The 57671-nt window shown below is 74.3% G+C and carries 31 protein-coding genes and 1 pseudogene; 15 read left to right on the top strand and 17 right to left on the bottom strand.

Annotated elements, in window-relative coordinates; all coding sequences use genetic code 11:
* Positions 1 to 41: 41 nt before the first annotated feature.
* Positions 42 to 971, top strand: a complete 930-nt coding sequence (locus tag AAFN69_RS28365) for a TauD/TfdA family dioxygenase (protein WP_347731698.1) — start codon at positions 42 to 44, stop codon at positions 969 to 971.
* Between the two features lie 253 nt (positions 972 to 1224).
* On the opposite strand, the gene AAFN69_RS28360 is transcribed toward AAFN69_RS28365, so the two are convergent.
* Positions 1225 to 7551: an amino acid adenylation domain-containing protein gene (locus AAFN69_RS28360; protein WP_347731697.1), complete on the bottom strand. Its 6327-nt coding sequence runs from the start codon at positions 7549 to 7551 to the stop codon at positions 1225 to 1227.
* Positions 7548 to 15458 (bottom strand): amino acid adenylation domain-containing protein, encoded by a 7911-nt coding sequence (locus tag AAFN69_RS28355; protein WP_347731696.1) that lies wholly within the window; start codon positions 15456 to 15458, stop codon positions 7548 to 7550. Before AAFN69_RS28355 ends, AAFN69_RS28360 begins: the two co-directional genes overlap by 4 nt.
* A gap of 284 nt (positions 15459 to 15742) precedes the next feature.
* Here AAFN69_RS28355 and AAFN69_RS28350 point away from each other — a divergent pair, with 284 nt between their 5' ends.
* The 8 genes and pseudogenes from AAFN69_RS28350 to AAFN69_RS28315 form a co-directional block, all read left to right on the top strand.
* A complete protein-coding gene (locus AAFN69_RS28350) occupies positions 15743 to 16306 on the top strand; it encodes a hypothetical protein (protein WP_347731695.1) in 564 nt (187 codons plus the stop codon).
* Positions 16303 to 16518 (top strand): hypothetical protein, encoded by a 216-nt coding sequence (locus tag AAFN69_RS28345; RefSeq protein ID WP_347731694.1) that lies wholly within the window; start codon positions 16303 to 16305, stop codon positions 16516 to 16518. Before AAFN69_RS28350 ends, AAFN69_RS28345 begins: the two co-directional genes overlap by 4 nt.
* Before the next feature lie 89 nt (positions 16519 to 16607).
* On the top strand, positions 16608 to 17618 hold the full coding sequence (locus AAFN69_RS28340; RefSeq protein WP_347731693.1) for an iron ABC transporter permease: 1011 nt from the start codon (positions 16608 to 16610) through the stop codon (positions 17616 to 17618).
* A gap of 2 nt (positions 17619 to 17620) precedes the next feature.
* Positions 17621 to 18706 (top strand): iron chelate uptake ABC transporter family permease subunit, encoded by a 1086-nt coding sequence (locus AAFN69_RS28335; RefSeq protein WP_347731692.1) that lies wholly within the window; start codon positions 17621 to 17623, stop codon positions 18704 to 18706.
* 1 nt (position 18707) lies between these two features.
* Positions 18708 to 19604 carry an ABC transporter ATP-binding protein gene (locus AAFN69_RS28330; RefSeq protein ID WP_347731691.1) on the top strand — a complete coding sequence of 299 codons (897 nt, stop codon included), beginning with the start codon at positions 18708 to 18710 and terminating at the stop codon, positions 19602 to 19604.
* A 124-nt stretch (positions 19605 to 19728) separates the two neighbouring features.
* Entirely contained in the window at positions 19729 to 20802 is a 1074-nt protein-coding gene (locus AAFN69_RS28325) for an ABC transporter substrate-binding protein (protein WP_347731690.1), read from the top strand.
* A gap of 206 nt (positions 20803 to 21008) precedes the next feature.
* Positions 21009 to 21860, top strand: coding sequence for an alpha/beta fold hydrolase (locus AAFN69_RS28320; protein WP_347731689.1), 852 nt, complete (start codon positions 21009 to 21011; stop codon positions 21858 to 21860).
* A pseudogene (locus AAFN69_RS28315) lies at positions 21854 to 22066 on the top strand (SidA/IucD/PvdA family monooxygenase); the annotation flags it as partial. The gene AAFN69_RS28320 and the pseudogene AAFN69_RS28315, both read left to right, overlap by 7 nt.
* 173 nt (positions 22067 to 22239) lie before the next feature.
* On the opposite strand, the gene AAFN69_RS28310 reads toward AAFN69_RS28315, so the two are convergent.
* Entirely contained in the window at positions 22240 to 23877 is a 1638-nt protein-coding gene (locus AAFN69_RS28310; protein ID WP_347731688.1) for an AMP-binding protein, read from the bottom strand.
* Positions 23878 to 24337: 460 nt separating this feature from the next.
* On the opposite strand from AAFN69_RS28310, the gene AAFN69_RS28305 reads away from it, so the two are divergent.
* From AAFN69_RS28305 to AAFN69_RS28295, 3 genes are all read left to right on the top strand, one after another.
* On the top strand, positions 24338 to 27811 hold the full coding sequence (locus tag AAFN69_RS28305) for an amino acid adenylation domain-containing protein (RefSeq protein ID WP_347731687.1): 3474 nt from the start codon (positions 24338 to 24340) through the stop codon (positions 27809 to 27811).
* Entirely contained in the window at positions 27804 to 28607 is an 804-nt protein-coding gene (locus tag AAFN69_RS28300; protein ID WP_347731686.1) for an alpha/beta fold hydrolase, read from the top strand. Before AAFN69_RS28305 ends, AAFN69_RS28300 begins: the two co-directional genes overlap by 8 nt.
* 206 nt (positions 28608 to 28813) lie before the next feature.
* Complete coding sequence (locus AAFN69_RS28295; protein ID WP_347731685.1) at positions 28814 to 30193, top strand: salicylate synthase; 1380 nt, start codon at positions 28814 to 28816, stop codon at positions 30191 to 30193.
* Positions 30194 to 30438: 245 nt separating this feature from the next.
* Here AAFN69_RS28295 and AAFN69_RS28290 read toward each other — a convergent pair whose 3' ends face one another.
* Positions 30439 to 31248, bottom strand: coding sequence for a TIGR02452 family protein (locus tag AAFN69_RS28290; RefSeq protein WP_347731684.1), 810 nt, complete (start codon positions 31246 to 31248; stop codon positions 30439 to 30441).
* Between the two features lie 467 nt (positions 31249 to 31715).
* Between AAFN69_RS28290 and AAFN69_RS28285 the strand changes: the two genes are divergently transcribed.
* The 3 genes from AAFN69_RS28285 (at position 31716) to AAFN69_RS28275 (ending at position 34004) form a co-directional block, all read left to right on the top strand.
* Positions 31716 to 32525 (top strand): VOC family protein, encoded by an 810-nt coding sequence (locus tag AAFN69_RS28285; RefSeq protein ID WP_347731683.1) that lies wholly within the window; start codon positions 31716 to 31718, stop codon positions 32523 to 32525.
* 691 nt (positions 32526 to 33216) lie between these two features.
* On the top strand, positions 33217 to 33444 hold the full coding sequence (locus AAFN69_RS28280) for a hypothetical protein (protein WP_347731682.1): 228 nt from the start codon (positions 33217 to 33219) through the stop codon (positions 33442 to 33444).
* Positions 33445 to 33446: 2 nt separating this feature from the next.
* Positions 33447 to 34004, top strand: coding sequence for a hypothetical protein (locus tag AAFN69_RS28275; protein WP_347731681.1), 558 nt, complete (start codon positions 33447 to 33449; stop codon positions 34002 to 34004).
* Between the two features lie 264 nt (positions 34005 to 34268).
* Here the strand turns inward: AAFN69_RS28275 and AAFN69_RS28270 are convergent, their stop codons facing one another.
* The 13 genes from AAFN69_RS28270 to AAFN69_RS28210 all read right to left on the bottom strand — a co-directional run.
* Complete coding sequence (locus AAFN69_RS28270) at positions 34269 to 34997, bottom strand: 4'-phosphopantetheinyl transferase superfamily protein (RefSeq protein WP_347731680.1); 729 nt, start codon at positions 34995 to 34997, stop codon at positions 34269 to 34271.
* A gap of 55 nt (positions 34998 to 35052) precedes the next feature.
* Positions 35053 to 36549, bottom strand: a complete 1497-nt coding sequence (locus AAFN69_RS28265) for an MFS transporter (RefSeq protein ID WP_347731679.1) — start codon at positions 36547 to 36549, stop codon at positions 35053 to 35055.
* The gene (locus AAFN69_RS28260) at positions 36546 to 36803 is read right to left on the bottom strand and encodes a hypothetical protein (RefSeq protein WP_347731678.1); all 258 of its coding nucleotides are present in this window, start codon (positions 36801 to 36803) and stop codon (positions 36546 to 36548) included. Before AAFN69_RS28260 ends, AAFN69_RS28265 begins: the two co-directional genes overlap by 4 nt.
* A 233-nt stretch (positions 36804 to 37036) precedes the next feature.
* Positions 37037 to 38374: a glutamate synthase-related protein gene (locus AAFN69_RS28255; protein ID WP_347731677.1), complete on the bottom strand. Its 1338-nt coding sequence runs from the start codon at positions 38372 to 38374 to the stop codon at positions 37037 to 37039.
* Positions 38371 to 40776 carry an amino acid--tRNA ligase-related protein gene (locus AAFN69_RS28250; protein WP_347731676.1) on the bottom strand — a complete coding sequence of 802 codons (2406 nt, stop codon included), beginning with the start codon at positions 40774 to 40776 and terminating at the stop codon, positions 38371 to 38373. Before AAFN69_RS28250 ends, AAFN69_RS28255 begins: the two co-directional genes overlap by 4 nt.
* Positions 40773 to 41207, bottom strand: a complete 435-nt coding sequence (locus tag AAFN69_RS28245) for a cobalamin B12-binding domain-containing protein (protein ID WP_347731790.1) — start codon at positions 41205 to 41207, stop codon at positions 40773 to 40775. Before AAFN69_RS28245 ends, AAFN69_RS28250 begins: the two co-directional genes overlap by 4 nt.
* A gap of 261 nt (positions 41208 to 41468) precedes the next feature.
* Entirely contained in the window at positions 41469 to 41675 is a 207-nt protein-coding gene (locus AAFN69_RS28240; RefSeq protein ID WP_347731675.1) for an MbtH family protein, read from the bottom strand.
* Positions 41672 to 47329, bottom strand: coding sequence for an amino acid adenylation domain-containing protein (locus AAFN69_RS28235; RefSeq protein WP_347731674.1), 5658 nt, complete (start codon positions 47327 to 47329; stop codon positions 41672 to 41674). The genes AAFN69_RS28240 and AAFN69_RS28235 overlap by 4 nt, the downstream gene beginning before the upstream one ends.
* A gap of 742 nt (positions 47330 to 48071) precedes the next feature.
* Positions 48072 to 53357, bottom strand: coding sequence for a condensation domain-containing protein (locus tag AAFN69_RS28230; protein ID WP_347731673.1), 5286 nt, complete (start codon positions 53355 to 53357; stop codon positions 48072 to 48074).
* Between the two features lie 10 nt (positions 53358 to 53367).
* Complete coding sequence (locus tag AAFN69_RS28225) at positions 53368 to 55182, bottom strand: amino acid adenylation domain-containing protein (RefSeq protein ID WP_347731789.1); 1815 nt, start codon at positions 55180 to 55182, stop codon at positions 53368 to 53370.
* Positions 55183 to 55187: 5 nt separating this feature from the next.
* On the bottom strand, positions 55188 to 56222 hold the full coding sequence (locus AAFN69_RS28220; RefSeq protein ID WP_347731672.1) for a TauD/TfdA family dioxygenase: 1035 nt from the start codon (positions 56220 to 56222) through the stop codon (positions 55188 to 55190).
* Between the two features lie 149 nt (positions 56223 to 56371).
* A complete protein-coding gene (locus AAFN69_RS28215) occupies positions 56372 to 57181 on the bottom strand; it encodes an alpha/beta fold hydrolase (RefSeq protein ID WP_347731671.1) in 810 nt (269 codons plus the stop codon).
* Positions 57178 to 57671: phosphopantetheine-binding protein (locus AAFN69_RS28210; RefSeq protein ID WP_347731670.1), on the bottom strand; the 494-nt coding region annotated here is incomplete at its 5' end. The genes AAFN69_RS28215 and AAFN69_RS28210, both read right to left, overlap by 4 nt.

The following is a 57671-nucleotide window of genomic DNA, read 5'->3' as shown; positions in this document are numbered from 1 at the left end:
CGCCGCCGCGCCGGCGCCCGACCGAGCGACAGGAGACGCAGATGGCTGGTTCGACGCTCGCCCTGACAATCGAGGGTGATGGGGGCCCGGTTTCCGAGGCCATCCGCCGCGACCGCGCCAACCTCCGGGAATTGCTGCACCAGCACGGCGCGCTGCTTCTCCGCGGTTTCGACGTCGGAGGGGTGGACGGCTTCGAGGCCGCGGTGCGCGAGCTCTCCGGTGCCCCGCTGACGTACACGGAACAGTCCTCGCCGCGCAGCGTGATCAAGGGCAAGGTCTACACCTCGACGTCGTATCCGGCCCATGCCGAGATACCCCTGCACAATGAGATGTCCTACCAGGCCACATGGCCGCTGGTGCTCTACTTCCACTGTGTGGAGCCGCCGCTGACCCAGGGCGCCACCCCGCTCTCCTCCACCCGTCTCGTCCACGAGCTGATAGACCCCTCGGTGCGCGAGGAATTCACCCGGCGCAAGTGGATGGTGGTCCGCAACTACCGGAACGACATCGGCCTGCGCTGGTGGCAGGCGTTCGGCACCAGGGACCGCGACGAGGTCGAGCGCCTCTGCGCCGCCGGCGGCCTGGAGACCGAGTGGATCGGCACGGACGGCCTGCGCACCCGGGCGGTGCGCGAACCCGTCCACCGGCATCCCGTCACGGGCGACACGGTCTGGTTCAACCATGTGGTGATCTTCCATGTCACCAGCCTGCCCGCCGCCACCCGCGGCGGGCTGCTGGAGATCTGCGGGGAGGACGGCCTGCCGAACAACACCTACTACGGTGACGGTGAGCCGATCCCGGACGAGGTCACCGACCATCTCCGCGACTGTTACCGCCGCGCGTCGACTCGTTTCGACTACCGGCGGGACGATCTGCTGGTGGTGGACAACATGCTGGTCTCCCACGGGCGGGAGCCGTTCACCGGACCGCGCAGGATCGCCGTGGCGATGGGGGAGGCGTCCGACGCCTGAGACACCGGTCCGGCCGGCGGGCGACGGCATCGCCCACCGGCCGCTTCCGGACATCGGCGGTACACACGGGTATCCGCCGGGGCCGGGTACAGCGGAGTGCCGTACTCCTCCGGACGGCTGCCACGGCTCCGCACCGTCCGGCAGGGACACTCCCGCGGCGACGAAGGCGACAGCCGGTCACCCGAGGCCGGGCCGCGTGCCGGTGCCCCGCGTGGCGCGGGGCACCGGCCGTCACAGCGCACTCGTCATCGCGTCACCCGCGCCTCGCCGCCTTCTCCCGGAGCAGCCCGCCCAGGGCGGCCGCTGTCGGATGGGCGAAGAAATCGGCGATCCCCAGCCGCGCGCCCGTTGTCTCCCGCAGCCGTTCGCGGAGTCTCACCAGCAGCATGGAGTGGCCGCCGAGGTCGAAGAAGCTGTCGTCGGGCCCCACCTCCCGCAGCTCCAGCAGCTCCGCGAACACCGCGCAGACCGCGGTCTCCTCGGGCCCCTCGGGGGCACGCCCCGCACGGCGCTCCTCCTCCCGGGGGGCGGGCAGCGCGCTCCGGTCGAGCTTGCCGTGGCCGGTCAGCGGCAGTTCGGCCAGCTCCACGAAGGCGGCCGGCACCATGTAGTCCGGCAGCATGCGGCTCACATGCGAGCGCAGCGCCGCGATGTCCGGGGCGGCGCCCTCGGCCGGGACACAGTACGCCACGATCCTCCTGCCGATCGTGCCGTCCTCGCGGACGACCACCGCGGCCCGGGCGACGGAGGGCGCCGAGGAGAGCGCGGCGGTGATCTCACCGAGCTCGACGCGGAAGCCCCGGATCTTGACCTGCTCGTCGGTGCGGCCGAGGTAGTCGATCGCGCCGTCGGGCATCCAGCGCACCAGATCGCCGGTGCGGTACATCCGGGTGCCCGCCGGACCGAACGGGTCGGCGACGAACCGCTCGGCGGTCAGTCCGCGCCGGTCGAGATAGCCGCGGGCCAGGCCCGCGCCGGCCAGGTACAGCTCGCCGATGACACCCGCGGGGACGGGGCGCAGCGTGCCGTCCAGCACATACGCCCGGGTGTTCGCGGTGGGCCGGCCGACGAGCGGGCGCTCGCTGTCCGACACCCGGGCGGCGAGCGCGTCGACGGTCGCCTCGGTGGGGCCGTACAGGTTGTACGCGGCGGTGCCCTCCAGCCCGCGGAGCCGGTGCCACATGGGGGAGGGCACGGCCTCGCCGCCCACGCCCCACGCCAGCAGCGGGGACCGGCCGTCCTTCACCAGCCCGGCGCCCGCGAGCTGCATCGCATGCGAAGGGGTGACCTCGATGAAGTCGATCTCCTGGCGCTCGATGAAGGAGACGAGCAGCGACGGGTCTCGCAGCGTCTCCTCGGTGACGATGTGGAGCGCGTGGCCGTCGAGCATCCACAGCTGGGGCTGCCAGGAGGCGTCGAAGGCGAACGACCAGCCGTGCGCCACGCGCAGGGCCCGCCCGCCGGCCGCCGAGACCGTGGGGCGGTAGAGCAGTTCGCGGTGGCTGTGGAAGAGGTTGGCGATGCTGCGGTGCTCCACCACCACGCCCTTGGGCAGACCGGTGGAGCCAGAGGTGTAGATCACATACGCCGGATGTCCGGGCAGCGGACGGGGCAGCGGGGCCGCCTCCGGGCCGGGGGAGCGGCCGAGCCGTTCCAGCACCTCCGGCGAGTCGAGCAGCAGCGGGCGCGGACCGTCCTCGCCCGCGGCCGGGGCCAGTGCGGCGGTGGTGAGAAGAAGACGCGGCCGGGAGTCGCCGAGGATGTGCTCGACGCGTCCGGCCGGGTAGCCGGGGTCGATCGGCACATACGCGGCGCCGGCCCGCATCACCGCGAGGAGCGCGACGACGGTGTCGGCGCGGCGTGGCAGCAGCAGCGCCACGAACTCCCCCGGTCCGGCGCCGTTCTCCGCGAGCAGCCGGGCCAGCCGTTCGCTGCGGGAGTCCAGTTCGGCGAAGGTGTACGAGACATCACCGCAGACGAGCGCGGTCGCCTCCGGGGTCTCGCGCACCTGCCGCTCGAACAGCTCGGTGAGCGTGCCGTGTTCGTTCTCGACGACGTCACCCCTCCAGTCGACGAGGATCCGGTGGTGTTCGTCGGCGGAGAGCAGGTCCAGCGCGCCGAGTCTCCGGTCGGGCTCCGCCGTGACGGCCTGGAGCAGCCGGATCAGCCGGGTGGCGATGTTGGTGACGGTCGCCCGGTCGAACAGGTCGGTGCTGTACTCGATGCCGAGAGTCATCCCGTCCCGGCCGTGTTCCTCCACCACTTCGAAGGCCAGGTCGAACTTGGCGGTGCCCATCGCCACCGGCTCCTGACGGACCTCGCACCCGCCCAGCGCCAGATCGAGCGCGGGCCGGTTCTGGTGGCTGAGCATGATCTGGAACAGCGGGTGCCGGGCCATGGAGCGGGCCGGATTGAGCAGCTCGACCAGCCGCTCGAAGGGAATGTCCTGGTGGGCGTAGGCGGCCAGGTCGGTCTCGCGGACCCGGGCGACAAGCGTCCGGAAGGAGGGGTCGCCGGAGGTGTCCGTGCGCAGGACCAGGGTGTTGGCGAAGAAGCCCACGACCTCGTCCACGGCGTCGTCGGTACGGCCCGCGATCGGAGTGCCGATGGGGATGTCCGTCCCCGCGCCGAGACGGTTGAGCAGCGCGCCGAGCGCGGCATGCAGAACCATGAACACACTCGCGTCGCAGCGCCGGGCCAGGGCCCGTACCGCCCGGTGCAGGCCGGCCGGTATCTCCAGCTCGACACAGTCGCCGCGCAGGCTGGGAACGGCGGGTCGGGGCCGGTCGGTGGGGAGTGTCAGCTCTTCCGGCAGACCACCGAGGGCCTCGCGCCAGAACTCCGCCTGGGTGTGCAGCACTCCCCGCGGATCACCGGCGTCGCCCAGCAGTTCCCGCTGCCAGATCGCGTGGTCGGCGTACTGCACCGGCAGCGGGGACCAGGCCGGCGCGGTACCGCCCAGACGAGCGGCGTAGGCGCCGGCCAGGTCGCGCAGCAGGGGCAGCGCCGACCAGCCGTCGGCCGCGATGTGGTGGAGCACCAGCAGCAGGACGTGCTCGTCGTCGCCGACCCGGAACAGCTCGGCGGCGAAGGGCCGCTCCTCGTCGATGCGGAACGGCCGGGCCGCCGCCTCGGCCAGCCGGTCGGCGAGCCCGGACTCGGCGACGGGTGTCACGGGCAGCGCGGGGCGGGCCGAAGCCGGGTCCAGGATCACCTGGCGCGGGGAGCCGCCCTCGTCGGGCAGCACGGTGCGCAGCGCCTCGTGCCGGTCGGTGAGGTCGCCCAGCGCCGACTCCAGCGCGCCGTGGTCCAGTTCGCCCGAGAGCCGGGCCGCGAACGCCATGTTGTAGGCGGAGTTGGGACCCTCCAGCCGGTGGAGGAACCACATACGGGCCTGCGCGAACGACAGCGGCAGCGGATCGGGCCGCTCTCCCGCGCGCAGCACCGGACGGTCCGCCGAGTCGCCGAGCCGGCCGGCCAGCGCGGCGACGGTGGGACTGTCGAAGACGGTGCGCAGGGCCAGTTCGGCGCCGAGTACGGTACGCACCCGGCCGGCCAGCCTCGTGGCGAGCAGTGAGTGACCGCCCAGCGCGAAGAAGTCGTCGTCGATGCCGACCTGCGGCAGGCCGAGAACCTCGCCGAACAGATCGCACAGGATCTCCTCCGACGGGGTGCGCGGGCGCCTGCCCGGACCCGCGGGCGGGAGACCGGGAGCGGGCAGGGCGCCGCGGTCCAGCTTGCCGCTGGGCGACAGCGGCAGGCTCTCCAGGACCACGAACACGCCGGGGACGAGGTGGGGCGGCAGCACGGCGGCCAGATGGGAGCGGAGCGCGGCGGGGTCGGCCGGCTCACCGCACACATAGGCGACGAGCGTCGCGTCCCCCGGACCGGCGGCGTCCCGGCGGGCCACCACGGCCGCCTCGCGCACGCCCGGATGACTCAGCAGGGCCGCCTCGATCTCGCCGGGTTCGATGCGGAAGCCCCGGATCTTGACCTGCCCGTCGGTACGGCCCAGATACTCGACAACCCCGCCTCCGGTGCGCCGGGCCAGGTCGCCGGTGCGGTACATCCTGCTCCCCGGCGGGCCGAACGGGTCGGCCACGAACCGCTCGGCCGTCAGTCCCGCCCGCTTGAGATAGCCGTCCGCGAGCTGGACGCCCGCGAGATGGAGCTCGCCGGGCACCCCGGCGGGCACCGGGCGCAGCGCCGAGTCGAGGACGTACAGCGCGGTGTTCCAGACGGGCGACCCGATCGGGACCGGGCCGGCCGCCCCCGCGCCGGGCGGGCAGGGCCAGGCCGTGACGTCGACGGACGCCTCGGTGGGACCGTACAGATTGTGCAGCTCGACCTCGCCGCCGAGCCGTTCGTGGAAGGAGGTGACCAGTTCGGGGCCCAGGGCCTCGCCGCTGCACAGCACACGGGTCAGCCCGGTGCAGTGCGCGGCCCCCGGTTCCTGGAGGAAGGCGCGCAGCATCGAGGGGACGAAGTGCGCGGTGGTGATCCCCTCGTCCCGGATGAGGCGGGCGAGATGGCGGGGGTCCCGGTGTCCGCCGGGCCGGGCGACGACGAGCGTGGCGCCGGTGATCAGCGGCCAGAAGAACTCCCAGACCGAGACGTCGAAGCTGGACGGCGTCTTCTGGAGCACACGGTCGGCGGAGGTGAGTCCGTAGGCGTCCTGCATCCACAGCAGCCGGTTGACGATGCCCCGGTGCGGAACGACGACCCCCTTGGGCCGGCCGGTGGAGCCCGAGGTGTAGATGACGTACGCCGGGTGGCCGGGGCTCACATCGGCCTGCCGCGCACCGGAGGCGGGGGGCAGCCCGGCGGCCTCCGCCCCGTCGAGGGTGAGCACCGGAGCCCGCCCGCCGGCGGGCAGCGGCAGGGCGGAGAGCGTCGCCGTGTCGGTGAGCAGCGCGGCGGGGGCCGCGTCCGCCAGCATCAGGGCCAGCCGGCCGGCCGGATAGCCCGGATCCAGCGGCAGATAGGCGGCGCCCGCCCGCAGCACCGCCCGCAGCGCCACCACGAGATCGAGGGACCGGGGCAGTGCCACGGCCACCACCGACCCCGGCCCCGCGCCCCGGCCGCCCAGCCAGTCCGCCAGGCGCCCGGCACGCTCCTCCAGCTCCGCGTACGAGAGGGTCTCGCCCTCGAAGACCACGGCGGTGGCGTCGGGGGTACGCGCGCTCTGCTCCGCGAGCAGGGCGCCGAGGGTGGTGTCGGGCACCGGGCGGGCGGTGTCCCAGGTGGTGAGCGCCGTGACCTCGGAACCGCCGAGCAGGTCGAGCCGGCCCAGCGGGGTGCCGGGCGCGCAGGCGAAGGCGGTGCAGGCCCGGCGCAGCCGCTCGCCGACCCGCCGGACCTCGTCCTCGGACAGCAGGTCGGGGCGGTAACCGAGTTCCAGCCGGAGCTCGGCTCCCGGCAGCACGGTCAGGGCCAGCGGGTAGTGGACGCCCTCCGAGCCGTCCGCCCCGGTGAGCCGCAGACCGGGGGCGAGCTCGGCGAGTGAGCCGGGGTCGAAGGGATAGTTCTCGACGACCGCGAGGGTGTCGAACAGATCCCCGCCGCCCGCCAGGCGCTGGATGTCGGCGAGCCCCAGATGCTGGTGCGCCACCAGCGCGGACTGCTCCTCCTGGAGCCGGGCCAGGGCGTCGGCGAAGGTCTCCGACGGCGGCAGCGTCACCCGTACCGGCACGGTGTTGACGAACACACCGACCATGGACTCCACGCCGTGCAGTTCGGCCGGCCGGCCGGAGACGGTCGTGCCGAACACGACGTCGTCCCGGCCCAGGCTCCCGGCCAGGGCCAGCGCCCAGGCGCCCTGGGCGACCGTGCCCAGGGTCAGGCCGTGCGCACGGGCCGTGGCGGTGAGCGCGGCGGTGGTGCCCGCGTCGAGTTCGACGACGACCCGCCGGGGCCGCTCGCGGACCGCCGGGTCCGCGCCCGGGGCGATCAGGGTGGGGGAGCCCCGGCCGGCCAGGGCGGTGCGCCAGGCGGCCTCGGCGGCCGGTCCGTCCTGCGCCGCCAGCCACTCCGGATAGCGGCGCGGGGAGGCCACGGGCGGCAGCGCGCGGCCGTCCCCGGCCTCGTACAGCGCGAACAGATCCTTCACCAGGATCGGCTGGGACCAGCCGTCCAGGACGATGTGATGCACCGTCATGACCAGCTGGTGCCGGTCGGCCGCGAGGCGCAGCAGCGCGAAGCGGACCAGCGGCGGGCGGCCGAGGTCGAAGCGCCGCTCGCCGTCGAGCGCGATGAGCCGGCGGGCCTCGGCCCGCCGCTTCTCCGCGGACAGGTGCCCGAGATCGGTGTACGACCACGGCACCACCGCCCGGCGCGGTATCAGACAGGCGGCCCGCCCCTGCCTGTTGCGGCGGAAGGCGGCCCGCAGCGCGGGGTGACGGTCCAGCAGGGCCTGCGCCGCGGTGTGCAGCCGGCCCTCGTCCAGCGGGCCGCTCAGCGTGAGCGAGAGCTGCCCCGCGTACACGTCGTGGCCCTCCCCGTCCAGCTCGGCACGGAAGAGCAGCCCCTCCTGCAGGGGCGTCAGCGGGAGGATGTCCTCAAGTTCGGACCGGGCACTCACGACAGGTTCCAATCGGATTCGAAGTCGTCGATCTCGTCCTGGCTCAGGGGAATCAGGGAGAGGTCGGATGGGGTCCAGCCGCCGGCGCCGGGATCGTCCGCCTGCGCCGCCAGCACGGACAGATGGGCCAGCCAGCTGTCGGTGAGGGCCGTGATCTCGCTCTCGGCGAGGGCTTCGCCCGCCCAGGTCCAGGTGGCGTGCAGTACGGCGCCGGCCGGTTCGGCGGCGACATGCGCGTCGATCTCCAGGGCGTGCGCCAGCGGCAGCGCGGGATCGGTGTGGTGGAAGAGACCGCCGTCGCCGGTCACCGGCTCCCACGGGGCGCCGCTTTCGGCCCCGCCGAAGCGGCCCAGGTAGTTGAAGCCGATCTCCGGGACGGGCAGCGCAGCCAGCCCCTCCTCGGTCGCCGGGTTGAGATGACGCAGTGCGCCGAACCCCAGACCGCCGTCCGTGACGGCCCGGAGCTGCTCCTTCACCGCCTTGAGCGCTCTGCCGGCTCCGGCCGCCGCCGTGTCCGCCGGGCCGGCGTCCAGCCGGACCGGGCGCACGGTGGTGAACCAGCCGACGGTGCGGCCCAGATCGGCGCCCTCGACCGCGGACTCCTCGCGGCCGTGCCCTTCCAGCTGCACGGACACCGCCGTGTCCGCACCGGCGCCCCGCGCGGCGCGGCGCCGCTCGGCGACGGCCAGCGCCAGCGCGGTGAGCAGCACATCCTCGGTGTTGGCGTGGAAGGCGGCGGGCACCCGGGTGAGCAGGGCGGCGGTGCGCTCCGGGTCGAGGGAGACGGTACGGCGCCGGGCGGTGGCCGTCGTGTCCCGCGCCGGGTCCAGGGCGCGGCCCGCGAGGGTCCCGGACCCGGCGCGCAGCGCGTCGGCCCAGTGCCCGGCCCGGTCCAGCGTCGTCTCCTCGCGGGCGTAGCCGTGCAGGGACCGGGCCCAGGTGCGCAGGGACGTGCCCCGCCCGGTGGCCCCCGGGTGCTCACCGCGCCAGGCGGCGGCCAGATCGGCGCAGAGGATGCGCCAGGAGACACCGTCGACGACGAGATGGTGGATGACCAGGATCAGACGTCCGCCGGCCGTGTCGTCCGCACCCGGCCGCCACACCGCCTGCACCATCACCCCGGCGTCCGGCCGGAGCCGCGCGGCCGCGCCGGCGGCCTCCTCGGCGGGACCGGCCGCCGCCGTCCGCAGCACATCCGCGGCGCTCACCGCACCGGCGGGCGGAATGTCCAGCGCCCAGCGGCCCCCGGCCGTGCGGGTCAGCCGGGCACGCAGCGCCGGGTGACGGTCCAGGACGCTCTGCACCACCCCGGTCAGCCGCTCCCGCGTCAGCCCGGCCGGCGTGACCAGGGTCATCCCCTGGCTGTAGCCGTCGATCGGCGCCGCGGGGGTCCGCGACTCGGACAGCTCCCGCAGCCACGCCATGATCGGCGTCTCGGGAACCAGCCCGGTGCCCTCGTCGGACGCCCGGGGCGCGGTGTTCCTCACCGGCTGTGCCACCGCGGCCAGGGCCGCCGGGGTCTGATGGCGGAAGACCTCACGGGGACCGAGCGTCCAGCCCGCCGCGCGGGCCCGGCCGACGAGTTGCAGCGAGATGATGCTGTCGCCGCCCAGTTCGAAGAAATTGCTGTCGGCATCTGCCCCGGGCTGTCCGAGCAGTGCCGCGAACAGGTCGCAGAACAGCCGCTCGGCCTCATTGGCGGGCGCCCGGCCGGTGCCCTGGACGGGCAGTTCCGGCACCGGCAGCGCCGCCCGGTCCACCTTGCGGTTGGACGACTGCGGCAGGGCCTCCATCACCACCCACAGCGAGGGCACCATGTGGTCCGGCAGCAGCGCGGACGCATGCGCCCGCCACCGGTCGGGATCGGCCGGATGCCCCGGTTCCGGTACGACGTAGGCCACCAGCCGGCGGGATCCGGGCAGGTCGTCACGGGCGATGACCGCGACCTCGGCGACCCCCTCGTGCCGGCCGAGCACACCTTCGATCTCGCCGGGCTCGATACGGAAGCCCCGGATCTTCACCTGGTCGTCGGCGCGCCCCAGGCACTCCAGCTCGCCCCCCGCCGTCCAGCGGGCCAGATCACCGGTCCGGTACATCCGGACCCCGGCGGGACCGAACGGGGACGCGACGAACCGCTCGGCGGTCAGCGCGGGCCGGTTCAGATAGCCCCGGGCGACGCCGCCGCCCGCCAGATGGAGCTCCCCGGTGACGCCCGGCGGCACCGGCCGCAGCCGGCCGTCCAGAACGAAGGCGGTCGTCCCCGCCAGCGGCCGGCCGATGAGGGGTGCCCCCTCGCCGGTCACCTCGGCGACCACGGAGTCCACCGTGCACTCGGTGGGCCCGTAGAAGTTGTACGCGGTCAGACCGGGGTCGCGGCCCAGCTCCCGCCAGAGACTGTCCGGCATGGCATCCGCACCGGGTCCGAGCAGCACCGGACGGTGCCGGCCCCCGGACAGGAGCCCGTGCTTCATCAGCTGCTGCAAGTGGGACGGGGTCAGATCGAGATAGTCGATCCGCTCCTCGGCGACATACGCGGCGGCCGCCTCGGCGTCCGGATAGGTCAGCTCGTCCAGGACGTGCAGTTCGTGCCCGCCGGCCATCAGCACCATCGGGTCGAGAGCGGCGTCGAACGCGAAGGAGGCGATGTGGCCCACCCGCAGCCGGCGCCCGCCCGCTGCGGCGACCTCGGCCGGGAACCGGGTGGAGGTGTGGGCCGCGTACAGATGGGAGAGGTTGGCATGGCTCACCACCACGCCCTTGGGCCGACCGGTGGAGCCGGAGGTGTAGATGACATACGCCGCGCTGTCGCCCGCGACCTCGGCGGAGGGCGGCGCGGTGCCCTCGGGCGCCTCGTCGTCGATGAACACCGTCGCCGTCCCCGCCCGGCCCGGCAGCGATCCGGCCCCCTCACGCGTGGTGAGCAGGCACACCGGCCCGGCGTCGTCCAGGGTCTGCGCGAGCCGGTCCGCCGGGTGGGCGAGGTCCAGCGGCAGGAACGCCGCGCCCGAGCGCAGCACTCCCAGCAGCGCGGCCGGCATGAGGTGCCGGGGCAGGGCCAGCGCGACGAGCCTGTCCGGACCCGCGCCGCGGGCTGCCAGCAGCCGGGCGATCCGGGTCACCTCGGCGTCGAGCTCCGCGTAGGTCGTCCGCCGCAGCGGGCCGCCCGCGGCGCGGGTCACCAGGGCGACCTCGTCCGGGACACGGGTGGCCCGCCGGGCGAACTCGATGTGCAGGGCCCTCGCCGCGGGCGCGGGCACCGGCGCGGCCACCAGCAGCCCGCGCTCGGCCGCCGTGAGCACATCATGGGCGTCGATGGGCAGATCGGGGCGGGCGACGGCGGCGGTGAGCAGGGCGACCAGCCGGCCGGTGAGGGCGTCGACGGTGCCGCGGTCGAAGAGATCGGCGCTGTACTCGGCGAAGCCGCCGACCGCGCCGGGCCCGTCGTCCGGATCGAAGTTCTCGATGAACGTCAGGCTCAGGTCGAATGTCGCCGTGTTGGTCGCGACCACGTGCGGACGGGTGCGCAGACCCTCGATGGGCAGCTGCGACGCGGTGCCGCTCTGGTGCACCACCATCACCTGGAACAGCGGGTGACGGGCGGTGGAGCGCGGCGGGTTGAGGATCTCCACCAGCCGTTCGAAGGGCAGGTCCTGGTGCTCGTAGGCGTCCAGATTGCTTTGGCGGACCCGGCGCAGCAGTGCCGCGAAGGAGGGTGAGCCGGAGACGTCCGTGCGCAGGACCAGGGTGTTGACGAAGAAGCCGACCAGGCCCTCCAGGGATTTGTCACCCCGGCCCGCGACCGGGGTGCCCAGCGGAATGTCCTCGCCGGCGCCGAGCCTGGTGAACAGAGCCGCGACGGCGGCCTGATAGACCATGAACGGGGTGACCCCCGCCCGCACGGCCAGTTCCCGCACGGCCTCCGCCAGCGCCGCGTCCACGGTGAAACGGGTGAGGCCACCGGCGTGGGTGGACTCCGCGGGCCGGGGCCGGTCGGTGGGGAGCCGCAGCTCGTCCGGGGCCCCCTCCAGCGCGGTCCGCCAGAAGGCCGCCTGCCGTGCGGCGGGGCTCCCCGGGTCGTTCTCGGAGCCCAGCAGCTCGCGCTGCCAGAGGGCGAAGTCCGCGTACTGCACGGGCAGCGGGGCCCAGTCCGGCGCGACGCCGGCCAGCCGGGCCCGGTAGGCACCGGCCAGGTCGCCGACGAGCACCTGAAGGGACCGGCCGTCACCGGCGATGTGGTGCAGCAGCAGAAGCAGTACGTGCTCGTCGCGGCCGAGCCGGAACAGCACCGCGCGCAGCGGCGCTTCCCGGGCGAGGGCGAACACATGAGCCGAAGCGGCCGACAGCTCGGCCTCCAGCGCCTCATGGGCGATGTCACGGACCTCGAGACCCGGTCCCTCGCCGATCGGCAGCGGCTGCTGGCGAGGGGTGCCGTCCCGCTCGGTGAACACGGTGCGCAGGATGTCGTGCCGGGCGACGACGTCGCGCAGGGCCGTGTCGAGGACGGCGGCGTCCAGCGCCCCCTCCACGCGCAGGGCGAGCGGGATGTTGTAGGCGGCGCCGGTGCCCTCCAGCCGGTCCAGCACCCACAGGCGCCGCTGGGCGAAGGAGAGGGCGGCCGGTTCGTCCGTGCCGCGCGGAGCGAGCGCGGGCAGCACCGGTGACGCCTCGGCCCCGGCCAGGAGGCGGGCCAGCGCGGCGGGTGTCGGCCCGTCGAACAGGGCCCGCAGGGTGGGGCGCACGCCGAACTCCGCGTCGATGCGGGAGAGCAGCCGGGCGGCGAGCATCGAGTGGCCGCCCAGATCGAAGAAGCCGTCGTCGGGACCGGCCCCGGGCAGCTTGAGAACGCCGGCGAACAGCTCGCACAGCCGGGCTTCCAGAGCGCTCGCTGGCGCGCGTCCGGAAGCGGCCCGGAGGACCGGCGCGGGAAGGGCCCGGCGGTCCAGCTTGCCATTGCCGGTGAGCGGCAGTCTCTCCAGTGCCACGATCGCGGCGGGCACCATGTGGCCGGGCAGCACCCCGGCCAGGCCGGCGCGCAGCCGCCCGGTGTCGGGCGCCGTGCCGGGCTCCGCGCCGGTGACATAGGCGACCAGCCGGATGTCGCCGGGGGTGTCCTCGCGGGCGATGACGGCGGCCTGCCCGACCGCCGCGTCGGCGCGCAGCGCCTGCTCGATCTCGCCCGGCTCCACCCGGAAGCCGCGGATCTTGACCTGGTGGTCGACCCGGCCGAGGTATTCGAGTACGCCGTCGGGCGTCCAGCGGGCCAGATCGCCGGTGCGGTACATCCGGGTACCGGCCGGCCCGTGGGGGTCGGCGACGAAGCGCTCCGAGGTCAGGCCGGCCCGGCCCGAATAGCCGCGCGCCAGGCCGTCGCCGGCCACGTACAGCTCACCGGGGGTGCCCGGCGGCACCAGCCGCAGCCGCTCGTCCAGCAGCCGTACGGATGTGTTGTGCACGGGCCTGCCGACGGGAACGACCGGGCGCGGATGGTCCGGCCGGCATGCCCACAGGGTGGCGTCGACGGTGGTCTCGGTGGGCCCGTAGGAGTTGAACATGCGGGTGGTGGCCGACCAGCGGCGCATCAGCTCCGGGGGGCATGCCTCGCCGGCCACGATCAGCGTGACACCGTCCGGCAGCGCGTGTTCGTCCGGCAGGGTCGCCAGCACTCCCGGCGGGAGGGTGAGATGGGTGATGGCGTGCCGGGCGCAGAAGTCGGCCAGCGGCGGTCCGAGCCGGCACTCGGACGGCGCGATCACCAGCGTCGCGCCGCTGAGGAGACCCATGGTCCACTCCCACACCGAGGTGTCGAAGCTCATCGACGCGAATTGCAGAACCCGGCTCTCCGGTCCGGCGCTCAGCTCACCGGTCATGGTGGAGACCAGGCCCGGGATGCCCGCATGTGTGACCACCACGCCCTTCGGGCGTCCGGTGGAGCCGGAGGTGTGGATCAGATAGGCGGCTCCCCGCGGCGTGGCCGGGCAGCGTGCCGGCACCGCACCGAGTGCGGCCGGCCGGCCGGTGTCGTCCAGGCGCAGCAGGGGGACGTCCCCGTCGGGCAGTCGCGGGGCGGTGGCGATGTCGGTGACCAGCAGGGTGGGCCGGGCGTCGTCCAGCATCAGGGCGATGCGGCCGGCGGGGTATTCGGGGTCCACCGGCAGATAGGCCGCGCCGGCCTTCAGCACGGCCAGGGCGGCGATCAGGAAGTCACCCGAGCGCGGCAGCGCCACGGCCACCACCTGCTCGATGCCGATGCCCAGCCCGGTGAGTTCCCCGGCCAGCTCGTCCGAACGGCGGTCCAGTTCCGCGTAGGTGAGTGTGTGCCGCCGCGGACGGGCGGATTCCCCGGTCTCCCAGATCAGCGCGTCCGCGTCCGGGGTGCTCCGGGCCCGGGCCCGGAAGAGCTCGGGAATCGTCTCCCCGGCCAGTTCGCGGCGGTCGGTGCCCCAGGTGTCGAGAACCAGCTCACGCTCGTCGTCGTCGAGCAGGCCGATGTCCTCCAGGGGCGTGTCGAGCCGGTCGAGGACCGAGTCCAGGAGGGTCTCGAAGCGGCGGATCAGCCGGTCGACCGTGGCCTCGGTGTAGAGGTCCGGGCGGAAGGTGATGTCCAGGCCGAGCGGGCCGGACGGGTCCAGGACGGCGGCCACGGCGAGGTCGAAGGCGGCGGCGCCGTTGTCCACCGCCCGCTCGGTGATCCGCACGCCGGGCAGGTCGAAACCCTCCCAGACATCGCTGCGCAGCGAGAACATCACATCGAAGTAGACCTGGTGTCCCGCGGTGCGCTCCGGGCGCAGTTCCTGTACGAGCGTGTCGAAGGGCACCCTCTCGTGCGCGTACGAGGTGAGGCAGACCTCCTTCACCTGCGCGAGGAAGGCGCGGAAGGTCATGCCGGGCGCGGTGCGCGTCCGCAGTGCGAGGGTGTTGCCGAAATTCCCGACCAGGGCGTCGGCGCCGGGGTCCATGCGGTGCACTGCGGGTGATCCGACGATCAGGTCGGGCACCTGGCCGACGCGGTGGAGCAGAGCGCTGAATCCCGCCAGCAGCGCCATGAAGGGGGTGACGCCCTCGGCACGGCACACGGCCCGGAGGCGTTCGCGCAGCTCGGCGGGCAGGGTGCGGGTGATCCGTCCGCCGGTCTCGGCGCGCTCGGCGGAGCGGGGGAAGTCGGTGGGCAGGGGCAGCGGCGCGGGCGGATCGGCGAGTTGACGGCGCCAGTGGTCGAGGTCGGCGTCCGACCACGGGCGGTGCCGGTGTTCATGGGCTGCGAGATCGGCGTACTGCACCCGGAGCGGGGGCAGTTCATGTCCGCCGTACGCGGCGCGCAGCTCGGTCAGGAGGACCCGCCAGCTCGCGTCGTCCCAGGCGATGTGGTGCGCGACGAGCAGCAGTACATGCTCGTCGGCCGCCAGGCGGAGCAACTCCAGCCGGATCGGCGGTTCCCGGGTCAGGTCGAAGGGGCGGCTCGTGAGCCGGTGGGCGGCCCGGTCGACCGCCTGCTCGCTGTCGCGTCCGGCCGGTTCGCCCGGCTCGGACACGGTGAGGCAGAACTCACCCGCGGGCAGCACCGTCTGGTGCGGATCGCCGTCGGCGCCGTCGCCGGGCCGGTAGACCGTTCGCAGGATGTCGTGCCGTTCGATCACCCGGCGCAACGCGTGCTCCAGGTCCGGCACCGATATGTTTCCGGTCATCCGGGCACCCACACTGATGTGGTAGGCGGTTCCCTCCGGCTCCAGTTGACGCAGCAGCCACATGCGTCGCTGGGCGGCTGACAGCGGTGCGGGTCCCGTCACCCGGACGACGGGGGCGGCGGTCCCGGCGGTCGCGCCGGACCGGGAAATGCCCCGCTCGGCCCGCAGGCGGCGCAGCAACTCCTTTTTCCGCGCGGCCAGTTCGCCGCCGCTGTCGATGCTCACACCGGACAAGGAAGAATCACGTCCCCTCGAAGCCACACAGGTCGAGGGAACATTAACTTAGGCTAACCTAATCTGGCTATTTCGAGCCATCGGGCTCCGGTGCGCAGGGGAAGTGAGCGGTGACCTGGTCCGTTTGAGGGAATTGGGCCTTGATCCCTCCCCTGTCAAGGCGAGCATTTGTGCTGTCCGCCCGAATTCCGTCCTTGTTGTGCATTGGCCTGACATCGGTCGCCGCGGTGGTGCGGGTGTACGCGGAGACGGGGTCATCCGCCCGGGTCGCCGCCGTGAGCCCGGTTGCGGGATCCGGCCTGCCGGCGGGTCTGCTCGCCGGCGGAGTCCCGGCCGATCGCCGCGGGCGCAAGGGCCTGATCCTCGCCGGCGGCGGATGGGCGGTGGTGACCTCCGCCGCCCTGTCCCTCAATGCCGCGGCCGGCCATCCGCGGGTGTGGATCGTCCGCGTGCCGGCGGTGGACCTCTGCGCGGCCCTGTTCGCGACACCGGCGGCTCTCCATCCGCAACTCGCCGGCGAACGCCACGGAAGCGGAACGGAGTTGGCCGGTGTTCTCACCGCCGCTCCCGTGATCGGCGCCGCCGTCGCCTCGGTGACCTCGGGCTGGACCGGTCGGACGGCGCGCCCGGGGCGGGTACTGTTCGGTGCTGTCGCCGCCTGCGGCCCGGCGTGTCCGGGCTCCGGGCCGAGTCCCGTCCTCGGCTTCGGTCCGGTCCTCCTCGCCATCGGGGGCTTCGCCGGCACCGTCTTTGAAATCCTGCGGCGCACCCTGCTCATGCGGAACACCCCCGGACATCTGCACGGGCGGTCGGCGGTCCGCGGCTCGCCCAGGCGATGACGGCTCCCGCCCTGGGCGGAGTACCGGCCGGTCCCGGTGCCTCGGTGATCGGTCCCGGTGCCGCCGTGGCGCTGGGCGGCGCGCTCTGTGTGGCCACCCTGGCCCTGGTCGGCCTGTTCTGCCCGGAGCCGCGGCGCCGGGCCGCGGTGGGCGGTGAATCGTCCGCCGGTGATGTGTCCGGCGATAACAGTGCCGCAACGGCCACCCCGTAGGCCCTATTGGCTTGAAGTTAGGTATGGCTATCCTTACGTCTGTGATATCGAAGTCGCCGACCGCTCTCGCACCTCCAGCTCCACCCCGTGTGGCGACTGAATCCCGCACCCGAGTCCACTTCCTGGTACTCACGGCATCTCTGTTCACTCTTGTCCTGCTCTGCCTGCTTTCGATTGCTCTCGGTACGAAGTCGATCGCGCCGGACCGGGTGATCGCCCTGCTGATGAGTCCCGACGGCTCCGAGGCATCGGGAATCGTTCACGAGATGCGGCTTCCCAGAACCCTGTTCGGGGTACTGGTCGGTTCCGCGGTCGCCGTGGCGGGTGCGCTGCTCCAGGGGCTGACGCGCAACCCCCTCGCCGATCCCGGAATCCTGGGCATCAGCGCCGGCGCGTCGGTGGGCATCGTGTTCACCACCGGCGTTCTCGGTATCACATCCCTCCACGGATACGTCTGGTTCGGATTCGCCGGAGCCCTGCTCGCCACCGCCCTGGTGTACGCCATCGGTTCACTCGGCAGGGGCGGCAGCACGCCCGCCAAACTGGCCCTGGCCGGCGCCGCCGTCTCCGCGTTGCTTCAGTCACTCGTCAACGCCACCCTGCTCTTCGACGCGGCGGCCCTCGGCGACTACCGCTTCTGGGCCGTGGGATCGCTCACCGGACAGTCCACGGACATCCTGGTGCGGGTACTTCCGTTCCTCCTGGCCGGCGGTGTCCTCGCCGCCCTCTCCGCGCCCGGCCTCAACAGTCTCGCCCTGGGCGAGAACATGGCCAGGTCCCTGGGCCGGAGGGTGGGGCTGATCCGTCTGCGCGGCGCGGCGGCCGTCACCCTGCTGGCCGGCACCTCCGTCGCCATGTGCGGGCCCATCGCCTTTCTCGGACTCGTCGTCCCCCAGCTCGTACGCCACCTCACCGGTCCCGATCACCGCTGGATCCTCGCCCACTCGGCGGTACTCGGCCCCTGTCTCCTTCTCCTCGCCGACATCACCGGCCGGCTGATCGCACGCCCCGACGAGCTTCATGTCGGCATCGTGGTGACCGTGATCGGAGCACCGTTCTTCATCGCCCTGGTCCGCCGCCGCAAACTGCGGGAGCTGTAGTCATGACCGTCGAGGAAACGGCCCGGGCGACCGCGGCCGTCCGCAGCGCGGGCGGCGTCGTCGTCCGAGTGCCCCGTACCCGGGCCTCCTGGGTGATCCGCCCGCGCTCCGTCGCCGTCTGCGCCCTGCTGGCGATCGGCACCGCCGCCGCTTTCGTGACCTCCGTCGCCCTCGGCGAGATCGATCTCGCCACCACCGACGTCATCGCCGGCCTCACCGGCGGCGGCGACGAGATCACCGGAATCGTCGTGCACGACCTCCGGCTGCCGCGAGCCCTCGTCGGCCTGCTGTGCGGCGCCGCCTTCGGCGTCTCGGGGGCGATCTTCCAGTCCCTCACCCGCAACCCGCTCGCCAGCCCTGATCTCATCGGGGTGTCCGCGGGCGCCGGCACGGCCGCCACCGCCGGACTCCTGATCGGCTTCGGCTCGGGTCTCGGGCTCCAGACCCTGGCTCTCGCCGGCGGTGTGGGCGCGGCCATGCTGATTTACACCCTCGCCTGGAAAGGCGGGACTACCGGCTTCCGGATCGTCCTCGTCGGTATCGGTGTCGCCGCCCTGTGCACGAGCGTCACCAGCTATCTTCTGCTCAAGGCCGGGGTCCACCAGGCGCAGCAGGCACTGATGTGGCTCACCGGCAGCCTCAACGCGCGCGGCTGGGAGCATGTCGAACCGCTTGCCCTGGCGATGCTCGTCCTCACCCCGTGCGCCGTCGTTCTGACGCCGTGGCTGATCGGCCTCCAGCTGGGCGACGGGACGGCGCGCGCCCTGGGCATGCCGGTCCAGAAGGCCAGGATCGCCCTGCTCGTGGTGGCCGCGGCGATGGTGTCCTTCGCGACGGCGGCGGCCGGACCGATCGCCTTCGTCGCCCTGGTCGCGCCCCAGATCGCCCTGCGTCTCGTCCGCACCCCCGGGCCGGCGCTCCTGCCGTCCGCGCTCGTCGGCTCCCTGGTGGTGCTCGCCGGTGACGTGATCGGCAGAGAGCTCCTGCCGGGTACCGAACTTCCCGTCGGCGTCGTGACCGGTGTTCTCGGCGCCCCCATCCTGCTGTGGCTCCTCGGCAGGACCAACCGCACCGGCTCCGGAGGCTGACGTGGACCGCTCGACACAGGGACTCGCCGCCGAAGGGCTCACCCTCGCCCACGGCGGCCGGCGCGTGGTGGACGGCCTCGACGTCGTCATCCCGCCCGGCCGGGTGACGGCCGTGGTCGGGGCGAACGCCTGCGGCAAGTCCACCCTGCTCCAGGGACTCTCCCGGCTTCTCGCCCCCAAGGCCGGCGTCGTCCACCTGGACGGGCAGGACATCCACTCACTGCGCGGCAAGGAGCTCGCCCGCCGGCTCGGAATGCTGCCCCAGACCCCCGCCGCCCCGGACGGCATCACCGTCCTCGACCTGGTCAAGCGCGGACGCAGTCCGCACCAGTCGTGGTGGCGCCAGTGGTCCGAGGAGGACGAGAGGGCCGTCCTGGACGCCCTCACCGCGACCTCACTGCTGGAGGAGGCCGGGCGCGACATCGACGAGCTGTCCGGCGGCCAGCGCCAGCGGGCCTGGATCGCCATGGCACTCGCCCAGAACACCCCCGTCCTGCTGCTGGACGAGCCCACCAACCATCTCGACCTGACCCATCAGATCGAGATCCTGGATCTGGTCGTGGACCTCAACCGGGAGCAGGGCAGGACCGTCGTCCTGGTGCTCCACGACCTCAACCACGCCTGCCGGTACGCCGACCACGTCATCGCGATGCACCAGGGCCGGATCGTCGCCCAGGGCGCGCCCGGCGAGGTCATCACCCAGCGGCTGGTCGAGGACGTCTTCGCCCTCCGGTGCGCCGTGGTCGAGGACCCGGTGAGCGGCGGGCCGCACATCGTTCCCTTCGGCCGCCACCACGGCGGTCGTTCCGCGCGGAAGGTTCCCGGTCCGCCGGTCCGGCGCGCGGAGTCTTTCCCGGACGCCGCGCCCGACTCCGTCCCGGCGGACGGCATGCCCTGACACGGCCTCCCGCCGGAACACCTTCCCTCACCGTGCCGGGCCCCGCCCGAACGGCGTCACCGCCCGCACGCCGCACCCTCAACCCGAGCTCAGCCGCGGCGTTCTCCCGAAAGGACACCCCTCCGTGCCCGTCTTCCGTTCCGCGTCCGCCGCGGTGAACTCCGCCCCGGCCGCCGATCTCGGCCGCCGCCGCTTCCTCGCCCTGGGCGGAGCGGTCGCCGCGACCGGGCTGCTCGCCGCCTGCGGCGGATCCGACGACAGGAAGTCCCCCGCCGGGGAGGGCGGCAGGGCCGCCGCCTCCCGGGGCCCCTGGTCCTTCACGGACGACCGCGGCGAGAAGATCGACCTGCCCGCACGCCCGGAGCGGATCGTCGCCCAGTCCCACCCCGCCGCGGCCCTCTGGGACTTCGGAATCGAGCCGGTCGGCGTCTTCGGGCCGCAGAAGGGCGCCGACGGCGAGCCCAGCCCGCAGATCGGCAATGTCGACCCGGCGGCGGTGACCTCGGTCGGCACCAACTTCGGCGAGTTCCAGATGGAGAAACTGATCGCTCTCCAGCCGGACCTCATCGTCACCATCGCGTACGGCCCGATGATCTGGTACATCCCCGAAGAGGTCATCAAGAAGATCGAGAAGATCGCGCCCATCGCCGTCATCCAGCTCATGGGTGTCTCGGTGCCGGACGCCGTCAAGCGCTTCGGCGAGCTCGCCGAAGCCCTCGGCGCCGACCCCGCGAGCCCCGCGATCACCCGGGCCAAGAGCGAGTTCGAGGCCGCCGCCGACGCGGTGAAGAAGGCCGTCGCGGCCAGGCCCGGGCTGTCGGTGGCGGTCGTCTCCGGCACGAAGGAGAACCTCTTCGTCGCGGATCCCGGTTTCCACGGCGACGTCAAGTACTTCGAGCAGCTCGGTCTCGAGATCGTCAAGCCCGCCAAGCCCGAGGCCGGTTTCGAGTCCCTCAGCTGGGAGGAGGCCGGGCGGTACAAGGCGGACCTGATTCTGGAGGACGCGCGTCCCGAGGGCGGTCTCACCAGCGCGCAGTTGGGGGCCGCGTATCCGACCTGGAAGGGGAACCCGGCGGTCAGGGCGGACCAGGTCGTCGACTGGCAGACGGAGACCCCCTTCACCTACCAGCGCTTCACCAAGGTGCTCAACGACCTCGCCACCGCCGTCACCAAGGCCGATGCGGGCGTCGTCAAGTAGTCCGCGGCCGGCGCTGCGCGTGTCCCCGCCCGCGCCCGCCGGGCGGGCGGAGGCACCTGCCGCCGCCGGTACGGACCGGAGGGCCGCGGAGGTTCCCGCGAGACGGGCCTCCGGGCCGGTCGCCGCCGGGGCCGCGGGCCGCCGGTCCCGGCTCCGGGAAGCGGGACCGGCGTGCTGACCGGCGAGTTGCCCGAGCCGCCGGGGAAGTGGTTCCGGCGGTACGCCGCCGGACCGCGCGCGTCCTTGCGCGTGATCTGTTTCGGTCCCGCGGGGGGGGTTCGCCGGCCTTCTTCCTGCACTGGGCGCGCAGGGTGCCAGCCGATGTGGAGATACTGGCCGCCGCCCTTCCCGGGCGCGAACAGCGCTTGGCCGAGCCGGCCGCCGCGGACATGAACGAACTGGCCGGGGCGCTCACCGGGGCCCTGTTTCCCTTGCTCGACCGGCCGGCGGTGCTGTTCGGACACAGCATGGGCGCCGCTGTCGCCCTTGAGGTGACCCGGCGTGCCGAGGCCGCGGGGGCCGGGCCCCTCGCCGGTCTCGTGGTCTCCGGCTGCGCCGGGCCGCACCGCGGCCGGCGGCCGGCCCCCGCTTCGGACACCTTCACCGACGAGGAGCTGACCGCCCGCCTCCGTGAACTCGGAGGGACACCCGATGAGCTCCTCGACGACGCCGGCATGCGCGGCCTCATCCTGTCGGCGTTCCGCGACGATCTCCGGATCATCGGCCCGCACCGGCCGGCGGCCGGCCCCCGGGTCGGCACGCCGGTCCGTGTGCTGCTCGGCGGCGACGACCCGGCGACCTCGCCCGGGGACGGTCCGCGCTGGGCGGCGGCGTCCGAGCGGTTCGCCGGTCTGCGGACCCTGCCCGGCGGCCACTTCTTCCCGCTCGACCATCCGCGTGAAGTGATCGCGGAAGTCCTCGGCATGGCACGCCCCACCCGGGCGGACGCCCATGCCCCCACCCCGTCTCCGCGGAACGGGCCGCGGCCCGGCCCGGACACCCCGGCGCGGACAGCCGGACACCCCGGCACCGACAGTACGAAGGGCCGGCCATGCTGACACGGGACCGCACCACCGCACGACACGCGGACACCGCTCACGACGAGGTCCTGGACGTCGTGGGCATCGGCTTCGGCCCGGCCGACCGCGCACTGGCCATCGCCGCCGAGGAGCAGGGCGCGCGGGACGAGGCCGGCCGGATGCGCACCGCGTTCGTGGAACGGCGGGACCGCTTCGGCCGGCATCCCGGCATGCTGCTGGAGGGCGCCACGATGCCGGCGCCGGCTCGCCCTCCGCGAGCCGCGGCGCGTACACCCCGAGGCCAACCGGGGCGACATGAGCCCCGGCGCGCCCGGCCGCCGCCGCCCGGGACCGGGTGCGAACGGCGGAGGGGGACGACCGGTGTCCGGCCGTCCCCCTCCGCCGCGAGTCCGCGGTGTCAGATCTGTTCGGCGAGGCGCGCGAGGGCGCGCTTGTCGATCTTCCCGATCGCCGTCAGCGGGAAGTCGCCGATGGCCATGACGCGGTCGGGCAGCTTGAAGGCGGCCACGCCACGCTCGATCAGGAACGCCCGCACAGCGGCGAGTTCCACCGGCTCCGCCCCCTCGGCCGGCAGATACGCCACACAGATCAGCGTGCCGTCGTCGCCGTCCGGCAGACCGAAGGCCGCACACCTGTCGATGAGGGGATGTGTGTGGACATGAGTCTCGACCTCCTCGGCCGAGACGCTTTCGCCGTTGCGGTCGATGGTGTCCTTGACCCGGCCCTCCACGACGAGATGTCCGGAGGGCAGCCTGCGGACGAGGTCGCCGGACGCGTAAAAGCCGTCGGGCGTGAAGGAGCCGGCGTTCACCTCGGGGGCGCGGTAGTAGCCCCGCAGCGTGTACGGGCCGCGCACCAGCAACTCGCCCACCTCACCCGGGGCCACCTCCCGGCCGTCGGCGTCGACGATGCGCAGTTCGTCGTCCTCGCTCAGCGGGCGGCCCTGGCTGACGGCGACGAGATCCTCGCCGTCCTCGGCACGGGTGTAGTTGAGCAGCCCCTCCGCCATGCCGAAGACCTGCTGCACCCGGCAGCCGAGGGCGCCGGGAATGGTGCGGGCCAGCTTCTCGGAGAGCTTGGACCCGCCCGCCTGGAGAACCTCCAGGGTGGAGAGGTCCGATGTGTCCCACCGCGCGGCTTCCACCCAGAGTGGGATGAGCGGGGGAACGAGCGCGGTGTGGGTGACGCCTTCCTCGTCGATGAGGGGGAAAGCGGCGTCGGGCGCGGGGGAGGGCGAGAACACGACGGTGCCGCCGACCGAGAACGTGCCGAGCATGCCGGGGCATGCGAGGGGGAAGTTGTGCGCCACGGGCAGACAGGCCAGATAGACCGTGTCGCCGTCGAGCCCGCATGCCTCGGCGCTCGCCCTGGCGTTGTACCCGTAGTCGTTGTGGGTCCGGGGGATCAGCTTGGGAACCCCCGTCGTCCCGCCCGAGACCAGCAACAGCGCCATGCCGGAGGCGTCCGGCTCGGGAAAGTCGCGGGGCTCGGCGTCGACCGAGGCCAGTGCGGTGTGATCACCCGGGTCTCCGTCCACGAGCACATGACGGAGTCGCGGCGCCCGCGCGACGACCTCAGCGGCGAGCTCGCGGTAGTCGAATCCGGCTGCCTCATCCGGAATGACATAGGCGACCGCCTCGGACAGACGGGCGAGATGCCCTATCTCGGTGATGCGGTGGGCGGGGAGGGTGAGGACGGGGACGGCGCCGAGCCGCATCAGGGCGAAGAAGAGGACCGGGAACGCACCGCTGTTGGGGAGCTGGACCAGCACCCGGTCGCCGGCCCGGATATCAAGGCCGGCGAGGCCGGCGGCCATGCGATCCGCCCGCTCGTCGAGCTGCCGGTAGGTCAGGCGCCGGCCGCCCGCGACGACGGCGAGCCGGCGGCCGTGGGCGGCCGTCCACTCCCGCAGCAGCCGTCCGAGAGTTCTGCCGTCCCAGTGGCCCGCCGCCGCGTACCGCTCCTGGTCCTTCTCGGGCCACGGGGTCAGGCCCGAGGGCAGGGGGACGACGGTGCCGTCGCCGGATCCGCTCATCGTTACACGACTCCTTCAGATCAGGTCCGGTCGGAGACGGTGCCGGCGGTGGTCGGAAGAACCGGTGTGAACCGTCTCGCAGTTCCGGAGGGGGAGTGCCGCTCAAAGGAAAGTTAGGTTAGCCTAACCATGTTTGCCGTTGAGGTGTCCCCTTCACTCACGCTGGAGCCTGCCGTGTCACCTCTCTGGACCGAGCCGGCGGAGCCGCGCACCCGGACGGCCCGCGATGCGCGCCCGCGCGGAATCCGGGCGCGCACGGACCGGGCGGCCGGGGAGCCCCGGGCGGGCTCCCGGCGCTCTCCCGGAGCGGGACGAGCGGCCCCCGGCGGCCCGTGAAGTGAATCCCCGCACGGGCGGCATCCCCCGTTCGCGCCCCCCGCGACGGCCGGGCGCCGTCTCCCCGCGTCCGCCCCGGCCTCCGCACCGACTCCGCATCAGACCGAATCACGAAAGGCACTCGATGCCCACCCTGGACGACCTGCGGCGCCTGATCGTCGAACTGCTTCCGGGCGACACCGCCCCCGGTGACGACGACCATCTGATCGCGCTGGGCCTGGATTCGCTGAAGCTGATGCGCATTTCCGGCAGGCTGCGCCAGGACGGCCTCGACATCGGCTTCGCCGACCTCGCCAAGGCGCCCACCCTCGGTGCCTGGTCCGAGCTGCTGGCCGCACGCGGCGCGGACGGCGCGCCCCGGACGTCCGAGACCGCGGCCGTACCCGAGGGGGAGCCGTTCCCCCTCGCACTCATGCAGCACGCCTACTGGGTCGGCCGGAGCGGCAGCCAGACGCTGGGCTCGGTGGCCGCGCACCTCTACACCGAGTTCGACGGCCGGGACGTCGACCCCGTACGCCTGGGAGTCGCGGTCGCCGCCCTCGCCGGCCACCACCACATGCTGCGGGCCCGCATCCTCGACGACGGCCGCCAGGTGATCGAGCCCTGGCGGCACGGCACCGCGCTGCCCGTCCTGGACCTGCGCGGCGCGGACGCCGCGGAGATCGCCCGTCGCACCGGTGAGCTGCGCGAACAACTGTCCCACCAGCTCCTCCCGGTGGAGAACGGCAAGGTCTTCGACGTACGGGTGACCCTGCTGCCCGAGGGCCGCACCCGCGTCCATGTCGATGTGGACATGATCGCCGCCGACGCGCGCAGCTACCGCACCCTCCTCGCCGACCTGGTCCGGCTGTACGAGAACCCCGGCGCGCCGCTGGAACCCCTGGACTACCAGTACGCCCAGTACCTCGCCGAGCGCCGCACCAGGCCGCCGCTGGCCGAGGACATCGCCTGGTGGCGGAACCGCCTCGCGGACCTGCCCGGCGCCCCCGCCCTTCCGTCCCGCCCGGAGAGCCGGGAGGGCGACCCGAACCGCGTCGTCCGGCTGCACCACTGGCTCGACCCCAAGGCCAGGAAGGGACTGGTGCGCCAGTCGCGCCGGCATGCCGTCACCCCCGCCGTGGCCGTCGCCACCGCCTTCGCCGAGACCCTCGGCGCCTGGAGCGGTGAGCCGCGCTTCCTGCTGAACGTCCCGATGTTCGACCGCCGCCCGGTGCACCCCCATGTCGAGCGGCTCGTCGGCGACTTCACCGGCTCCGTGATGCTCGACGTCGACGTCTCCGCCGGGGCCGAGTTCGCCGAGCGGGCCCAGACCATCCAGGACTCCATGCACGCGGCCGTCGCGCACTCCTCGTACTCCGGTGTCGAGGTCCTGCGCGACCTCTCCCGCGAACAGGGCTCCCCGGTGCTCGCCCCTGTCGTCTTCACCAGCGCCCTGGACCTCGGCGAACTCTTCGGCACCGGAGTCGAGAATGTCCTCGGCGAACCGGTCCACATCATCTCCCAGGGCCCACAGGTCGTCCTCGACGCCCAGGTGACCGAGGTCCACGACGGCCTTCTCGTCAACTGGGACGTCCGCGCGGGCGCGCTGCCCGACGGCGTCGCCGACGACATGTTCGCCGCGTTCGGCGCCCTGCTGGAGAGCGTCGCCGACGGCACGGCCTGGAGCGTACCGGCGGCCGGCTTCCTCACCGGCGAGCAGCGCGCGGTGCGCGAGCGTGTCAACGACACCGCCGGCGCGCTCCCCGGGCACCCCCTGCATCACGCCTTCTTCACCGGCGCGGCACTCGCTCCCGACCGGCCCGCGGTCATCACACCGGACGGCGCCACCCTCGGCTACGGCCTGATCGCCGACCGGGCCCTGCGCATCGCCGGTGCCCTGGCCGCCCGGGGCGTCCAGCCCGGCGACGCGGTGGCCATCCGGCTCCCCAAGGGCCCCGACCAGATCACCGCCGTGCTCGGCGTCCTGGCCGCCGGCGCCCACTATGTGCCCATCGGCATCGAACAGCCCGACGCCCGCGTCCGGCGCATCCGCGAGCGGGCCGGCGTCGTCGCGCTCCTCACCCGGGAGGCGACCGAGGCGGACGAGCTCTCCTTCGCCGAGGCCGCCGCCTGGGACCGGCCCCTCGCCTCCCCTGTGCCGCAGGACCGCGGCGCACTCGCGTACGTCCTGTTCACCTCCGGCTCCACCGGCGAGCCCAAGGGCGTCGAGGTCTCCCACCGGGCCGCCGCCAACACCATCGAGGATCTCGCGGGCCGGCTCGGCCTCGGCGCGGACGACCGCACCCTCGCGCTCTCGGCCCTCGACTTCGACCTGTCCGTGTTCGATCTCTTCGCCCCTCTCTCGGTGGGCGGAGCGATCGTCACCATCGACGAGGACGTCCGCAAGGACGCCGCGGCCTGGGCCGGACTCGTCCGCGACCACGCCGTGACCGTCGTCAACTGCGTCCCGAGCCTGCTGGACATGCTGCTCACCGCCGGTGAGAACACTCCGCTCGGCGACAGCCCGCGCGCTGTTCTCCTCGGCGGCGACTGGGTCGGCGCCGATCTCCCCGCCCGGCTGCATGCCCAGGTCCCCGGCTGCCGCTTCCTCGCCCTCGGCGGAACCACCGAAACCGCCATCCACTCCACGATCCTGGAAGTGCGCGACGGCGTTGTTCCCGAGGGGTGGACGAGCGTTCCGTACGGCGTACCGCTGCGCAATGTCCGGTGCCGGGTGGTGGACGCCCAGGGCCGCGACTGCCCCGACTGGGTGGCGGGCGAACTGTGGATCGGCGGCGCCGGGGTCGCCGACGGCTACCGCGCCGACCCCGAGCGCACCGCCGACTGCTTCGCCGAGATCGGCGGAACGCGCTGGTACCGCACGGGGGACCGGGCCCGCTACTGGCCCGACGGCACCCTGGACTTCCTCGGCAGGGCCGACGACCAGGTGAAGATCCGCGGCTTCCGCATCGAACTCGGCGAGATCGAGGCGGCCCTGGCGGACCATCCGGACCTGCGGCACGCCGCCGCCATGGTGCTGCGCGGCGAGACCTCCCAGCGGCTCGCCGCCGTGGTGGTGACCCACGAGGGCCGCACCCTGTCCGAGGCCGACATCGCCGCCCACGCCGCGCGCCGGCTGCCCGCCCACATGATTCCCGACCGTCTCGTCATCACCGGCTCCATGCCGCTCACGCCCAACGGCAAGGTGGACCGCAAGGCCCTCAGGGCCCTTGCCGAGGAGCGGCGGAGCACGGACACCCATGTCCCGCCGGTCTCCGCTCTCCAGCGGCTGATCGCCTCGGTCTGGGAGCAGACGCTCGGGAGCCCCCGGGTCGGTCTGGACGACGACTACTTCTTCCTCGGCGGCGACTCCATCCTCGCCACCGCCATCACCGGCCGTCTGCGCGAGGCGCTCGACACCGACGATGTGCGCATCCACGACATCCTCGGCTCCCTCACCGTCGGCCGGCTCGCCGAGACCCTCGCCCGCAGGTCCGCCGGCCCCGGGGTCCTGGAGGCCATGGCCGAGATCTATCTGGAGGTGGAGTCGCTGACCGAGGAGGAGCTGACGGCCCAGCTCGGCGAACTCGGCGGCCACGACGGGACCTCCCGTGGGTGACCCGGCACGGCCGGTCCGCCAGGACAGCCCGTGGCTGCGCCGGTACGAACCCCGCCCCGGGGCCGGGGCGCGGATCATCTGCTTCGGACCGGCCGGCGCCTCCCCGGGATTCTTCCGCGGCTGGAGCGGCCTGGCCCCGGCCGATGTCGACGTACAGATCCTCGCCTACCCCGGACGGGAACGGCGAGCCCTGGAGCCGCCGCTGGAGGAGATGGCGGCGCTGACCGAGGCCGTCCACGATGTGCTGGCTCCCCGCATCGACCGGCCCACGGTTCTCTTCGGCCACAGCATGGGCGCCTCGGTCGCCTTCGAGACGGCGCGTCTGCTCGAGGCGTCGGGTGCCCGCCCGCTGGCCGGACTCGTCGTGTCCGGCCGTCCCGGCCCGCGCGTACTGCGCGAACTGCCCCCGGCTGTCACCGGTTTCGACGACGAGCGAACCGTGGCGTATGTGCGCTCACTGGGCGGAACGCCCCCGGAACTGCTGGACGACCCGGAGGCCCGGGAGGTCATTCTTCCCGCCTTCCGCAGCGACTTCCGGCTCACCGGGCGCTACACACCGGAGCTCACCCCGCGTGTCAGAGCCCCGCTCACCGTCCTCTGCGGGGACCGCGACACCCGGGTGAGTACCGAGGGCGCCCAGTGCTGGAACGAGGTGGCCGACCACTTCACCGGAGTGGAACGCCTGTCCGGCGGCCACTTCTACCTGGTGGAGGAAGCCAGGGCGGTCGTCGAGGCCGTGATGAGGCCGTTCGCGCCGCCGCGCCCTCTCGCCCCGGCGGCGGATCGCGCCGTGTGATCCGATCCGGGGATCGGCCACGCCGGATGCCCGCGGCCGGTCCCCGGACCGGCCGCGGGCGGCGCGAGGCCGCCGTGACCTTTCGCCCATGAACTGCCGCCGCGTCGGGGGCTGGTGCGCAGCCGCGCCGCGACAGGCGTAGATCAGGTTAGGCTAACCTAATAATACTGTCGGCCGATCCTCTGATTGGAAGAGAAAAAGAGTCCGTGACTATTCACAAGGCGTTTCATGAGCGGCAGTTGCCCTTCGATGCGGATGCGCTCGCCGTGGCCGCGGCCCTGGCTGCCGCCAGCACTCACGAGCACGTCCTGTATGAGAACCGCGGGGTGGTCGGCTGGGCCGAGGAGCCCTGCGCCCGGGTGGTGGGCACGGTCGCGAGCGCCTCTCTCGAAATCAACGGCTCGGTACGGCATTTCGAGGCGGGGGCGGGCCCGCTGGACGCCGTGGCCCGCGCCCTGGACGACATGGAGATCGACGCCTGGCGCGCCTACGGCTGGGCGCCGTTCGAGCTCAGCCATGTCCTGCACGGAGGGGCGCGGGTCGATGTCGACGCCCCCGTGATCCATCTGGCCGTGCCGTCCCGGGAGATCCGTTTCCGGGACGGCGCGGTGCTGTTGCGGGCGCTTGCCGCGAGTGACCTCGACACCCTCGAACTGCGCCTCGTGCGGGCGGTTGAGACGGCGGCCGCCCTGGCCGAACCGACCGCCCGGATCGAGACCGACATCCAGGAGCACAACGCCCGGGCGTACCGCTCCTCGGTCGGCCTCGCGATTGACGAGATACGCGCGGGCGGGCTGGACAAGGTCATCCTCTCCCGCGTCGTTCCCGTCCCGGAGGAGGTGGACCTGCCCGCGACCTACCTCGCCGGCCGCCGCGGCAACGACCCCGCGCGGTCGTTCCTCCTCGATCTCGGCGGCTGGCAGGCCGCGGGATTCAGCCCCGAGATCGTCGCCCGGGTGTCCTCGGCCGGCGAGGTCGTCACCCAGCCCCTCGCGGGGACCCGGGCTCTCGACGGCGATCGTGCCGCGGATCTCGGCCGGCGCCGGGAGCTGTACCGCGACCCCAAGGAGGTCTTCGAACACGCCATCTCCGTCCGCCTCGCGGTCGAGGAGATGGTGCGCGTGTGCGACGAACAGACCGTCGCGGTGGACGACTTCATGATCATCAAGGAGCGGGGCAGCGTACAGCACCTCGCCTCCAAGCTCTCGGGCCGGCTGGCCCCCGGCCTGACCCGCTGGTCCGCCCTCACCAGCCTCTTCCCCGCCATCACCGCGTCCGGCATTCCCAAGGCGCCGGCCTGCGCCCTGATCGCCCGGCTCGAAGGCGAGCCGCGCGGGCTGTACAGCGGCGCCGTCATGACGGTCGACGCGGACGGCAGCCTGGACGCGGCCCTCGTCCTGCGCAGCGTCTACCGCCGGAACGGGGTCACCTGGCTTCGCGCGGGAGCCGGCATCGTGGCCGACTCCGTTCCCGAGCGCGAGCTGGAGGAAACGCGCGAGAAGCTGCGCAGTGTCTCCCGGTTCCTCGTGCCCGCCGCCCGGACCGCCGACGACCGCACTCCCGAGCTGGCCGCCAGCACCGGCTGACGGGTGACCGGGTCGGGTGACGGCCCTTCCCCGGAAGCGGATCCGGCTCCGCCGATGGCATCATCGACCTTGAGTTCGTGCGCCACCGGCGATCAGAACGGCGGCGCTCTCCCGGGCCGGGGCTGAGGTGCCATGGCACGCACCTTCACGGTGGATCCGCCCTGTGCCCGGTTACCCCGTCTCGCCGAGGGCGATGTCTGTGCGTCGGCTGGTGTGCTCGCCGATTCGGGTGATCCGGAACATCGTCAGCCGGCGAACCTGGCCCGGAAGGCGGTGCGGTTGGGGGAGTCGGCCGAGCGGTCCCAGACGGCGAAGGTGATGCGGGCGAACGGGGCGCCGTGGGTGTCCAGGGCTTCGGCGAACGCGTCCGCCACCTCGGCCGGATCGTTGCCGAACACGCCGCAGCCCCAGGCGCCGAGGACCAGCTCGCGCACTCCGTGGTGGGCGGCCACGCCGAGGACACGGCGGGCGCGCTCGGTCAGCGTGCCCCTGACGTCGACCTTCCCACCCGGCGATTGCCGCGTCAGCCGGCCGGCGTTGGGAGCGGGGGAGGTCAGGAAGGAGACCTCGTACACCTGGTCGAGCAGGGCGTGGGATCCGTCGCGGATCACCGGTACGTGCGGGGAGAAGATCACCCGGTGGCTGTAGTTGAGGTCGGCGGCTTCCCGATGCGCCGCGTAGTAGTCGGGGGCTTCGAGCAGGCACGAGTGGAGGAGAGCCGTGCGGCACAGGTCTTCCTCCTGAGCCTTGGCGCCGCGCAGGTACCCGCCGCCGGGGTTCCGGGCCGAGGCGAAGTTGAGGACGGCGAGGTGTTCGACGCCTTCGCCGGTGAGGCGGCGGGCGGCGCGCAGGCTGTCCTCGTCGGTCACCTCGGCCCCGCCGGTGAAGGGTCCGGTGGGCGCCGGGGCGAAGGCCGGGGAGTGGGAGACGGTCCCCGCGCGGGCGGCGGCGAGAGCGGGGGCTATGGAGACCCGGACGCCGGTGGAGGTGGTGTAGAAGCCGGTGGTCGCCACCCGTTCGTTCTCGGTGGCGAGGTTCCTCAGACGGTTGCTCATGACGGGCGATGGTAGCGAGGAATTGTTGTCAGAGTGACTATTTTTGAGAGTGTGCGGAGTGCGCACGGCACGGCCGGTGTGACCGCGCGGCGTCACAGACCACGGCGAGGGGGGAGGTGCTCCGTGTTCGGCGAACAGCACCTGCGGGAGTTCCACGCCTCCTTCCCCCGGGACGCTGTACCCGACCGCAGCCCGCCGCACGTCGTCCCGCAGTGTTGATCCCGGTGCGGCCGGCGTGATCACGGCGTCGATGCGGTACGCGGGGGCTCATGCCCCCGACCCGGTCGGTCTCGGCCGGGAGCAGTCCCCGGTGCACCCGCACGGCCCACCTCCGTGCCGTGGCCCGGCCGGGTGGTGGTCCGAACGGATGAATCGGCCGGATACGCGGGCCGCCGTACGCCGCTCTGTGCGGGGTGTGCGGGCATGGTGGTCGGCGACCGTGTCGCCCCACGCGCCGGAGGACCCACATGCTCGGCACCGACTTCCGCACCGGATCGCCCAACTGGCTCGATCTCGGCAGTCCCGACACCGCGGCCGCCGCCGCCTTCTACGGGTCCGTCCTCGGATGGGAGTTCGTCTCGGCGGGACCCGAGGCGGGCGGGTACGGCTTCTTCCGGGTCGGCGGGAGGACCGTGGCCGCCCTCGGCCCGCTCACCGAGGAGGGGGCGCACTCCGCCTGGATGGTGCACTTCCGGAGCCCGGACATGGAGGCCACCGCCCGGGCCGTGCGGGCCGGGGGCGGAACCGTGCGGGCGGAGCCCGTGGATGTCATGGGGGAGGGGGTGCTCGCCCAGTTCACCGACCCGCAGGGTGCCGAGTTCGCCTCCTGGCAGCCCGGGAGGACGGCGGGGCTTGAGGCCGCCTCGGAGGAGAACACCCTGGTGTGGGTGGAACTCCATGTACCCGACCCCGTCGCGGCGATCGCCTTCTACACCGGGGTGTTCGGCTGGCGGAGCGCCGAGATGCGGACCCCGGGGATGACGTACCGGGTGCTGAGCATCGGTGAGGGGAACCAGGAGGACGGGTCGTTCGGCGGGGTCGCGCGCCAGGGCGAGGGCGCGGACGGCCGGCCGGCGGCGCCCCACTGGGTGCCGTACTTCCATGTGGCGGACGTCGACGCCACCGTCGGGAGGGCCGAGGGCGGCGGCGGCACCGTGGTGATGCCCGCGGCTGACGTGCCCGACGTCGGCCGGATCGCCTGGGTCGCCGACCCGGCGGGGGCGGTGTTCGCGCTGCTGAGGCCGGACCCGCGGATGCGGGCCGCCGGCCAGGGATGACAGGACCCCGTGGCCGCCCCCTGCCGGACGGGAGCGGGAACGCCGACCGCCGAAGGGGGTCGTGCGGGCTGCCGGGGCGGTGTCGCCACCGGCCACCGGCTGCCGGCGCCCCCGCGCAGGGGCGGCCCATGATGGCCGGGGCCGGCCGGCGCCGGGTGCTCCACGCCCTCGCCCACCTCGGCCGGGTCCCGCTGCCGTACGACCGTCCCCGGATCGGCTGCGCCCGCGGCCGGACCCCGCGCCGTGCCGGGAAGCGCGCGAGGCCGACACCGTACCGAAGAACGCCCGGGACGCCCGCGCCGCGCCGGACGCCCGCGCCCGCGTCGAGCGGTGCGACGGGGAGCTCCGGACCGGCGGGGTCCACGCGCCCCGGGGCACCCCGCGGGAACGGGCCGCGTCCGGACTCGTCGTCGCCGGGGCCGCCGGCCGGCGGACGGCCCTGGAGCTGTTCATCCCCGTCAGGGCCGTCCAGGACCACCTCACGAACGTCTACGCCGGATTCGGCATCCGGTCCTGCGGTGAACTGGCGGCCCGGTTCGGGGAGTCGTCCACGGAGGGGTGAGCGTGGTGTCCCGGGTCGTGGCCAACTGCCGCCGGGACTGCCGCTCGGACACCCCCGGTGACCCTACGGTCGTGCCCGGCGGACAGCTCCGGAGAGGCCGTGGCTGCGCCCTACGTGCTGGGAGTGCCCATGAACACGAAGAAGCGGTTGGCGGCAGGCGGTGCGGCGGTGGTGCTCGCCGCGGGGATGGCCGTCGGAGCCGCGGCCCCGGCGACCGCCGCCCCCGCCGAACGGATCGCCTCCGCCGAGCAGTTCCACGCCCACCTGGCGAAGGCCGTCGAGCTGGAGAGCGCCCAGACCGGCGAGATCGGCTGCTGCATAGCCGGCCAGTACGCCCCCGTGGCGACCGAGGCCTGACCATGGACACCGTGGGAGTGGCGCGGGCCGCGGCCGAGGAGTCCGGCCCGGCGGCGGGCCCTGGGGAGTCCTCGGTCACCTGGTGTCCGAGCGGGCGTCCGGACCGGCCCGAGTCGCAGGTGCTCGGGGTCCGTTCCGGCCGGGACGGCGCGGTGGTCTATCTGGAGCGGCCGATACCGGCCGCCGAGGTGCTCGGCGCCGTGCCGGAGGGCATCGAGCCGACCCGGGTGCTGCGGTTCGCCTCGCACTGCGTGTCCGCGTGCGTTCACCGGCGGGGCGGCGACTGCACGCTCGTGGAGCGGGTCGGTGTGCTCCCGGAGGCCGGTGAGGCCCGGTCGGTCCCACGGTGTCATCTCCGCGGCCGGTGCCAGTGGTGGCGGCAGATCGGGGTGTCCGCCTGCCACCGCTGTCCGGCCGTGGCCACGGCGGTCCTCCGGGAGGACGCCCTCACCACGCTGGTCGCGGACCCGTCGACCACGCTCGAACAGCTCGGCGAGTGGATCGCGCAGTCCCCGGACGGACCCTCCCCCGAGGGGCCGTCCGGCACCGCGGGAGGCTGACCGCCGGAGGCAGTGGAACGGCCGGTGTGTCCGGGGAGCGGTCCCCGGACACACCGGCCGTTCGCGCATGCCGTGGTACGGAGGGGAGCCGCCGCCCGGCGGCGCGTGCGCGAACCCGCGGTACGGCCTCCGCCGTACCGCGGGTTCGTGGTACGGCGTCCGCCGCACCGTGGTGTACGAGGGGCGAGTGACACCCGCCCGGGGCGCCGGTCGCGGTACGGCCCGACGACCGCTGACGGGCCGGACGCCGCCCCGCCCGGCCCGTCAGCGGCCGTCGGGCGGATCGGCCAGGGCCAGGGCGGCGTGGTGACCCTCGGGCGCGAGGACGTCGCCGAGCGTCCAGCCCGGCGGCGAGACGGGCACCGGACCCGCGCTCACGTAGTCCATGGACGGATCGGCGGCCAGTCCCACGCCCGTCCCCTTGAGATAGGCCTCCTTGCGGGTCCACACCCGGGTGAACGCCAGGGGGCGTTCGCCGGCGGGCAGGGCGGCGAGTTCGGCGGCCTCCCGGGGGTGCAGCACATCGGCCGATTCGGCGACCGCCGCGGCGTCGGGCACCGGCTCGACGTCCACGCCGACGGGCGTCACCGCGAAGGCGAGCAGACTCAGCCCGTCGCAGTGCGACAGGGAGAAGTGAAGGGCTCCGCCGGGCACGACGGGCCTGCCGTGCGGTTCGTCGCAGTGCGCGCACGGGGCGCGCTCCACGACCACGTCACGGGCCGGCATTCCCAGATACGCGCCCAGCAGCCGGCGCAGCGCCACATGGGCGCACACATAGCCGTCGCGGTCGGCCGCGCGCACGAACTCCGCCGCGCGGGCCAGCTCCAGGGCGTCGAGGGTGCCGGGCGCCTGCCCGGCCGCGTACGCCCGGTACTCGGTGGTGTCCACGAGCCACAGTCCCGGCCCCGCCGTGGCCGGGGCGGCCGGGACACCCGGTCCGGAGCCGGAGAGCCTTCGGGGGAGCAGCAGTTGTCCGGTGGCCGGCACTGCCATGGGGTGCCTCCAGTTCTCATGGGGATTCGCCCGCGCCGCGGGGCGCGGGCGCGGATCAGGTGGGGAGGGCGACGGGTTCGCCGGACGGGTGCGGTGCTCCTCCGCGCGGCGGCTCGCGGCCGGCGGCGTCCGCCGGATCCCCGGCCGGTGCCGGGGCGGTGGGAACCGGGCGTCCGGATCCGGCCTCCGGAGGAACACCGTCGCGGCCGTCGTCATCGGAGGCCGCTACGGATGGTGCGGCGAGAGCCTCCGAGGAGTCCTTCACCGAAGGCGCCGGTCCCGGAGACCCGGTGCCGTCCCCGCCCGCCGGGGGTCCGCCGGGGACCCCGGCCGACGGGCGTGCCCGCAGCGCGAGAATCGCCGCGACCGGTGAGACGGCCGCGACCGCCCCGCACAGCAGCCAGGTCTCCTCCACCCCGAGCACCAGCGACAACGAGCTGAACAGGGCGATCGACAGCGGCGCGGCACCGATTCCGGCGAGAGCGAGGGTCGACATCGCCGCCCCCATCCGGCCCTCCGGCGCCGCCTGCTGATACAGCGTCACAATCGCCGGGCCGTTGAAACCCGACATCAGGCCGACACCCGCGGCCACCGCGGTCAGCGACCCCGGCGAGCCCATCAGCGCCATCATCGTGATGCCGGCCGCGAGGCCCGCGCCGGTCACCACCAGCCGGAAGAACACCGGAATGCGGTGCGCGAAGGCCGCGCCCAGCGCGCTGGAGGCCAGCGCGCCGAGGCTGAACGCCGCGAGCACCATGGCCACCGCCCCGACGCCCCACCCCCGCTCATGGACGAGCAGCGGCAGGGCCACCTCGACCGGCCAGCTGAACGCCATGTCCAGGCAGAGGGACGCGACGAACATCCAGCGCAGCCGGGGGTACCGGGCCAACAGCCGGAAGCCGTCGCCGGAGCGCCGCAGCAGCGACCGGCCGCCCGCCTGCCGGGCGGGCCGGGTGAAGCCCCGGGTGATGAACAGCAGACAGCCCAGCCAGACCACTCCGGTCGCGGCTGCCGCCAGCATGGCCACCCACAGTTCGCCGACGGTGATCAGCCAGGCCCCGGCGGGCGCGCCGAGCACCGGGGCGACCCGGAGCACCGTCGCGTACGCCGAATTGGCGCGGGCCAGCTGGTCGCCGCGGGCGAACCGGGGCAGCAGCGTCCCGGACGCCGGTCCCGCCATCCCCAGCAGGACGCCTTCCAGCAGGGCGATCGCCACCAGCGGCCACAACTGCTGGGTGGTGGCGGTGACCACCGCGCCGAACGCGAGCAGCGCCGCCCGCGCGGAGGTCGTCCGCAGCAGCACGAACCGGGGCCCCAGCACATCGGCCAGCGCCCCGCCGAAGACGAGCATCAGGGCCCGCGGCACGGTCGCGGCCAGCATCAGCAGGGTGACCGCCCCGGCGCCGCCGAGCTGTACGGCCGTCCAGTTCATCGCGATCAGCAGGGCGAAGCTGCCGAGCTGTACCACGGCCTGGCCGCCGACGAGCGCGCCGACCCGGCCCCAGGGCACTGCGGCGGACTCCGCGGGCGGGTCCGTCTCGGTCACGGTCATGGGGCGGTCCTCCGGTTCGTGGCTGATGGGGGAAAGGCGGCGGTGACGGCCCGGACGGCGGCCCCGGCGATCGCCGCGGGACCGGCGGGCGCGCCGAGCACCCGCAGCTCCAGAAGGCCGCCGACATGGGCCCGTCCGGTGCGGGCGAGCCGCCGCGCGGCGGCCCGTCCGGCGGCCCGGGCCGCGGCGGCCGGGGTCTTCGGCACCACGGTCAGCACGGGCAGCGAGGCATCGGGCAGGAACCGGGCCCGCACGGTCCGGCGCTGCCCGGCCGAACGGGGCCGCGCCCCGCGGCCGCCGGCAGCCGAACCGTCCCGCGCGGGCCCTCGGGCGCGGCCGGGCGGAGGCCGCCGTACCGTGATGTCTGCCGCGGATCCCCGCCCCGGCCCGGCCGGTCCGCCGCCCCGGGCGGAACCGTCCGCCGGCGACGGAGTCCGCGGCGGTCCCGTGCCCCCGGACCCGGCGCCCGGATCGTGCCCCACCGGGATCACGGCCGCCCACCCCCCGCCGCCCCGGCGGGCACGGGCCGGCCCGCCGCCGGCGGCGGCCACAGGTCCGCCCGGGTCAGGTCCCCGGGCCGGTACTGGCCCAGGGCGTGGAGAAGGAGCCTCAGCTCCAGGGCGAGGGCCTCCACCAGCCGTTCCAGACCGTGCTCCCGGTCCTCGTCCACGGCCAGCAGCGCGGCCCGGCCCAGACCGACGGCCGTGGCGCCGAGCGCCAGGGCCCGGACCGCCCGGCCGCCCTCCCACATCCGGCCGGAGGCCAGCAGGCTCGCCCCCTCGGGCCGGTCGACCAGGCCGAGGCAGTCGGCCAGCGGCAGCCCCACACCGTCCAGGAAGACCCGGGGCGCCCAGCCCGTACCGCCCTCGGCGCCGTCCACGGTCACCGCGTCCGCCCCGGCGGCCCAGGCCGTCGCCGCCGCCGTGCCGAGATCCCGGCCCGGGTGGAACTTCACCCACACCCCGGCGAGCGGGAAGTTGTTCCGCATGAAGCGGATCTGCTGGCGGAGGATCTCCTCGGTGAATGTTCCCGGGGTGGCACAGCGCAGCCGGGAACCGTCCGGGCCCAGCTCCGCGCCGAGCGTGAACAGCCCCGCGGCGGAGAGCCGTTCGGCCTCCGCGGCACCCGCCACCGTCATTCCGCCGAGACCGGGCTTGGCGCCCTGACCGGTCTTCAGCTCAAAGCCGAGCCGGCCCGAGTCCCTCAGCTCCCGTACCGCCGGATCGCTGTAGAGGAGGTTCCACACCTCCGAGTCGGCGTCCTCGGTGGACTGCTGCACCACCACGCCGCCGGGGCCGTCGCCCACCGCTTCCGCGTAGGCTTCGATCCGGGCCAGGAGCACCGAGCGGTAGCCGTGGACGGGCACGGTGTTCTCCCCGACGACCATGGGGATCCCGAGCCGCCCCGCCTGGCGGGCCGCCGCCACCGCGAGATCACCGCTGCCGGCCCGGGTCGACCCGAACGCCGAGAGGTACACCGGCAGCGCGGCGTCGAAACCGCCGATCCCGGAGTGCAGTTCAACGTCGTCGTGGCCGGGTTCCCGGCCCAGTGCGATGAGCTTCTCCAGCCGCCGCGGCATGAACACCGGCGGCGCGGGACGCAGGGCGTCCAGCGCGTCCGGCGGCCCGCAGCCCCAGGGCGCGACCGCCGGCCGGATCCCGCCGGACCCCGGGGCCGGAGCACCCGGTCCGCCCCCGGCCCCCGCGCCGAACAGGCCCCTCCCGTACTCCCCGGACGGCGGGAAGACCTCCGCGGCGCCGTGCCGGGCCCGGGCCCGTACCGCCTCCTCGGGAAAACCGGCCGCCGTCACCGTGCCCGTACTCACGGCGTGATCACCCCCGGCAGCTTCGGATAGGCGCTGACCTGCCACAGGGCGTCCAGCCCGGTCAGGAAGCGGACCAGCCGCTGGAGTCCCATGCCGAAGCCCGCGCTGGGGGAGAGGCCGCGGCGCGCCACGTCCAGGTACCAGGCGTACTTCGCCGGGTTCTCGCCGCTCTCCCGCATCCGGGTGACGATCGTCGCGTAGTCGGCCTCCCGCTCGCTGCCGCTGACCAGTTCGCCGTAGCCGCCGTGCGCGATGAGGTCGAAGTTCCGCAGCACACCGGGGCGCTCGGGGTCCTCCCGGTCGTAGAAGCCGCGGGAGCCCTTCGGATAGTCGTCGACGAAGAACGGCTGTCCGGCGTCCAGCGACAGGATCCGCTCCGCCTCCCAGCCGATCTCCGCGTCCGGGCTCTGCACATGACCCAGGGCCGCCAGCCGGGACACCGCCTCCTCGTGGGTGCAGCGGTCGAACTTCCCGGCCAGCAGTTCGGCGAAGTCGGCCTCGTCGCGGCCGAGATCCCGCAGCACGCCGGGCACGGCGGTCCAGACGTGCTCCACCACCCGGGTCAGCAGCCCGGCGGCGACCGACTGCGCGTCCTCGCGGCTCGCGCCCGCGATCTCCACGTCGATCTGGTGGAACTCCACCAGATGGCGGCCCGTTCCGGCGGTCTCCGGCGGCTCCACCCGGATGTTCGGGGCGATGTAGAACAGCCGCGGGAAGCCCTGAAGCGACGCCTGCTTGTAGAGGATCGCGCTGGTCATCAACTTGTACTTCTGCCCGTAGTAGTCGACGTCGAGGGCCTTGGCGCCCCGGCCGCCGGGGTCGGTGACCGGGCCGATCAGCGGGGGCAGCAGTTCGGTGAAGCCCTCGCCGCGCAGGAACTCCCGCGCCGCGTACAGCGCCTCCTGCTGGACGAGCATCGCGGACCGCAGCCGCGGCGACGCCAGATGGTCACCGAGCGGCGGAAGGACGGGGGTGGACGCGCGGGCGGGTTCCATGACGGTCGACTCCAGATGGTCGGGTGGCGGGGTTGAGGAAGGCGAGGGGGCGGCGGAGAGGATCCGGCCGTCCGGTGCCGGGGTGTCGTAACGGGTCGCGACGCCGTACAGCGCGGCCAGCAGCCCGTCGGAGGTCAGCGGGGTACGGGCACCGGCCGGCGCCGTGCCGGGCGGTACCGGCATGCCGCCGGTCTCCGCCCACCGCAGCCGCCCGGCGGAGTCCAGAAAGCTGCGGCTGCGGCCCGCGTTGTCGGGGTGCAGGCAGTACGGCACGTCCAGCACGCCCCGGGCGAAGGCGGTCCGCAGCGCCCGCCCGAGGTCGTCGCCGAGGTCGAGGACGGCCTCCACGAAGGCCCGTGCCTCGTGGTAGACGGCGCTGTCGCCGTCCTCGTCCGGGACGGCCGGGGCAGGGGGCCGGGCGCGCGCGGCGAGGTCCGCGGCCGCCGCGGCGGTCTCCAGCGCCCGCAGGTTCTCCGCCACCGTCGGAATCCGGTGCGCCTCCGCGGCCGTCTTCACGATCAGCCGCTGGGCGCCGGCCCGCACCGCGAGCCGCGCGGACGCCTCCAGCAGCAGGGTCGCGCCGCGTTCGGTCCGCGGATACACCCCCATATAGGTGTAGAGGACCACATGCCGGTCGGTGTCCGGCGGCAGGAACTCCGCGGCCAGCCGGTGCAGCGCCCGGACGGCTTCGGCGTCCTGGGCGGGGTCGGTCTGCTGGGCGAAGCTGAGGGAGACACTGCGGATGCCGTGACGGGTGAAGAAGAGGGCCTCCAGCAGACTGAGCGCCACCAGCAGCCCGGGCGGGCAGAGCTGGCCGAGCATGCAGCCGCCGAAGCTCTCCAGGTGCGGCAGGTGCGGGGCGGGCACCAGCTCCGTGAGGAGTTCACAGGCCCGCGCCCAGTTCTCCACCGAATCGGCGAGCGGGGTGCGCCCGTAGGGCAGGCAGTACGAGACGGGGCCGCCCTCGGTCGCGTGCAGACCGGCCGCGGCGAGCGCCCGGACGATGGCGCCGGGCCGGGACGAACCGTGCCGCACCTGCACCGGGAAGGCCGGGCCCGCGATGCCGTCGAGCACCGCCCGGGTCCGCTCGGCGGAGTGGGCGGTGATCGGATAGCCGTTGAGCCGGGCGCCCTCGGCGACGGCGGCCCGGGCCCCGGCGTGATCGCCGACCCGGGTGTAGCTGTCGATGGTGAGCGTGCCGACGGTGACCGCCGCGGCGGACCGGGTGGCGGCCAGGCCCGTGCGCATCCGGGCGGGGTCGGAGAATCCCATCCGCGGCTGGACCACGAGCCGGCCGGCCCGGGCGGCCCGGGCGACGAATCCGCCGAACGACTCCGGGGTCCCGGGGTCCCGGCCACCGTTCCTGCGGCCCTCCGGGGCGGTGAGGACCGTGCCGGCGGGTCTCATGCCGCGGCCCGGGAGACCACGGGCGGGGCCGGCCGGGCGGCGGAGGCGAGGTCCGCCGCGAACGCCCGCAGCGCTTCCACGTCCCCGTCGTCGAAGACCGCGTCGCAGCCCGCCTCCAGCAGCAGCGCCCGCTGGGCCGGATCGGTCCGGCCCGCGACACCGAGCTTGCCCCCCACGACGACCGGCATGCCCAGCCCGGCGGAGCGCAGGGACCGGACGGCGGAGAGCGCGTCACGGTAGCCGTGACCGTTGACGCTGCTGATGACGACCAGCTCGGGCGCCGACTCCGTGCACGCCGCCAGGAGCAGTTCGTCGGGCACGCACGGCCCCAGGCACCTCACCCGGTGGCCGCGCTCCTCCAGGAAGAGCCGGAGGTAGACCAGATTCCAGGTGTGGGAATCCGATGCGGTACCGGTCAGCAGTATCGTCAGACTTCGTCGTCGCATGCCGAAAATATAGGGACGGCACGGCTCGGGAAGGGGAAGTTGCAGGCGGCAGAATCGGCGCGGAAAGAGAATGCGGAAAGAGAATGCCGAAAGGGGCACCGGAATCTGTTCGGCGGGGTCGCGAGGAGAGCGGAGGGGGTGCTCGGAATGTCGGGTCGCATTCCCCGGGGCATACGGAAGGGCCGCGGTCCGGAGTGTGTCCGGACCGCGGCCGGCGGTCTTGGGGAAAGGGAGGGCGGAGCCCGGTCAGGCGTACTGGGCGAGCAGGCTCTTCGGCCGGATGTCGGTCCAGTTGGCCTCCACGTACTCCAGCGCCCCGTCCCTCGGGCCCGGCCCCCAAACCCCCTCCCAGCCTGCGGGGATGTCCGCGAAGACCGGCCACAGGGCGTGCTGTCCCTCGTGGTTGACCACCACGTGGAAGATGCCGTCGGGGTCGTCGAAGGGGTTCGTCATGACAGGCTCCTCAAAGCGTCGGAAAGGATGAGGCCGATCTGTTTCAGGGGTTCGGGCTCGCCCATCCTGGTATGGATGACCCCGATGGTGTGCTGTTCGACGGTGCCGTCGACATAGGGAATCCAGGATCGTGAAAGAGTGCTCTCGGGGGCGCCCTCTCCCCGGGCCGCGAAGAACAGCATCTGTGTCTTCACCGGACGGGGCGCATAGATTTTCACGATTTCCGCATGGTCGATGGAGGCGCCGATCACCGAACGGATCTCGTCGTCGGAGAGACCGCCCAGCACCGGATCGTTCTCCCGGACCAGCCCGATCAGCCCCGCCACGTCGAAGGGCGCGTCCTCGGGCTCGTCGGTCGCGCCGACCAGCATCTCCCGCTTCTCCGCCGGGGTCATCCGGCGGCGTTCGGGTTCGGCCGGATGCAGATGGACGTCCATCATCGCCAGCAGCTCGGTGCGTTCGCCCTGCTCCGCCAGCATCACCGCCAGCGCATGGGCCAGGGTGCCGCCGAACGACCAGCCGAGGAAGCGGTACGGGCCCTGCGGCTGGACCCGCCGGATGTGCTCCAGATACTCGCGGGCCATCTCCTCGACCGACTCCGGGCTGTGCCCCAGCTCCGACAGCGCCCTGGCCTGGATCGCGTACAGCGGCTGGTCCGGGCCCAGATGCCGGGCCAGCCCCACGTACGACCAGCCGACACCGGTGCCGGGGTGCAGCGCGAACAGCGGACGCCGGGTGCCGCCGGGCTGGAGCGGCAGCAGGACGCCCATCGGGTCGAAGCCCGACGGTTCGTCCGCGAGCAGCCCCGCGACCGTCGGCGTGCGGAACAGGTCCCGGACGCCCAGCTCCAGCCCGAGCGCCGTCCGCGCCCGGCTCACCAGCCGGACGCCCAGCAGCGAATGCCCGCCCAGGGCGAAGAAACTGTCGTCGATGCCGACACCGGTCACCCCGAGGATCTCCTCGAACAGCCCGCACAGCACCTCCTCGCGCGGGGTCCTCGGCGCCCGCCCCGACGGGGCGGCGGCCGGAGCGGGCGCGGGCAGCGCCCCGCGGTCCGGTTTGCCGTTCACGGTCAGCGGGATGTCGTCCAGCAGCATCAGCGCCGACGGCACCATGTGCTCCGGGAGCTCGGCGGCCGCCCAGCGCAGCAGCCCCTGCTCCGTCGGGGTCCGCCCGGCGCGCGGGACCGCGTAGGCCACCAGCCGTTTGCCGCCCGGACCGTCGTCGAGGACGACCACCGCGGTCCGTCCCACATCGGGATGCCGGGCCAGGGTCTCCTCGATCTCGCCGGGCTCGATGCGGAAGCCGCGGAGTTTGACCTGGCCGTCCGCCCGTCCCAGGAAACGCAGTTCACCGCCCGCCGTCCAGTGCACCAGATCACCCGTGCGGTACATCCGTTCGCCGCCGGCGGCGAACGGATCGGCGACGAACCGCTCCGCGGTCAGCCCCGGCCGGCCCAGATAGCCCCGGGCCACCTGGGTGCCCGCGAGGTACATCTCCCCGGCGACGCCCACCGGCACCGGCCGCAGCGCCCCGTCCAGGACGTACACCCGGGTGTTGTCCAGCGCGGCGCCGAGGAACACACCCGGCAGCACCCGGCAGTCCGTGCCCAGCCGCTGGTGGTGCGAGGCGAACGTGGTCTCGGTCGGACCGTAGCTGTGCACCAGGACCGTGTCCGGGCAGTGGTCCAGCACCCGCTGGAGGGCGGCCGGGGACGCCACGTCCCCACCGGTCCACACCTCGTCCAGCAGTTTGAGGGTGTCGAGACCCTCGTCGGCCATGATGTGGAAGAGACCCATGGTGAAGTAGGCGGCGGTCACCCCGTGGGCGCGGATCGTGTGGTCCAGCTCCGCCAGATCCGTACCGGAACCCGGCGCGAACACCAGCTCCCCGCCGTTCAGCAGCGGCACCCACAGCTCGTAGGTGGAGGCGTCGAAGCCGATCGCCGAATGCACCAGCATCCGCCGGTGGCTGCGGTGGTCCCAGCAGCGGTCGGTGACCAGCTCCACCACATTGCGGTGGGTGACCCCGACGCCCTTGGGCCGGCCCGTGGACCCCGAGGTGAACATCGTGTACATCAGGGCGTCCTCGCCGACCGTCACCCGCGGATCGGTGCTCGGGCCGCCCGGCACCGGAGTGTCCGCCGACAGCACCCGCACGCCCGCCGCCACCTGCCGCGCCACCGGTCCGGTGGAGACGTACGCCTCCTCGGTGACGAGCACACCCGCCCCCGTGTCCTCCATGATCATGGCGATCCGGGTGTCCGGCAGCCGGGGGTCCAGCGGTACGTACGCGGCCCCGCACTTCAGCGCGGCCAGCGCCGCCACCAGGAGCTGCGGCGTGCGGTCCAGCAGCAGCCCGACCGCGCCGTGCGGCGCCGTCCCGGCACCGATCAGCCGGTGCGCCAGCGCGTTCGCCCGCCGGTTGAGCTCCGTGAAGGTCATGGTCCGGTCCTCGTGACGGACCGCGACCGCGAGCGGGGTACGGCGGACCTGCTCCTCGAACCGCTCGTGCACCAGCCCCGGCAGCACCCGCGGTACCGCTGTCGCGTTGTAGCCCACGAGCAGGCGCTCGGCCTCCTCCCCGGACAGCAGCGGCACATCGCCGATCCGGGTGTCCGGCGCGTCGGCCACCACGCGCAGCAGCCGGGCCACATGCGCCGCCAACTGGGCCGCGGTGCCCTCGTCGTAGAGGTCGAGCGCGTACTCGAGGACGCCTTCCAGACCGGCCGGGGCACCGGAGGCGTCCCGGGTCTCGCGCAGTGCCAGCGTCAGGTCGAACTTGGTGAACCCGGACGCGGCGGGCAGCGGAGTGCCGGACAGCGGTGAACCCGGCAGGGGCGCCCGCTCGGCCGGATGCACCTGCACCATCACCTGCACCAGCGGGTGGTGGGCCGCGGACCGCACCGGATTGAGCTCCTCCACCACCAGGTCGAAGGGGAGCTGCTGGTGCGCGAAGGCCGCGAGATCCGTCTCCCGGACCCGGTCCAGCAGCTCGGCGAAGGTCGGGTTCCCGGCCGTGTCGGTCCGCAGCACGAGCGTATTGACGAAGAAGCCGACCAGCTGCTCCAGCGCCTGGTCGTCCCGGCCGGCGACCACCGTGCCCAGCGGCAGGTCCGTGCCCGCGCCGTGCCGGGTCAGCACCGCGGCCAGCGCCGCCTGCACGACCATCAGCAGGGTCGCGCCGTGCGCCAGAGCGAGCCGGCCGAGAGCGGAGTGGACATCCGCGTCCAGGGCCGGGACGCCGGCCGCCGCCCCCCGGTGCGTGGCCTCCGCGGGACGCGTCCGCGCCGGAACCGTTCCGAGTACGGGCGGCATGCCCGCCAGCCGGTCGCGCCAGTAGGCCTTCTGGGTCGCGGCCGAGGGACCCGAGAGCAGCTTCCGCTCCCACAGGGTGTAGTCGGCGTACTGCACGGGCAGCGGGGGCAGGCCGGGGGCCGCCCCGCCGAGCCGGGCCGTGTAGGCCGCGGACAGATCGGCCAGCAGCGGCCCCGAGGACCAGCCGTCGGCCGCGATGTGGTGCACCAGCAGCACGAGGACCTGCCCGCCGCCGTCCCCGCCGGTCTCCACGAGCCAGGCCCGGAAGGGGATTTCGGCGTCCAGCGCGAAGACATGGCCGGCCGCCGCGGTGACAGCGGCCGCCTCCTCCTCCGGCCGGGCCCGCACCACCGTCAGCACCGGCCGGACCGACTGCCGCACCTCCTGGTACGGCTGCCCCTCCTCCGCCCGGTAGACGGTCCGCAGCACCTCGTGCCGCTCGGCGACGTCGGCGAGCGCGTCGGCGAGGACCGCCGGGTCCAGCGGACGGTCGAGCCGCAGCACGAAGGGCATGTTGTACGAGCGGCTCGCCCCCTCCAGCTGGCCGGTGAACCAGAGCCGGCGCTGTGCGTACGACAGCGGGAGCCGTCCGGGCCGGCCGGCCGCCGGTACGGGAACGGGCCCCGGCCGGACCTCCCCGGAGCGGGCCGCGGCACCCCCGGCCCCGGCGGCGATCCTGGCCGCGAGCCGGGCCGGGGTGGGCGCCAGGAAGAGATCCCGCAGCCGCAGTTCGACCCCGAGCAGGGACCGCGCCCGGTTCACCAGCCGGACGCCCGCCATCGAGTGCCCGCCGACGGCGAAGAAGTTGTCGTCCGGGTCCACCGACGCGCGGCGGGTGATCTCGGCGAAGACCCGGCGGAGCACGGCGACCGTCGCCGGATCGGCCGCCGGACCCGCCTCCGCCGCCTCCGCGACCGTGCCGGTCCGCGCGGGCCGGGCCGCCAGCAGGGCCCGCTCCGCCGCCGGCAGCAGCTCCGCCGGCCGCAGGGGCGCGTCACCGCCTTCGGCGAACCTCACCAGGGTCCGTGCGTACACATCGAGAAGCAGCTGCGCCGTCGCCTCGTCGAAGAGATCCTCGGCATAGGTCCACCACAGCTCCAGACCGCCCTGATCCGGGCGGGCGACACAGGTCACCGCGAGATCGAACTTCGCCGCGTCCAGCCCGGTCTCCTCGAACCGGCCCCGCAGCACGGATCCGATCCGTACCTCCCCGGCCGCCGGATCCGCCGCCTCCTGCACCGCCAGGGTGACCTGGAACAGCGGGTTCGCGCCCGGCGCCCGGCGCGGATTGAGCACTTCCACCAGCCGGTCGAACGGCAGCTCCTGATGGGCGTACGCCCCCAGCGCGGCATCCCGGGCCCGGGCCACCAGCTCCCGGGGACCCGCGGGTCCGGCGACATCGGCCCGCAGGACCAGGGAGTTCACGAAGAAGCCGACCAGCTCGTCCAGGGCTTCGTCGGAGCGCCCCGCGACCGGTGTGCCGACGGCCGCGTCCGGACCGGCGCCGCAGACGTCGAGCGCGGTGCCGAGCGCGGCCCGCGCCACCATCAGCAGACTGGCGTCCGCCCCGGCGGCCAGCGCCGCGAGCCCGGCGTGCGCCGGGGCGTCCAGCGCGGCGGTGAGCGTGCGGGCCCGGCCGCTCGGCACGGCGGGCCGCGGCCGGTCGGCGGGCAGGTCGAGCAGCGGCGGCAGCCCGGCGAGCGCCTCCCGCCAGTACGCGGCGAGCACCGAGTCGTCCGCCAGCAGCTCCCGCTGCCAGAGCGTGTAGTCCGCGTACTGCACCGGCAGCGGCTCCCACCGCGGCCCGGCACCGGCGGCCCGGGCGTCGTAGGCCGTGCCGAGATCCCGCAGCAGCGGGCCCACCGACCAGCCGTCGGTGGCGATGTGATGGGTCAGCAGCACCAGGACGGCGGACCCGTCGCCCGGCAGGAACAGCGCGGCCCGCAGCGGGAGCCCGGTCTCCGGGTCGAAGGTCCCCGCGGTGAACCCGGCCACCTCGGCGGCCACCTCGCCGGGCGCGCACGACCGAACGGCGAGCTCGGGGCGCGCGCCCTCCAGTACCCGCTGGTACGGCTCACCGTGACCGTCCGCCGGATACACCGTCCGCAGCACCTCGTGCCGCTCCAGCACATCGGCGAGCGCCGCCTCCAGCGCGCCGGGCTCGGGCACCGCGTCCAGCCGGACCACCAGCGGCAGGTTGTACGTCGGGGACGGCCCCTCCAGCCGGTTGAGGAACCAGAGCCGGCGCTGGGCGTACGACAGCGGTATCCGCTCCGGATCCGTGACGTCCGGTTCGTCGTCGGTTCCGGCGGAGGCGGTGGGAGCGGTCGAGGGCATCGCGTGGCCTCCAGAAGAAGGGGAAGTGGGGCGACGGGTCCGGATCGGGGCCCGCGCAGCAAACGTACGAGCCGCCGCCCCGCGCACCGGGCAGTTGCCGGGGCAGCTCCCGCGCCCCGGGCTGCCGCTTCCGCCTGCCGCCCGCTCCGGGCGGGCGACTCCGCGGGTGCCGTGAGCCGGTGTTGCCCGGCAACGGTGCCGACGCGGCTTGTTCCTCCGGGAGCCCGGGAGGTCGTCGGCCCTGTGCCCGTGGCCCGGAACCACGTGTCCGCCATGAGCTGTCCCCGGCCGGCCGCCGTCACGGGTTGCTCGCGCGGGTCCCCGCGCCCCCTTGGCCGCTCCTCCTCACTCCGCCCGGCCGAGGAGGTCCGGCCGAGGAGGCCCGGGGGGCGCGGAGAACTGCGCGACCGGCCACATCCGGCCCGCGGCAGCCCGGCGGACGGGCGTTCCCGCCGCCCGGGGCCGGAGCGCCCGGCCCGTCCCGGGGCACTCGGGCCGGGGGCCGGCCCGGGTGCCGAAGGACAGCGGCCCCGGCGGACCGGCGTTCCCGCCGCCCGGGGCGCGAGCACCGAGCCCACCGGGGGCGCCCGGGCCGGAACCGCGCCCGGGCCGGAACCGCGCCCGGGCTTTGACGGCTCGGGGCACCCGGGCGTTCCGTCCGGCGGACCCGCGGCTCACCGCCCCCGCCGCCGGGCCGGCGCGGCTCGGAGCACCGGGGCGGCCCCTCCGCCGGGCCCCCGGCTCACCGCGCCCGGTGCACCCGCCTCCTGAGCGCCGGAACCGCCGGCGGTACCGGCGCCGCGTCCAGCAGTGCCGCCAGCGCCGTCGGCGTCGGGTGCCGGAACACATCCCGCAGTGTCAGCTCCCGGCCCAGCTCCGTCCGGACCCGGTTCAGCAGCCGCACCGCCAGCAGCGAATGCCCGCCCGAGCGGAAGAAGTTCGCGTCCCGCGTCACCTCCTCGCGGTCGAGCACCTCCCGGAACAGGGCCAGCATCAACGGCAGCCGCCCGTCGCCGGGGGACGGCTCCCCGGGGCCCGGCGGGCGGCCGCCACCGGGCCGCGTCACCGTCACCACCCCCGGCACCGCGTACTCCGGCAGCCGTTCCGCCGCCCACGACTGCGCATCCGCCTCCGTGACCTCGCCCGTCAGCCGGGCCACGAGCCTCCCCTCGTCGATTACCACCTCCGCGCCGTCGACCCCGGGCTGTGCCCCGAGGACGTCCCGGACGTGCCCGAGGTCGATCCGGTAGCCCGCGACGGTGCCGCGGGGCCCCGTCCCCGGCCGCCCGGGCCCGTCCGGAAGCGACCCGATCCGGACCTCCGGATCGGCGGCGAACAGGGCCAGCGCACCGGTCAGAAGCGCGCCCAGGCGCTCCGCCCCGGCCTCCGTGTACAGATCCGTGGCGTACTCCAGGACACCGTCCAGACCGCCGTGCCCGGCACCCCCCGTCAGCGCGAACGTCAGGTCCGCCTTCGCGGTCGACGAGCCGTGGGGCAGCACCTCACCGGCCAGCGGCCCGTCCGGGCCGCCGCCTCCCGGCCCGCCGCCGTCCGGCTCCGGGTCCACCCGCAGCATCACCTGCGCCAGCGGGTGATGGGCCGACGAACGGTGCGGGTTGAGGTGTTCGACGACGAGGTCGAAGGGCACGTCCTGGTGGGCGTACGCCGCCAGATCGGCCTCCCGCACCCGTCGCACCAGCTCGCTGAAGGACGGGTCGCCCGAGGTGTCGGTGCGCAGCACCAGGGTGTTGACGAAGAAGCCGACGAGACCGTTGAGCGCCTGGTCGTCCCGGCCCGCGACGACCGTGCCGACCGCGAGATCGGGTCCGGCGCCGCAGCGCGCGAGCACGGCCGCGAGGGCCGCGTGGACCACCATGAAGAGGGTGCTGCCGGTGGACCGGGCGATCCGTTCGAGACCGGCCCGCACCGGCTCCGGGACGGTGAATCCGGTGAGCGCGCCCCGCCCGGAGGGCACCGGCGGCCGGTGCCGGTCGGCGGGCAGGTCCGTCAGCGGCGGCAGCCCGGCGAGGGTCCGCTCCCAGAAACCGAGCCGCTCCTCGCGCCCGTCGCCGCCGAGGAGCTCCCGCTGCCAGAGCGCGTAGTCCGCGTACTGCACGGGCAGGGGCGCCCAGCCGGGCGCCGAGCCCGCGGCCCGGGCCGCGTAGGCGGTGGCGAGATCGGCGAGCAGGCAGTCGACGGACCAGCCGTCGGCCGCGATGTGGTGCAGCAGCAGGACGAGGGTCTGCCGCCCGTCGCCGCCGGAGGGCAGGAACAGCCGGGCCCGGAACGGCAGATCGCGCGCCAGGTCGAACACCTGGCCCGCCGCCTCGTCCGCGGCGGCCGCCGGATCGGCGGGGAAACCGAGCTCCAGCTGCGGCCGGGCCCCGTCCAGGACGAGCTGGTACGGTTCCCCGCCCTCGGTCCGGTAGACGGTCCGCAGCACCTCGTGCCGTTCGGCGACGTCGGCGAGCGCGGCGGCGAGTGCGGCCGGGTCCAGCGGCCGGTGGAGCCTCCGTACCAGCGCGATGTTGTACGTGGCGGACGGCCCGTCCAGCTGGTCGGTGAACCACAGCCGTCGCTGGGCCGGGGAGAGCGGGATCCGCTCGGGCCGCTCGGCGCGGCGCAGCGGCGGCCGCTCCCCGGCGTCCGGGCCCGCGGGGAGCCGTCCGTGCAGGGCGAGGGGCGTCGGTGCGAGGAACAGATCACGGATCCCGGTCTCCACGCCGAGGACCGCCCGGATCCGGTTGACCAGCCGGCTGGCCAGCCGTGAATGCCCGCCGATACGGAAGAAGTTGTCACCGGGGCCGACCCGCGGCCGGTCGAGTACCTCCGCGAACAGACCGCTGAGCAGCTCCACCCGGGGGTGCCCCGTCTCCCCGGGCCCGCCCGCCCGTCCGGCCGCCGCTGCCGCCTCCGCCGCGGCGAGCCGCTCCCGGCGGGCCGCGAACCCCTCCGACTCCACGGCGGTGACCAGCCCGAGCGCGGCGAGCGGCCGGCCGGCGTCCGCGGCGAACGCGGTGAGCGCCCGGCCGTACACATCGAGCAGCAGAGCGGCCGTGGACTCGTCGAACACGTCCCGCGCATAGCCGAGGAGCAGCCGCAGTCCGCCGTCCGGTTCCTCCTCGCAGTGGAAGCTCAGATCGAACTTCGCCGCCCCCAGGTCGACGGACCCGGCATCGGCGGTCAGCGGGCCGAGCCGGACCGGGCCGGTGCCGTCCGCCGCACCGGCGGTCCGCACGGTCAGCATCACCTGGAAGAAGGGGTGTTCGCCCAGGGCCCGGCCCGAGGACTCGCTCACCTGCTCGACCAGCAGCTCGAAGGGCAGGTCCTGATGGTCGAAGGCGGCGAGGTCGCTCTCCCGGACCCGGTCCACCAGCTCGGCGGCCGTGGGGCCGCCGGAGGTGTCGGCGCGCAGCACCAGGGAGTTGACGAAGCAGCCGACGAGATCGTGCAGGGCCTCGTCGGAGCGCCCCGCGACCGGGGTGCCGACGGCGAGGTCGGTGCCCGCGCCGGCCGCCGTCAGGGCCGCGGCGAGGGCGGCCCGTACCACCATGAACAGGCTGGCGTTCCGCTCGCGGGCGAGCGCGGCCAGCCCGCCGGCCACCTCGGGCCCGAGACGGGCGCCGGCGGTGCCGCCGAGGCCGGTGGGTTCGGCGGGCCGGGGCCGGTCGTACGGCAGATCCGTCCGCTCCGGCAGTCCGTCCAGCGCCTTCCGCCAGTGGTCCAGGAGGGCGTCCGGTTCGGCGAGGAGATCCCGCTGCCAGAGCGCGTAGTCGGCGTACTGCACCGGCAGGGCTTCCCAGCCGGGTGCCCGGCCGGCCAGCCGGGCCGTGTAGGCGGTGTCCAGATCCCGCAGCAGCGGGGCGAGGGACCAGCCGTCGACGGCGATGTGGTGGACCAGCAGGACCAGGGCGCTGGGACCGCCGCCGGTGGTGAACAGCGCGGCCCGCAGCGGCACTCCGTCCGTCGGGTCGAGCGGTGTCCGGCCGAACCCGGCCACCCGCCGGTCGAGTTCGTCCGGGCCCGCGCACGGGACGAGGTCGAGAACGGGGGCGAAGTCCGCCACGATCCGCTGGTACGGCTCCCCGCCCAGCTGCGGATAGGCGGTGCGCAGCACCTCGTGCCGTGCGGCGAGATCGGCGAGGGCCGCGCCGAGCGCGACCGCGTCGGGCGTCCCGTCGAGCCGGAGCACGACCGGCGCGTTGTACAGGGCGGACGGGCCGTCGATCCGGGCCAGCAGCCAGAGCGCCCGCTGCGACGCGGACAGCGGCAGCCGGTCCGGCCGGGCCGGCTCCGGCACCTGTCGCGGTACGGGCCGGGGTGTACCGCCCGCCCGGGTCCGGGCGGCCTCGGTGAGCCGCCGGTGCAGGGCCGCGGGGGTGGGGGCCAGGAACAGGTCCCGGATGCCCGCCTCCAGCCCCAGGACGGCCCGGATCCGGTTGACCAGCCTGCCCGCGAGGAGCGAATGCCCGCCGGTCCGGAAGAAGCTGTCGTCCGGACCGATCCGGGGGCGGCCGAGGATCTCGGCGAAGAGCCCGCGGAGGATCTCCTCCCGGGGCGCGCCGGCATCGCGCCGACCGGTTCGGGCGGCCGGCGGCGCGGGGGTGCTCCGGGCCGCCGCCGTGTGCCGGGCCGTCAGCGCGGCCCGCTCGTCCGCGGTGGCCAGCGACAGCGGGCCGAGCGGCCGCCCGGAGTCGTGGGCCAGGGCCTCCAGGGCCCGGACGAAGAGATCCAGCAGCAGCTCCGCCGTGGCCTCGTCGAACAGGTCGACCGCGTAGCCGAGGGCCAGGTCGAGCCCGTCGGGGGAACCGTCGGGGGCCGCCCGCCGGGCGCAGAAGAAGGTCAGGTCGAACTTGGCGGCCGCCAGGTCCGCGGTGCCCGGGACACCGGTCAGCTCCGGCCCCAGCGGCACCGGCCCGGCGGACCGGGCGCCTTCCGGGCCCTCGGCGCCGTCGACGGTCAGCATCACCTGGAACAGCGGGTGGTGGCCGAGGGACCGCTCGGGCGCCAGCTCCTCCACCAGCAGCTCGAAGGGCAGGTCCTGGTGTTCGTAGGCGATCAGATCGGCGTCGCGCACCCGTTCGAGGAGCGCGGCCGGACTCGGCTCGCCGGATACGTCCGTCCGCAGCGCCAGGGTGTTGACGAAGAACCCGACGAGCTCGTTGAGCTCCTCCTCGGGGCGGCCCGCGACCGGGGTGCCGATCACCAGGTCGGAGCCGCAGCCGGCCGCGGTGAGCGCGGCCGCCAGGGCGGTCCGTACCGCCATCGGAGCACTCGCCCCGTGCTCCCGGGCCACGGCCAGCAGCGCGCGGTGGGTGGCGGCCGGGACACGCGCGGTCAGCGTCGCCCCGCGCCCGGACGGCTCGGCGGGCCGCGGCCGGTCCACGGGCAGCGGCGTCACCCCGGGCGCCCCGTCGAGGGCCCGCCGCCAGTGTGCGAGCTGCTCCGCCGCCAGGCTTCCCGGATCGCCCGGCGCGCCGAGCAGCTCCCGCTGCCAGAGCGCGTAGTCGGCGTACTGCACCGGCAGGGGTTCCCAGCCGGGTGCCCGGCCCGCGAGCCGGGCCGTGTAGGCGGTGTCCAGATCCCGCAGCAGCGGGCGGACGGACCAGCCGTCGGTGGCGATGTGGTGCACGAGCAGCACCAGCACCGCACCGGCGGCGCCGGTCCCGGTCTCCTCGGGGACGAACAGCGCGGCCCGCAGCGGGAGTCCTGCGGTGACGTCGAGGGGCTCCCGGACGAAGGCGGTCACCCGCGCGTCGACCGCGGCCGCCGGGCAGCGGACCACCTCCGGCGCGGGCAGCTCCGAGGCGTCCCGTACCTCCCGGCGGGGTTCCGCGTCCGGCCCGGCGGGCAGGACGGTGCGCAGCACCTCGTGCCGTTCGGCCAGATCGGCGAGGGCAGCGCCGAGCACCGCCGGGTCGGGCGTCCCGTCGAGCCGGAGCACCACCGGGGCGTTGTAGGCGGCCGAGGGGCCCGCCAGCCGTCCCAGGAACCAGAGACGGCGCTGGGCGAACGACAGAGTGTTCACGGCGATGTCCTCATCCGTCCTGGGCTGCGACGAGCCCGTCGATGTGCGCGGCCAGGTCCCGCAGCCGCGGATGGGCGTAGACGGCCTTCACCGGCAGGGCCACGCCCAGCTCGGACCGGACCCGCGACACCAGTTTGATGGCCAGCAGCGAATGGCCGCCCAGTTTGAAGAAGTTGTCGTCGGGGCCGACGGAGGACGCCCGCAGAACGGTCGTCCACACCTCGCCGATCAGCCGCTCGGAAGCCGAGAGACTGTCGTCCGCCGCGGCGGGAACCGGGGCCCCGTGAGGCGGCGCGGGCAGCGCGGCCCGGTCCAGCTTGCCGTTGACGGTGGTCGGGAAGCGGTCCACGGCGACCAGTACGGCGGGCACCATGTACGCCGGCAGCGAGGCCTCCAGCAGCCCGGTGAGGGCCGCTTCGGTCACCGGTGCCGCGGGCCGGTAGTAGCCGACGAGCCCCGGCGCGCCGTGGACGTCGTCGCGGAGGACGACGACGGCCTCGGCGACGGAGCCGTGGGCGGTCATGACGGCTTCGATCTCGGGGAGTTCGATCCGGAACCCCCGCAGCTTCACCTGGCCGTCGGCGCGGCCGAGATAGCCGAGCCGGCCGTCCGGCAGCAGCCGTACCAGATCCCCGGTGCGGTACATCCGCCCGCCGGGCTCCGCGCCGGGGCCGGTGTCGGCGGTGAACCGGTCGGCGGTGAGCCCGGGGCGGCGCCGGTAGCCGCGGCCCACCCGGGGCCCGGCCAGATACAGTTCGCCGGTCCCGCCCGGGCCGACGGGCGCCAGCTTCTCGTCCAGCACCCGCATCCGCAGCCCGGGCAGTACGGCGCCGAGGTGCGGGGTCCCCCCGGCGACCGGTTCGATCCACCCGGCGGTGGCGTCCACGGTGCACTCGGTGGGGCCGTACAGATTGACGGCACGGACCGTGCCCGCGGCGGTCAGTTCCGCGAGCCGGGACCAGAGGGCGGGTCCGATCGCCTCACCGCCGATCAGCAGGGTCAGCGGGCGCGGCCCGCCGTCGGCGGAGAGCAGCTCCAGCAGCGGTTCGGCGTGCGAGGGCGTCAGGTCGAGATCGTTCAGGGCATGCGTGTCGGCGAACGCGGCGAGCAGCGCGGGGTCGGCGCGCGTCTCGTCGTCGACCATGACGAGGGTGTCGCCGCGGCAGACCCGGACCCACTGCTGCACGGAGGCGTCGAAGGACGGGGAGGCGTTCCAGCCCACCCGGGCGCCGTCGCCCGCCGCGATCCCGGCGTCCTCCAGCTCGGCGAGGAGCCGGGCCGCGGCGCCCCGGCCGATCTCGACGCCCTTGGGGCGGCCCGTCGAGCCCGAGGTGTAGATGACGTACGCGAGGCTGTCCGTGGCCACCGGGACCGGCCGGTAGTCGGGCGCGGCGGTGCCGCCGGCGAGCAGCTCCGCCAGGCCGAGCTGCGGCACCCCGGCCGGGAACGCGCCGTCGGGGCCGCCGTCCGGGGTGACGACGACATCGGCTCCGGAGTCCTCGACCAGATAGCGGCGCCGTCCGGCGGGCAGCTTGGGATCCACGGGGAGATAGGCGGCGCCCGCGGTGAGGGTGCCGATCAACGCGGTGACCAGCCCCGCGCCGCGCGGCAGGCAGAGCGCGACCACGGATTCGGGGCCCACGCCGTGCGCGGCGAGCCCGGCCGCGATCCGCATGGCGCCGGCGCGCAGTTCGCCGAACGTCAGCTCGCGGTCGGCGGCGACCACGGCGGTACGGCCGCCGGGGGCGGCGGCCAGCCGCTCCAGCAGATCGCGCGGCCGCGCCGAGGAGAGGGACGGGGTGCGCTCGGGCAGGACGGCGGTCATGGTGCTCACTCCCCGTGGACGGTGGTGGACGCCGGGCTGGCGGGCGAGCAGTCGGCGAGCGCGACCGGCTCGCCCATGGCGACGAGGATCTTCCGGTCGCCGGAGAAGGACTCCCGCCCGTGGGCGCAGAGGATGTTGTCCACGAGCATCAGATCGCCCTCCTGCCAGCTCTCCCGGACCGTGACCCGGTCGTAGACCTCGTTGACGGCGTCGACCTCGGCGTCCGTGAGCCGGGTGCCGTCGCCGAGATAGGTGTTGAACGGCAGTCCGTCCGGGCCGTACGTCTCCTCCAGCACCTCGCGGACGTCCGGGTCGAGGGTGCGGCTGTTCCAGAACGCGAAGTGGTTGAACCAGACCCGCTCCCCGGTCACCGGGTGGGTGATGATCGCCGAGCGGCGCTGCCGGGTGACGAGGGAGTCGTCGTCCGCCCACTCGTATCCGATGGTGTTCTCGTCGCAGTAGCCCTCGGCGACCGCCCTGTCGTCGGTCGCGAAGGTCGTGTACCAGGGCAGGCCGGCCAGTTCGGAGTAGTTGCGCACGAGCAGCCAGCCGGCCTTCTCGAACCGGGCGCGCAACCCCTCGGGGAGCAGTCTCAGAGCCTCCCGCATGTCGCCGATGGTGGTGGCGCCGCCCTCCCGGGGCGCGGTGATGCAGCCGAAGAGCAGCACTCCCGGGAAGTCGAGGGTGTAGCTGTTCTCGTTGTGGAGTCTGATCGGCTGGGCGGCCGGGAGGTCGGTGGAGGAGAACACCCCCTCGCCGAAGTCGGTGCGCGGGGTCGCCTTCTCCTTGTAGCCGGCCCGCTGTTCGATCAGGGCATCGCGGGCGGTCGCGAAGGCCGCCGCGTCATGGACCGGCAGCCCGCGCAGCAGCACCGCTCCGGAGCGGTGCAGCTCCGCCTGGACGGCGGTCCGGTGCTCGGTCAGCCAGGCGGCCGCGGCCTCGATGGAGTGATGGCCGGGGGTGATCACGACGGCGGGCCTGCCCGGCTCGCGGATCACGGTCAGGCCGCGCAGGGCGTGGGCGTCGGCGAAGGTCGTCATCGCAGGAGTCCTCTGCTTCGGGATCGGGAAGTGAACTGCTCGGGAAGTGAACTGCTCGGGATCGGAATGCGGAGCGGGAGCGGACGGGGAGCGGAAACCGGAAGGAGTACGGGAGAACGGAGAGCTCCCGGGGAACAGGGGCGGGCGCTTCAGGCGGCCGCGGCGGTGAGCCTTCCGGACGCGGGCTCGGCGCCGTCCCCGAGTACGGTGCCGAGCAGGGCGAAGAAGGCGGGCAGCTGCTGCTGGAAGTAGAAGTGGCCGCCCGGCAGGATGTGCGCCGCGAACCCGGCCCCGGTGATCTCGGCCCAGCGGTCCAGCGCCGCGACCGGCACCACGGGATCCCGGTCCCCGCCGATGACCGTGACCGGGCAGTCCACCGCGGCCTCCGCCGCGGAGCACCGGTACACGTCGTCGATGGCGAAATCGGCCCTGATCGACGGGATGATGATCTCGCGCAGCTCGGGCTCGTCGAGGATCCCGTCGTCGGTGCCGCCGCGTTCCTTGATGGCGGCGACCAGCTGGTCGTCGTCGAGCCGCTCCGGGTGCACGGCGCTGGGGTTCGGCAGGAACGGTGCCCGGCAGGCGGAGGCCACCAGGGCACGGGCGGGCCGGCCGGCCGCGGCGAGCCGCCGTACCACCTCGAAGGCGACGAGCGAGCCCATGCTGTGACCGAGGACGACCAGGTCCTCTGGCAGATCGCCGGGGAGCGCCGCCGCCACGGGGCCGGCCAGATCGGCGATGGTCGTGGGCAGTTCCTCGGCGTAGCGGGCGCCTCGGCCCGGGTACTGGCCGATCAGCAGCCGTACGTCCGCCGGGAGCCGGTCCCGCCAGTCGGCGTAGGCATGGGCGTTGCCGCCGGCGTGCGGCAGCACCAGCAGCGCGGTCCGCTGCGGTCCGTCGCCGGGCAGGTCCCAGACGATGTCGTCGGCGTTGGGGAGGGGGGCGATCCCGTCGGTCATGAGGTGATCCGTTCCTGGTCGGTGCGGCGGCGCAGGACGGGCCTGGCACGCCGCGGTTCGGGGGCGGTCGTGGTGTCGGCCGGGCCGGTTTCGAGGTACGCGGCCAGCCGGGCGGGCGTCGGGTGCCGGAACACGTCCCGGAGGGTGAGTTTCAGCTCCAGGGCGCGGCTCAGGCGGTTGGCGAGCCTCGCGGCGACCAGGGAGTGGCCGCCGAGGGCGAAGAAGTCGTCGTCGGGGCAGGGCGGTACATCGGTTCCGAGGGCGTCCCCGAAGGCCGCGCAGACGGTCCGCTCCAGTGCTGTCCGCGGCGGCCGGCCGGCGGCACCGGCGGTCTCGGGCCCGGGCTTCGGCAGGGCGAGCAGAGCCTGTTTGTCGATTTTGCCGTTGGGGGTGAGGGGGAGTTGGTGGTGGGTGGTGATGTGGGTGGGGATCATGTGGTCGGGGAGGTGTTGGCGGAGGTAGGTGCGGATGTCGTGGGGTGTGGTGGTGG

This window comes from Streptomyces sp. CAU 1734 (assembly GCF_039888735.1).
Taxonomy (GTDB): domain Bacteria; phylum Actinomycetota; class Actinomycetes; order Streptomycetales; family Streptomycetaceae; genus Streptomyces.
This window is presented reverse-complemented; position numbering and strand designations above follow the sequence as displayed.

Coding starts and splice junctions, on each gene's coding strand:
- AAFN69_RS28365 (WP_347731698.1), top strand. CDS start 42: ATGGCTGGTTCGACGCTCGCCCTGACAATCGAGGGTGATGGGGGCCCG.
- AAFN69_RS28345 (WP_347731694.1), top strand. CDS start 16,303: ATGACGGCTCCCGCCCTGGGCGGAGTACCGGCCGGTCCCGGTGCCTCG.
- AAFN69_RS28335 (WP_347731692.1), top strand. CDS start 17,621: ATGACCGTCGAGGAAACGGCCCGGGCGACCGCGGCCGTCCGCAGCGCG.
- AAFN69_RS28310 (WP_347731688.1), bottom strand. CDS start 23,877: ATGAGCGGATCCGGCGACGGCACCGTCGTCCCCCTGCCCTCGGGCCTG.
- AAFN69_RS28305 (WP_347731687.1), top strand. CDS start 24,338: ATGCCCACCCTGGACGACCTGCGGCGCCTGATCGTCGAACTGCTTCCG.
- AAFN69_RS28290 (WP_347731684.1), bottom strand. CDS start 31,248: ATGAGCAACCGTCTGAGGAACCTCGCCACCGAGAACGAACGGGTGGCG.
- AAFN69_RS28285 (WP_347731683.1), top strand. CDS start 31,716: ATGCTCGGCACCGACTTCCGCACCGGATCGCCCAACTGGCTCGATCTC.
- AAFN69_RS28280 (WP_347731682.1), top strand. CDS start 33,217: ATGAACACGAAGAAGCGGTTGGCGGCAGGCGGTGCGGCGGTGGTGCTC.
- AAFN69_RS28275 (WP_347731681.1), top strand. CDS start 33,447: ATGGACACCGTGGGAGTGGCGCGGGCCGCGGCCGAGGAGTCCGGCCCG.
- AAFN69_RS28270 (WP_347731680.1), bottom strand. CDS start 34,997: ATGGCAGTGCCGGCCACCGGACAACTGCTGCTCCCCCGAAGGCTCTCC.
- AAFN69_RS28265 (WP_347731679.1), bottom strand. CDS start 36,549: ATGACCGTGACCGAGACGGACCCGCCCGCGGAGTCCGCCGCAGTGCCC.
- AAFN69_RS28250 (WP_347731676.1), bottom strand. CDS start 40,776: ATGAGACCCGCCGGCACGGTCCTCACCGCCCCGGAGGGCCGCAGGAAC.
- AAFN69_RS28240 (WP_347731675.1), bottom strand. CDS start 41,675: ATGACGAACCCCTTCGACGACCCCGACGGCATCTTCCACGTGGTGGTC.
- AAFN69_RS28235 (WP_347731674.1), bottom strand. CDS start 47,329: ATGCCCTCGACCGCTCCCACCGCCTCCGCCGGAACCGACGACGAACCG.
- AAFN69_RS28225 (WP_347731789.1), bottom strand. CDS start 55,182: ATGACCGCCGTCCTGCCCGAGCGCACCCCGTCCCTCTCCTCGGCGCGG.
- AAFN69_RS28220 (WP_347731672.1), bottom strand. CDS start 56,222: ATGACGACCTTCGCCGACGCCCACGCCCTGCGCGGCCTGACCGTGATC.
- AAFN69_RS28215 (WP_347731671.1), bottom strand. CDS start 57,181: ATGACCGACGGGATCGCCCCCCTCCCCAACGCCGACGACATCGTCTGG.